The organism is Paenibacillus popilliae ATCC 14706 (assembly GCF_000315235.1).
Lineage (GTDB): Bacteria > Bacillota > Bacilli > Paenibacillales > Paenibacillaceae > Paenibacillus_B > Paenibacillus_B popilliae.
Genome location: NZ_BALG01000224.1, coordinates 1 through 57,111, shown reverse-complemented (window position 1 = coordinate 57,111; position 57,111 = coordinate 1). Strand labels below are relative to the sequence as shown.

The 57,111-nt window shown below is 51.4% G+C and carries 50 protein-coding genes, 6 pseudogenes and 3 CRISPR repeat arrays; of the genes and pseudogenes, 14 read left to right on the top strand and 42 right to left on the bottom strand.

Features of this window, described 5'->3' with window-relative positions; translation table 11 throughout:
- The coding region (locus tag PPOP_RS24445; RefSeq protein WP_234399850.1) for a hypothetical protein at positions 1 to 231 on the top strand (231 nt) is incomplete at its 5' end.
- 277 nt (positions 232 to 508) lie between these two features.
- A CRISPR array of direct repeats spans positions 509 to 1,133; the repeat unit is 32 nt; unit sequence ATTTCAATCCACGCATCCGTATAGGATGCGAC.
- A 711-nt stretch (positions 1,134 to 1,844) separates the two neighbouring features.
- Here PPOP_RS24445 and PPOP_RS14395 read toward each other — a convergent pair.
- The 18 genes and pseudogenes from PPOP_RS14395 to PPOP_RS14320 all read right to left on the bottom strand — a co-directional run bounded on the left by PPOP_RS14395 (position 1,845) and on the right by PPOP_RS14320 (position 18,450).
- Complete coding sequence (locus PPOP_RS14395; protein WP_006287256.1) at positions 1,845 to 2,111, bottom strand: hypothetical protein; 267 nt, start codon at positions 2,109 to 2,111, stop codon at positions 1,845 to 1,847.
- Between the two features lie 83 nt (positions 2,112 to 2,194).
- Positions 2,195 to 3,688, bottom strand: a pseudogene (gene tnpC / locus PPOP_RS19540) (IS66 family transposase).
- Positions 3,689 to 3,744: 56 nt separating this feature from the next.
- On the bottom strand, positions 3,745 to 4,098 hold the full coding sequence (gene tnpB, locus PPOP_RS14380) for an IS66 family insertion sequence element accessory protein TnpB (RefSeq protein WP_006287253.1): 354 nt from the start codon (positions 4,096 to 4,098) through the stop codon (positions 3,745 to 3,747).
- Positions 4,092 to 4,421, bottom strand: a complete 330-nt coding sequence (gene tnpA / locus PPOP_RS14375) for an IS66 family insertion sequence element accessory protein TnpA (RefSeq protein ID WP_006287251.1) — start codon at positions 4,419 to 4,421, stop codon at positions 4,092 to 4,094. Before tnpA ends, tnpB begins: the two co-directional genes overlap by 7 nt.
- 127 nt (positions 4,422 to 4,548) lie before the next feature.
- Positions 4,549 to 4,977: a CRISPR direct-repeat array (repeat unit 32 nt; unit sequence ATTTCAATCCACGCATCCACATAGGATGCGAC).
- A 290-nt stretch (positions 4,978 to 5,267) separates the two neighbouring features.
- Positions 5,268 to 5,447, bottom strand: a complete 180-nt coding sequence (locus tag PPOP_RS24440; protein WP_234399849.1) for a hypothetical protein — start codon at positions 5,445 to 5,447, stop codon at positions 5,268 to 5,270.
- 35 nt (positions 5,448 to 5,482) lie between these two features.
- Positions 5,483 to 5,701 (bottom strand): hypothetical protein, encoded by a 219-nt coding sequence (locus PPOP_RS24435; RefSeq protein ID WP_234399848.1) that lies wholly within the window; start codon positions 5,699 to 5,701, stop codon positions 5,483 to 5,485.
- 402 nt (positions 5,702 to 6,103) lie between these two features.
- Positions 6,104 to 6,184: a carboxyltransferase domain-containing protein gene (locus PPOP_RS24430; RefSeq protein ID WP_234399851.1), complete on the bottom strand. Its 81-nt coding sequence runs from the start codon at positions 6,182 to 6,184 to the stop codon at positions 6,104 to 6,106.
- 282 nt (positions 6,185 to 6,466) lie between these two features.
- Positions 6,467 to 7,422: a CRISPR direct-repeat array (repeat unit 32 nt; unit sequence ATTTCAATCCACGCATCCGCGTAGGATGCGAC).
- A 966-nt stretch (positions 7,423 to 8,388) separates the two neighbouring features.
- Positions 8,389 to 8,604, bottom strand: a pseudogene (locus PPOP_RS20775) (transketolase); the annotation flags it as partial.
- 72 nt (positions 8,605 to 8,676) lie between these two features.
- Positions 8,677 to 9,525, bottom strand: coding sequence for a fructose-bisphosphatase class II (locus tag PPOP_RS14365; protein WP_006287244.1), 849 nt, complete (start codon positions 9,523 to 9,525; stop codon positions 8,677 to 8,679).
- Positions 9,526 to 9,558: 33 nt separating this feature from the next.
- The gene (gene dhaL / locus PPOP_RS14360) at positions 9,559 to 10,221 is read right to left on the bottom strand and encodes a dihydroxyacetone kinase subunit DhaL (protein WP_006287243.1); all 663 of its coding nucleotides are present in this window, start codon (positions 10,219 to 10,221) and stop codon (positions 9,559 to 9,561) included.
- Positions 10,222 to 10,233: 12 nt separating this feature from the next.
- Positions 10,234 to 11,238, bottom strand: coding sequence for a dihydroxyacetone kinase subunit DhaK (locus PPOP_RS14355; RefSeq protein ID WP_042229002.1), 1,005 nt, complete (start codon positions 11,236 to 11,238; stop codon positions 10,234 to 10,236).
- A complete protein-coding gene (rpiB, locus tag PPOP_RS14350; RefSeq protein ID WP_042229000.1) occupies positions 11,235 to 11,699 on the bottom strand; it encodes a ribose 5-phosphate isomerase B in 465 nt (154 codons plus the stop codon). The genes PPOP_RS14355 and rpiB overlap by 4 nt, the downstream gene beginning before the upstream one ends.
- A gap of 54 nt (positions 11,700 to 11,753) precedes the next feature.
- Positions 11,754 to 12,860 (bottom strand): erythritol/L-threitol dehydrogenase, encoded by a 1,107-nt coding sequence (locus PPOP_RS14345; protein WP_006287240.1) that lies wholly within the window; start codon positions 12,858 to 12,860, stop codon positions 11,754 to 11,756.
- A 33-nt stretch (positions 12,861 to 12,893) separates the two neighbouring features.
- Positions 12,894 to 14,009 carry an ABC transporter ATP-binding protein gene (locus PPOP_RS14340; protein WP_006287239.1) on the bottom strand — a complete coding sequence of 372 codons (1,116 nt, stop codon included), beginning with the start codon at positions 14,007 to 14,009 and terminating at the stop codon, positions 12,894 to 12,896.
- The gene (locus PPOP_RS14335; protein ID WP_006287238.1) at positions 13,996 to 15,138 is read right to left on the bottom strand and encodes an ABC transporter ATP-binding protein; all 1,143 of its coding nucleotides are present in this window, start codon (positions 15,136 to 15,138) and stop codon (positions 13,996 to 13,998) included. The genes PPOP_RS14340 and PPOP_RS14335 overlap by 14 nt, the downstream gene beginning before the upstream one ends.
- Positions 15,139 to 15,161: 23 nt before the next feature.
- Positions 15,162 to 15,983 carry a carbohydrate ABC transporter permease gene (locus tag PPOP_RS14330; protein WP_006287236.1) on the bottom strand — a complete coding sequence of 274 codons (822 nt, stop codon included), beginning with the start codon at positions 15,981 to 15,983 and terminating at the stop codon, positions 15,162 to 15,164.
- 10 nt (positions 15,984 to 15,993) lie between these two features.
- Positions 15,994 to 16,959: a carbohydrate ABC transporter permease gene (locus tag PPOP_RS14325; protein ID WP_006287235.1), complete on the bottom strand. Its 966-nt coding sequence runs from the start codon at positions 16,957 to 16,959 to the stop codon at positions 15,994 to 15,996.
- 69 nt (positions 16,960 to 17,028) lie between these two features.
- Positions 17,029 to 18,450 (bottom strand): ABC transporter substrate-binding protein, encoded by a 1,422-nt coding sequence (locus tag PPOP_RS14320; protein WP_042228997.1) that lies wholly within the window; start codon positions 18,448 to 18,450, stop codon positions 17,029 to 17,031.
- A 286-nt stretch (positions 18,451 to 18,736) separates the two neighbouring features.
- Between PPOP_RS14320 and PPOP_RS14315 the strand changes: the two genes are divergently transcribed.
- Positions 18,737 to 19,522, top strand: a complete 786-nt coding sequence (locus PPOP_RS14315; protein WP_042229014.1) for a DeoR/GlpR family DNA-binding transcription regulator — start codon at positions 18,737 to 18,739, stop codon at positions 19,520 to 19,522.
- A 112-nt stretch (positions 19,523 to 19,634) separates the two neighbouring features.
- On the opposite strand, the gene PPOP_RS14310 is transcribed toward PPOP_RS14315, so the two are convergent.
- From PPOP_RS14310 to PPOP_RS14295, 4 genes are read right to left on the bottom strand one after another with little or no spacing between them, the layout of a single operon-like run.
- A complete protein-coding gene (locus PPOP_RS14310) occupies positions 19,635 to 24,083 on the bottom strand; it encodes a coiled-coil domain-containing protein (protein ID WP_006287232.1) in 4,449 nt (1,482 codons plus the stop codon).
- A complete protein-coding gene (locus tag PPOP_RS14305; RefSeq protein WP_006287231.1) occupies positions 24,061 to 24,843 on the bottom strand; it encodes a DUF6063 family protein in 783 nt (260 codons plus the stop codon). Before PPOP_RS14305 ends, PPOP_RS14310 begins: the two co-directional genes overlap by 23 nt.
- Positions 24,824 to 26,365 carry a hypothetical protein gene (locus PPOP_RS14300; RefSeq protein ID WP_006287230.1) on the bottom strand — a complete coding sequence of 514 codons (1,542 nt, stop codon included), beginning with the start codon at positions 26,363 to 26,365 and terminating at the stop codon, positions 24,824 to 24,826. The genes PPOP_RS14305 and PPOP_RS14300 overlap by 20 nt, the downstream gene beginning before the upstream one ends.
- The gene (locus tag PPOP_RS14295) at positions 26,338 to 27,396 is read right to left on the bottom strand and encodes a Wadjet anti-phage system protein JetD domain-containing protein (protein ID WP_006287229.1); all 1,059 of its coding nucleotides are present in this window, start codon (positions 27,394 to 27,396) and stop codon (positions 26,338 to 26,340) included. Before PPOP_RS14295 ends, PPOP_RS14300 begins: the two co-directional genes overlap by 28 nt.
- A 167-nt stretch (positions 27,397 to 27,563) precedes the next feature.
- Here PPOP_RS14295 and PPOP_RS14290 point away from each other — a divergent pair, with 167 nt between their 5' ends.
- The 3 genes and pseudogenes from PPOP_RS14290 to PPOP_RS14280 all read left to right on the top strand — a co-directional run bounded on the left by PPOP_RS14290 (position 27,564) and on the right by PPOP_RS14280 (position 29,580).
- On the top strand, positions 27,564 to 27,788 hold the full coding sequence (locus PPOP_RS14290; protein WP_006287228.1) for a hypothetical protein: 225 nt from the start codon (positions 27,564 to 27,566) through the stop codon (positions 27,786 to 27,788).
- Between the two features lie 474 nt (positions 27,789 to 28,262).
- Positions 28,263 to 28,649 (top strand): hypothetical protein, encoded by a 387-nt coding sequence (locus PPOP_RS14285; protein ID WP_042228993.1) that lies wholly within the window; start codon positions 28,263 to 28,265, stop codon positions 28,647 to 28,649.
- Positions 28,650 to 28,759: 110 nt separating this feature from the next.
- Positions 28,760 to 29,580, top strand: a pseudogene (locus tag PPOP_RS14280) (IclR family transcriptional regulator).
- Here PPOP_RS14280 and PPOP_RS14275 read toward each other — a convergent pair.
- The 6 genes and pseudogenes from PPOP_RS14275 to PPOP_RS14250 all read right to left on the bottom strand — a co-directional run bounded on the left by PPOP_RS14275 (position 29,534) and on the right by PPOP_RS14250 (position 36,295).
- Positions 29,534 to 30,490, bottom strand: coding sequence for a 3'-5' exoribonuclease YhaM family protein (locus PPOP_RS14275; protein ID WP_006287224.1), 957 nt, complete (start codon positions 30,488 to 30,490; stop codon positions 29,534 to 29,536). The pseudogene PPOP_RS14280 and the gene PPOP_RS14275 overlap by 47 nt on opposite strands.
- A 253-nt stretch (positions 30,491 to 30,743) precedes the next feature.
- The gene (locus PPOP_RS14270; protein ID WP_006287223.1) at positions 30,744 to 32,489 is read right to left on the bottom strand and encodes a methyl-accepting chemotaxis protein; all 1,746 of its coding nucleotides are present in this window, start codon (positions 32,487 to 32,489) and stop codon (positions 30,744 to 30,746) included.
- 341 nt (positions 32,490 to 32,830) lie between these two features.
- Positions 32,831 to 34,576, bottom strand: coding sequence for a methyl-accepting chemotaxis protein (locus PPOP_RS14265; protein ID WP_006287221.1), 1,746 nt, complete (start codon positions 34,574 to 34,576; stop codon positions 32,831 to 32,833).
- Positions 34,577 to 34,874: 298 nt separating this feature from the next.
- Positions 34,875 to 35,321, bottom strand: a complete 447-nt coding sequence (locus tag PPOP_RS14260; protein ID WP_042228989.1) for an Rrf2 family transcriptional regulator — start codon at positions 35,319 to 35,321, stop codon at positions 34,875 to 34,877.
- A gap of 133 nt (positions 35,322 to 35,454) precedes the next feature.
- Positions 35,455 to 35,568, bottom strand: a pseudogene (locus PPOP_RS22095) (IS30 family transposase); the annotation flags it as partial.
- Between the two features lie 97 nt (positions 35,569 to 35,665).
- The gene (locus PPOP_RS14250) at positions 35,666 to 36,295 is read right to left on the bottom strand and encodes a pyridoxamine 5'-phosphate oxidase family protein (RefSeq protein ID WP_006287216.1); all 630 of its coding nucleotides are present in this window, start codon (positions 36,293 to 36,295) and stop codon (positions 35,666 to 35,668) included.
- Between the two features lie 204 nt (positions 36,296 to 36,499).
- Between PPOP_RS14250 and PPOP_RS24425 the strand changes: the two genes are divergently transcribed.
- A complete protein-coding gene (locus PPOP_RS24425) occupies positions 36,500 to 37,039 on the top strand; it encodes an aminotransferase class I/II-fold pyridoxal phosphate-dependent enzyme (protein ID WP_006287215.1) in 540 nt (179 codons plus the stop codon).
- Between the two features lie 223 nt (positions 37,040 to 37,262).
- Entirely contained in the window at positions 37,263 to 37,397 is a 135-nt protein-coding gene (locus tag PPOP_RS25180) for a hypothetical protein (RefSeq protein ID WP_267879077.1), read from the top strand.
- A 184-nt stretch (positions 37,398 to 37,581) separates the two neighbouring features.
- Here PPOP_RS25180 and PPOP_RS24420 read toward each other — a convergent pair whose 3' ends face one another.
- The 4 genes from PPOP_RS24420 to pckA all read right to left on the bottom strand — a co-directional run bounded on the left by PPOP_RS24420 (position 37,582) and on the right by pckA (position 42,975).
- Positions 37,582 to 37,698, bottom strand: coding sequence for a YjcZ family sporulation protein (locus tag PPOP_RS24420; protein ID WP_234399847.1), 117 nt, complete (start codon positions 37,696 to 37,698; stop codon positions 37,582 to 37,584).
- A gap of 67 nt (positions 37,699 to 37,765) precedes the next feature.
- On the bottom strand, positions 37,766 to 39,703 hold the full coding sequence (locus PPOP_RS14240; protein ID WP_006287214.1) for a TOMM precursor leader peptide-binding protein: 1,938 nt from the start codon (positions 39,701 to 39,703) through the stop codon (positions 37,766 to 37,768).
- Positions 39,700 to 41,253 (bottom strand): hypothetical protein, encoded by a 1,554-nt coding sequence (locus tag PPOP_RS14235; RefSeq protein ID WP_006287213.1) that lies wholly within the window; start codon positions 41,251 to 41,253, stop codon positions 39,700 to 39,702. Before PPOP_RS14235 ends, PPOP_RS14240 begins: the two co-directional genes overlap by 4 nt.
- Before the next feature lie 114 nt (positions 41,254 to 41,367).
- Positions 41,368 to 42,975 carry a phosphoenolpyruvate carboxykinase (ATP) gene (pckA, locus tag PPOP_RS14230; RefSeq protein WP_093471064.1) on the bottom strand — a complete coding sequence of 536 codons (1,608 nt, stop codon included), beginning with the start codon at positions 42,973 to 42,975 and terminating at the stop codon, positions 41,368 to 41,370.
- A 208-nt stretch (positions 42,976 to 43,183) separates the two neighbouring features.
- Between pckA and PPOP_RS14225 the strand changes: the two genes are divergently transcribed.
- Entirely contained in the window at positions 43,184 to 43,687 is a 504-nt protein-coding gene (locus tag PPOP_RS14225) for a hypothetical protein (RefSeq protein WP_148277957.1), read from the top strand.
- A 45-nt stretch (positions 43,688 to 43,732) separates the two neighbouring features.
- Here the strand turns inward: PPOP_RS14225 and PPOP_RS14220 are convergent, their stop codons facing one another.
- Entirely contained in the window at positions 43,733 to 44,230 is a 498-nt protein-coding gene (locus PPOP_RS14220) for a hypothetical protein (protein WP_006287209.1), read from the bottom strand.
- A gap of 331 nt (positions 44,231 to 44,561) precedes the next feature.
- Positions 44,562 to 45,449: a fructose bisphosphate aldolase gene (locus PPOP_RS14215; RefSeq protein WP_006287208.1), complete on the bottom strand. Its 888-nt coding sequence runs from the start codon at positions 45,447 to 45,449 to the stop codon at positions 44,562 to 44,564.
- A 298-nt stretch (positions 45,450 to 45,747) separates the two neighbouring features.
- Here PPOP_RS14215 and trhA point away from each other — a divergent pair, with 298 nt between their 5' ends.
- Positions 45,748 to 46,389 (top strand): PAQR family membrane homeostasis protein TrhA, encoded by a 642-nt coding sequence (gene trhA / locus PPOP_RS14210; protein ID WP_006287206.1) that lies wholly within the window; start codon positions 45,748 to 45,750, stop codon positions 46,387 to 46,389.
- A gap of 11 nt (positions 46,390 to 46,400) precedes the next feature.
- Here trhA and PPOP_RS14205 read toward each other — a convergent pair whose 3' ends face one another.
- A complete protein-coding gene (locus PPOP_RS14205; RefSeq protein WP_006287205.1) occupies positions 46,401 to 46,967 on the bottom strand; it encodes a GbsR/MarR family transcriptional regulator in 567 nt (188 codons plus the stop codon).
- Positions 46,968 to 47,326: 359 nt separating this feature from the next.
- Between PPOP_RS14205 and PPOP_RS14200 the strand changes: the two genes are divergently transcribed.
- The 4 genes from PPOP_RS14200 (at position 47,327) to PPOP_RS14185 (ending at position 50,918) form a co-directional block, all read left to right on the top strand.
- Entirely contained in the window at positions 47,327 to 48,589 is a 1,263-nt protein-coding gene (locus PPOP_RS14200; RefSeq protein ID WP_042228982.1) for a quaternary amine ABC transporter ATP-binding protein, read from the top strand.
- The gene (locus tag PPOP_RS14195) at positions 48,570 to 49,409 is read left to right on the top strand and encodes an ABC transporter permease (RefSeq protein ID WP_006287201.1); all 840 of its coding nucleotides are present in this window, start codon (positions 48,570 to 48,572) and stop codon (positions 49,407 to 49,409) included. Before PPOP_RS14200 ends, PPOP_RS14195 begins: the two co-directional genes overlap by 20 nt.
- Positions 49,410 to 49,414: 5 nt before the next feature.
- Complete coding sequence (locus tag PPOP_RS14190) at positions 49,415 to 50,350, top strand: glycine betaine ABC transporter substrate-binding protein (RefSeq protein ID WP_042228980.1); 936 nt, start codon at positions 49,415 to 49,417, stop codon at positions 50,348 to 50,350.
- Between the two features lie 124 nt (positions 50,351 to 50,474).
- Positions 50,475 to 50,918, top strand: coding sequence for a DUF441 domain-containing protein (locus PPOP_RS14185; RefSeq protein WP_042229008.1), 444 nt, complete (start codon positions 50,475 to 50,477; stop codon positions 50,916 to 50,918).
- A gap of 144 nt (positions 50,919 to 51,062) precedes the next feature.
- Here the strand turns inward: PPOP_RS14185 and PPOP_RS14180 are convergent, their stop codons facing one another.
- The 3 genes from PPOP_RS14180 to PPOP_RS14170 form a co-directional block, all read right to left on the bottom strand.
- Entirely contained in the window at positions 51,063 to 51,248 is a 186-nt protein-coding gene (locus PPOP_RS14180; protein ID WP_006287197.1) for a hypothetical protein, read from the bottom strand.
- 178 nt (positions 51,249 to 51,426) lie between these two features.
- On the bottom strand, positions 51,427 to 51,555 hold the full coding sequence (locus tag PPOP_RS25175; RefSeq protein WP_006287196.1) for a hypothetical protein: 129 nt from the start codon (positions 51,553 to 51,555) through the stop codon (positions 51,427 to 51,429).
- A 286-nt stretch (positions 51,556 to 51,841) separates the two neighbouring features.
- Positions 51,842 to 53,281 (bottom strand): NAD-dependent malic enzyme, encoded by a 1,440-nt coding sequence (locus PPOP_RS14170; RefSeq protein WP_006287195.1) that lies wholly within the window; start codon positions 53,279 to 53,281, stop codon positions 51,842 to 51,844.
- 687 nt (positions 53,282 to 53,968) lie between these two features.
- Here PPOP_RS14170 and PPOP_RS14160 point away from each other — a divergent pair.
- Positions 53,969 to 54,439: a hypothetical protein gene (locus PPOP_RS14160; RefSeq protein WP_042228974.1), complete on the top strand. Its 471-nt coding sequence runs from the start codon at positions 53,969 to 53,971 to the stop codon at positions 54,437 to 54,439.
- Positions 54,440 to 54,605: 166 nt separating this feature from the next.
- On the opposite strand, the gene PPOP_RS22835 is transcribed toward PPOP_RS14160, so the two are convergent.
- The 4 genes and pseudogenes from PPOP_RS22835 to PPOP_RS22090 all read right to left on the bottom strand — a co-directional run.
- A complete protein-coding gene (locus PPOP_RS22835) occupies positions 54,606 to 54,773 on the bottom strand; it encodes a hypothetical protein (protein ID WP_006287193.1) in 168 nt (55 codons plus the stop codon).
- A gap of 14 nt (positions 54,774 to 54,787) precedes the next feature.
- Positions 54,788 to 55,774, bottom strand: a complete 987-nt coding sequence (gene galE, locus PPOP_RS14155; protein ID WP_006287192.1) for a UDP-glucose 4-epimerase GalE — start codon at positions 55,772 to 55,774, stop codon at positions 54,788 to 54,790.
- A gap of 3 nt (positions 55,775 to 55,777) precedes the next feature.
- Positions 55,778 to 56,065, bottom strand: a pseudogene (locus tag PPOP_RS14150) (galactokinase); the annotation flags it as partial.
- Between the two features lie 357 nt (positions 56,066 to 56,422).
- Positions 56,423 to 56,656, bottom strand: a pseudogene (locus PPOP_RS22090) (transposase); the annotation flags it as partial.
- Positions 56,657 to 57,111 lie beyond the last annotated feature (455 nt).

Sequence of the window (57,111 nt, the reverse complement as noted above, 5' to 3'; positions counted from 1 at the left end):
AGTGTAGCTCATGGTGGATTCTCCTTGTGTGAATGGGGTGGTGAGAACTTTCATTCTACACGAATCCGGCCATGGGCCCTTTGTTTTTTATTCCAAGAAGGTGTCGCACTTCATTTTACAATCCGTCTTATGAATAATTTATCCATTAGTTTGGTGCGAATCCCCCGGGGATTTCATGTGAGCTTCACATTCGCACCTGCGATGAAGAAAAACATTTATCGCGTGAATTGAAATAAATACAATTTTTCAGTTCACATTCTTGTCCTGCTTTTAAGTATATCATGGTTGTATGTGTTGCGACTGCCTGTTTGAGCGAAAACCAAATCTAGACGAACTCCTTATAATTAACTGTCCATGTTGTCTGCTAATCTCTCCCGACGAATCCATTGCCAGCAGATCGAGCGGCCGCCGCCTCTCCAATTTCTGGTGGTCATGCAAGAAATCATGAAAGTTTAATTTGATGCTAGACTTTACATTCTGGACAGAGACAAATCTAAAACTTTGATTTTTTTCAATCCACATATCCATATAGGATGCTACTATGCTCGTCCGTCATCTGATACCGATCGCCGACTTTCAATCCACGCATCCGTATAGGATGCGACCGGAGGGAGATGACCATGCGATTTAATTTTGGACATTTCAATCCACGCATCCGTATAGGATGCGACGGGAACATTCGAAAAATATCGGCAAAGACTGGAGCATTTCAATCCACGCATCCGTATAGGATGCGACTGTAGTTCAAAACTGTATAGATATTATCGCGACAATTTCAATCCACGCATCCGTATAGGATGCGACATGGGGCAACGTCAAAACCAAAAACGAATTATTTATTTCAATCCACGCATCCGTATAGGATGCGACCACCAACGGTCGTCCACCGACTTATACGGAATATATTTCAATCCACGCATCCGTATAGGATGCGACCAATCCTCCGCTTGTATCTTTCGGTGCGCGTCGAATTTCAATCCACGCATCCGTATAGGATGCGACGCCAATTCGTTGAGGCGAGTAAGTGCAGTATTTGATTTCAATCCACGCATCCGTATAGGATGCGACTGAAAAGTAATACCTCTAAAGCGACATTCCAGAATTTCAATCCACGCATCCGTATAGGATGCGACAGCAGGAATATACATATAATGTAACAAAAGGGACCAAAAACGAGCAAATGCTACAAAAAAATGAGCAGTTACATCAAGATGGCTGATTATTTAGCATTTCGCCCGGATTTTTATGGATAATTTATCTATTAGTTTGGTGCGAATCTCCCGGGGTTTTCATGTGAGCTCCACATTCGCACCTGCGGTGAAATATAATATTTATGAATTAATTGGAATAAATAGAATTTTATCCATTCACGTTCTTATCCTGCTTTTTAGTATATCATGGTTGCATGCTTTGCGGTAACTTTTTACAGCTTGTTTAAGCGAAACCAAATCTAGATGAGTTCCTTCTTAGTTAACTGTCCATTCTGTCTGCTAATCTCTCCCGACGAATCCATTGTCAGCAAATCGACCGGGCGCACCGCCTTTCCGATTTCTGGCAGTCATACAAGAAGTCATGAAAGTTTAATTTGATGCTTGACTTTACATTCTGGGTAGAGACAAATCTAAAGTTTCGATTTCTTTCGATCCACGCATCCACATAGGATGGTGACTTTTAGATAGTTAGATACAAGTAACTATACGATGAAGTAAGTAATACAAGTGGGCCGAATAATACGGCACTCCAAGATAGTAGTCCATGATTAATACGTTGCGCCATGTAAAAAGATACTGAACCACTTACTGTGATAAGGATAAAGGAAAATACACCAGAACTAAATACGAAACTCAGCAGAACGGAAAAATACAACCCAATAAAACATAAAGCATAACGGCTGCACCTGTATCTATTGATCTGGCTCTATTCAGGAAAGTGAGTAAAATCCAACCTAATACACAACCAACATAACTGGACGCGATAGTGAACGTAAGCGCCATAAACAACCCATGAAGGGATTTTCCGAAAATTTCTATTATCCCAAAATAAAAACTTAAAACGGTAATTACAGTAGCAACAAAAGCAGAAGCGCCCGCACCTTTAAAATAAGCAAACATGGTCATCCCTCCTTTTAATACAAAATATAACATGGAATGTTTTTCAAGTCACTGATTATTCGTGAACGACAAATAGACCCCACCTAGCAGTCAGAATGGGGCCAGTGTATGATGAATGCAGATTCGTTCATGCGACAGGAGTCCGGAAGGTGCGATGACCATGGCATGAACGGAGAGAATGCCTCAGCCTCTTGCAAGTCGGCAAGTTGCGGCAAGTTGCGGCAACTGTTTGAATCGCTGCGCTGGCCGCAGCTCCTCGTGGAGTATTCGCAAACAGCCAATTTTTGCGCCCGATTACAAACGGCATGATCGAACGTTCACTGCGGTTGTTATCGATCTCAAGTATGCCGTCTTTCAGAAAATCGCTTAGCTTCTCCCACTGATTTAGGCTGTAGGCAATCGCCTGGCCCAACAGACTTTTGGGCCTGCTGGCGCAGCTAGGCATAGTACGCATCTAGCACCGGACGGCTTCGCTCTGCCCGCGCTTGGTGACGTTCCTCCGGCGTGGCCTCCTTCAGCTCGCGTTCAATCGCAAACAACTGGTTGCAATACGCCAGCCCCTGCGCTGCGACTGTGTTTGGATTGCCTTTGGCTACTGGCGCTGCTTTCAGCGCTTCGTCATACTTGCGCCGCGCATGCGCCCAGCAACCCACCAGCGTCACATCCTTCACCTTGTGATGACCGGCATAGCCATCTACGTGCAGATAGCCGCTGAAGCCGGCAAGGGAGTCTCGCGGATGCTCGCCGCCTCTCGTCCGTCGATAGTCATAAATGACCACCGGCTCTGTGTCGCGACCGGTTCGATATAACCACAGATATGAGGTGGCTTCCGCCGATTTCCCCGGCTCCCGAAGTGCCTGCAGCGTCGTCTCGTCCGCCTGCAGCGCTTTCTGCAGCAGCAGATGCTTTTTCATTTCCTCCACCATTGGCTTCAGCCACCGTTCGGCACCGTAAATCATCCAGTTCGCCATCGTTTGCCGCGACAACGTATCGCCCAAACGGGCAAATTGCTGTTCCTGTCGGTAGAGCGGCATACTGTCCACGTATTTCTGGCACATGACATACGCCATCGCAGTAGGAGAGGCTAGGCTGCCCGGGTATACAGGTTTGGGCATTGGCGCCGTGACGATGGGAGTCTGCAGCTCATGACGCTCGCAGTGACGGCGGCAGGCATACACCTGCCTGACATGCCGAACCACCTTGACCTGCGGCGGAACGACGGCAATCTCACTGCGCGTTTCCGTGGTCATTTCATGCAGGGAGCCGCCGCAGCACGCGCAGATTTGCTCAGGTACGTCACCGTTTCCACCGGCAGCTTAGACAGCTCAGCTTCGCGCTTGCCGCTTGTTTGGCGCCGCTCGTAGGTCAGTGTTTCCATCTCGGGCTCTTGCCCTTTCGGCGTGGCCCATACTTCGGCTTCGTTAAACAGGTTGAACTCCAGTTAATCAGGGTGTAGCGCCGAAGCGTTTCTGCTGCGCCAGACGAAACTGTTCTTCATACCACTTCAGTTTGGCGGTCAGCTCGGCAATTTGCTGTTGAAGTTGTTCGAGGGTAGGGGTTTCCGCGTTTGTTTTCATAGAGATATACAATTAGACAAACGCGGGGGATTTCCTGCTACACGCACATATTTGGCTCAAATCGCCGCTTCGGGCGAAATCGCCGGATGGGCGAGTCGCTGAGTTAGCGAAAGACCGTCAAGCAGCCAACGCAGTTCACGGGCAGAGAGGACAACCGTTCGCTCGCGGCTGAGCGGCCATTGGAACGTACCGCGTTCAAGCCGCCGAAAGAATAGCCAAAAGCCATTATGATCCCAGTAAAGCAGCTTCAACTTATTGCGTTCACGGTTACAGAAGACGAACAGACTCGCCGAAAAAGGACTCAAGCCAAAGCTTTCTTGGACGAGCGCAGCCAATCCGTCGATAGACTTGCGTAAGTCCGTAGCTCCGCTAGCCAGATAGACGCGCTGAGCGCTAGAGAGCGTCAGCATGACACATCCAGGGCAGCGACCGCTTCACGAAGCGGCTTAGGGTCGAAGCCTGCCGTCAGTTTAATGCGCGTGGAGCCGACATAGAGGGTAAGGGAGGAGGAAGGCGTATGTGCCATCGGTTCGCTTAAGGCGAGCGGAACAAAGCGAACGGAAGAGGTTGCTGCTGTCGCTGTCGAGCGGCCTTTCAGGGTACGGAGCCAATATCTTAATTGATCTTTAGTCACGTGATGCTCGGCGCACCAGACCTTCATCGTCTGGCCGCTTGCTTCATAAGCTGCGACGCGCGCGGTCCATTCTTGTCGGCGTTGTTCTTGTTTCGTCATGAGGCAACCTCCTGTGATTTGGATTTGCTCTCATCTTCTCATGATTCCCGGGGGCTGTTGAAGGTGTGCCAGGTTTGACGCTTACGTTGCGACAGGCAATCGCAACTGAACTTGTGTCAGGAGTTAAATTTCAATCCACGCATCCACATAGGATGCGACATCGAAGCGCGTCTCTCTACGACCGAGGACCTTACATTTCAATCCACGCATCCACATAGGATGCGACCAGAGCCGGCGGCTACTACAGCCAGCGACGGCAATTTCAATCCACGCATCCACATAGGATGCGACGGAGTAACGCCACTATTGTTTGTTTGTGAGATCCATTTCAATCCACGCATCCACATAGGATGCGACTGGAGGGCTTCCAAATCTTCCGGATGCTCGACAAGATTTCAATCCACGCATCCACATAGGATGCGACCCAGGAATTGCTCGCGGCCATTAACTCCGTCAAATTTCAATCCACGCATCCACATAGGATGCGACGGTTCCTGCGCCTCGCAAGACACCCCGAAGAGATCATTTCAATCCACGCATCCACATAGGATGCGACAGCGAAAATTGACATTAATTCCTAATTAATACCTTGAAAATGTTTAAAAAAGTCAATTAATTGACAATTCAGAGCTAATTTTTAAATCCAATGACAAATCGACCACGTTAAAAAATCCATTTTTTTAGAAATAGTATGGTGCGAATCCCCCAGGAAATTCATGTGCACTACACATTCGCACCAAAACATGAATGGGTTTTCCTATATTTAGATCCATCTCTACAAAGTATAAGTTATCACATTTCACAGACCAATAGTAGTGATCAAACGGGTGTAATTTGCATCTTCCTTCATTCCTTACCTCCGTTCGTACACCAAACTATAAATCCGTCTTCGTCCGGCTCCTCCTCGTCGGTCACATAGCCGAGGGGCTTAAAGCAAGCCAGGCACGGCTTATTGTGCTCTTCGATGCTCGCCACCCATCTGCTCGCGGATGGCCGTTCCGGGCGATTCATCACTTCGCGCACCAATTGTTTTCCATATCCTTCATTTTCGGAAGGATGGATTATGTCCGATATAGGCTGACTCGCCATCCCGTTCGATCATAGCCATGCCAATCGGCTCCTCTCCGCGATAAGCCAGCCACGCAGAGCATGTCATTGCCCGATATGTTATCCAACCATTTCTCGAATAGAAGCATCCCGGGCATGCGTATGCATACTTCCATATCTTCGAACCATGCCGCCAAGATGATCGGCACCTGGCTCCTGCGCAAAGCTTCCATCGTTCAATCGACGCCATCCTGATTCAACCCCATTTCATTATTGTTATATATCCCTTTGTCCTTCGGATGCTCGGGCGTCTTCCTATCCTATACGACAGCATCCTCTACCGCCTTCACAATGCGATCAGCTTCTTGCGTGCAACCGAGCCTAACGGCCAATTGTCTCGCTATATCGGCCAGATCCGCCAGATCGTATCCCCCGATCTTAGCAAGATCGGAGGGGGCATATCCGGAGAAATAACGGAATCGGCGACTGGCCGATCAATTGCTAGCCGCCTGGTGTGACAATAGGACAGACCCCGGTCTGCCTCCCGACAATCCCGACCGCCCACTAGCGCCCACCACAATCGTCAGGCGCGAGGAAGAGCGCCTCGGTGGCAATCTCTCCGGCAGGCCGCCGAGCTACGGAAAACCGGAAGCAAACCCCATCATGTATACCAAGTACACGGCGCTGCTATGAATGAGAACAACCTCATCGGCCAATAGCCGCTTATACGCGGCGACCTCCTCCAGATCGAGACCCTATTCCCCGCCGTAGCATACCGGAATTTCGGCAGTACGCACCTTTTTGTCAGCCTCATATCCGCCATCTGTACTACATCCCGCTCCAGATTCACTTTCACCTTCCTTCATATCGATACTTTGCATTCTATTATGGTTGTAGCAGTGACAACAACTTTACAAGGAACATATGTTCTACAAAAAGACAAGCATCCCACCCCGTGCCATCTTCTGTCACAAGCTGAGATGCTTTTTTGGTTTCATATTTGATTCCACGCATGCGCGTAGGATGCAACTCCTGCTCAGCACTCTGCCGGAAGAGATACGTGAATTTCAATCCACGCATCCGCGTAGGATGCGACAGGGGGGCCACGCCAACGGAGAGTTATTTGGAGCATTTCAATCCACGCATCCGCGTAGGATGCGACGACCCCTATTTGACGTGCTAAAATGCTAGTGTCAATTTCAATCCACGCATCCGCGTAGGATGCGACGAGTACAACCCAAATAGCGTCGCACCGCCCGAAATATTTCAATCCACGCATCCGCGTAGGATGCGACTGATCTATTCGAGGTACTGGAGGGAGGAGCATAATTTCAATCCACGCATCCGCGTAGGATGCGACGTAGTACCTGACGGTATTTCAGTGGGATCATGACAATTTCAATCCACGCATCCGCGTAGGATGCGACACAGCGACTTGGTCGCTAGCGGTGTATGAAAGGATTTCAATCCACGCATCCGCGTAGGATGCGACGTCGCGCAGCGGACATGGGGAGGAACACTAGTAGAATTTCAATCCACGCATCCGCGTAGGATGCGACGCCTGGACGGGCTTTCAGAGCGCGTCACAAGGGTAATTTCAATCCACGCATCCGCGTAGGATGCGACTGAAAAACAGAAGAACGTTCACCCTTCGTTTAATTTCAATCCACGCATCCGCGTAGGATGCGACCTCAACGGTATACCTTGCATATAGCAGTTCTTTGATTTCAATCCACGCATCCGCGTAGGATGCGACTGGACCATCACAGGGCCAATTGGATCCTGTCAAAATTTCAATCCACGCATCCGCGTAGGATGCGACTCTGTCACACCGATAATATAATCCACCGTTGCTTATTTCAATCCACGCATCCGCGTAGGATGCGACGCCGCTTGTGCTGCTTTTACGAGTTCGTTATTTCATTTCAATCCACGCATCCGCGTAGGATGCGACAGCAAAAATTGACATTAATAGCCAATTAATACCTTGGAACCGTTAAAAAGAGTCAATTAATTGACAAATAAAAACGAGTTTTTAAACCAACGGCAAATCGACCACATTAAAAAATCCATTTTTTAGAAAAAATATGGTGCGAATCCCCCGGGAAATTCATGTGCACTACACATTCGCACCACAACATGAATGGCTTTTCCTATATCTAGATCCATGTCTCAATGTATAAGTTACCACATTTCACAGGCCAATAGTAGTGATCAAACCGATATAATTTGCTTACCCCCGCATTCCCTACCTCCGTTCGTACCCCAAACTATAACATCCGTCTTCGCCCGGCTCCTCTCGTCAGTTACATAGCCGTGGGACTTAAGGCAAGCCAGGCACGGCTTATTGTCCTCTTCGATGCTCGCCAGTCCGTTCGATAATAGCCATGCCAATCAGTTCTTCTCCGCGATAAGCCAGCCACGCAAAGTACATGTCATTGCCCAATGTGTTACCCAACCATTTCTCCAATAGAAGTATCCCATCATGCGTATCTTACTTCCACATCTTCGATCATACCGCCAAGATCGGCACATGGCTCCTGCGCAAAGTTCCTTACTTCTGCTTATCGCAGCATCACAGCATCATAGGATCACAGGTTCGCAACATACCGTCACCGTAGTAAAAGCAGGGACTTATTCGATCATTCCTGGGATTGGATGATGATCAAGGTTAAGTGGATAATAATACACCTCCCTGCTTCCTTCATACGACGTTGCACAGCCATTCCCCATGTATGTGTAATTCCCCATCCAGCGAGGATGTCGTACCAAAAAAAGACAAAGGGCGCAATTGAAGCAGCCCCCTCGTCTTTCTATTACATCATCATTCATCTTTAATAAATACCCGTACTGCCCCTGTCAATGGCCAGTCGAACCGTGACCTTGGCGGGCAGCACACAAGTCTTACCCAATTGATGCAGATACTATATAAGTGCATCGATGCGTGTCCGGCAGACGGAATGAACCGATCCCGGTTCCATCATCCCGGATTCGCAGGACTGACGCTCATGAACCGGTTCCACAGCGTATAAGCCATCGGGGCCGCTCCCATCGGCATGCCGGGATGTCCCGATCCGGCCTTCTCGATGGCATCGATCGACCTTGTTCGAATCGTGTTAACACACCGCTCGTCGATTCTATCCCACTCGCTTGCATATGCCCCTCCTCCCGGCTTACGATTCTCGTCAATCGCGAGAGCCCCATCTGCTTAATGATAGGATTCAATGAACTGGAATCTCGTAAGGCTGCCTCCGAAGGCGAGCAAAGAATGAGTTAGCACGGTTCCGTTCCTCTTGCGTACTCCTTGTAATAGCAAGCCATCCGTGATGCCTGTGGCAACGAACAGACAGTCGTCTGATTGTACCATATCGCCCAGAGTCAAGATGGTGCCAGGCTTGGGCAATCCCATCCGTAAACATCGCTCCACTTCTCCTTCATGTTGTGGAAGAAGCTGAGCCTGTATATCACCTCCGAGGCATCTCAGCGCCACGGCGGCGAGCACGCCTTCCGGCGCCCCTCCTGTTCCCGCCAGCAGATCCACATTGTATCCATCAATCGCTGTCGCAATGGCGCCAGTCACATCGCCATCGGAAAATAATCGGACTCTGGCTCCCGTATCCAACACATCGCGAATCAATACTTCATGTCTGGGGCGGTCTTGAATCATGACTGTGACGTCGGACACCTTCTTGCCGAGCGCATCGGCCACGGAGAGCACATTCTCCGACATAGGCAGTCCAAATGAATGCGTCCTGCCGCCTGCGGCCCCACCGCCAATTTCTTCATATACATATCGGGAGCATGCAGCAGACTGCCTGCGGAAGCTGCCGCGATGACGGTAATGGCGTTGTCTTGTCCCTTCGCCGATCACGATCAGTCCGCGCATGCCGATCCGGTTCATGTTTTCTCTCATCGCTGCCGTGCCTGCTTCATCTGCTTCCTGCTTGCATCCTTTGCCTATCCAAGGGGAAGCGGCGAAGGCAGCCTGTTGTGTAACGGTCAGAAAATCCATGTGCATCTTGGCCACAACATCATTACGATCCGCATTCGTTATCAAGGATCCCCCCCCTCATGCATAGGATTAAGGTGCTTACGATGTAACCTGAGATTCAACCGGGGCTTCTATTGTGTCCAGGAACGCGCGAAGGATCAGATAAGCCGATGTTGCTCCCGGATCTTGAATGCCCAGGGAACGCTCCCCCAGACGGCTCGATCTCCCTCTTCTCGACAGCATGGCCCTCGTCGCCTCCATCCCGCGTCGGCCCGCCGATACCGCTTCGGCAAATGCAGCCCTGAACTCGCCCGTCGTCCGGTAACTAATCTGCAACGCTGCGAGCGCTGGCTCCAGCGTATCGATCATCGTCTTGTCGCCGATCTCCGCCCTCCCTTGCTCCTTGATTCCTTCAATAAAAGCAACCCAGAAACGGACCAGATCCTCGTCGCGCAGCACCGTAATGTTCTGGATGGCCTTTGCCCCCCACAGAAACCCCATAGCATATAGCGGCCCGACGGAAGAACCTACCGCTGACAGGAACGCTCGTCCCGCAACGGAACAGATCCTGCCGCAATCTTGTTCGTCCTTCAACGTGTCGCGCAATTGTTCGCCGATGGCCTGCCAGCCAATCGACATGGTTACCCCATGATCGCCGTCGCCCAGCTTCCGATCCAGCTCGGACAAGTACTCTTTATTTTCTTCGATTACACCGATGACATAAGTTAGATACGTCTTCAGATCATCCGCCGTCATGTTCATGACCGCTCCTCCTTACTTCTGTACATACATGGGACAGTCGGCAGGGTAATCGATCAACGCTTCCAGCTCATCGTCCAGATGCATCACCGTCACCGAACACCCTCCCATTTCCAGAGATGTGCTGTACTCGCCCACGTAAGCACGATGAATAACAATCCCTCTCTCAGACAACAATTGCTCGACCCTCAAGAACACGATATACAGTTCCATTCGCGTCGTTGAACCGAGTCCATTTACAAGAACGGCAGTCCGGGATCCTGGCTCAAGCGGCATATCCGCCACAATATCATGAACAAGACGTTCAGCTACCCGTTCGGCCGTTTGCAGCCGCCCTTTCTCGATTCCCGGTTCCCCGTGATGGCCAAGGCCAATTTCCATCTCGTCCGCTTCCAATTCGAAGCTGGGCTGGCCCGTCTGGGGCAAGGAACACGGCGTCAGACCCACTCCCATGCTTCGAGTCCGCGCATTCGCCCAATTCGACACGCTGACGACTTCACTCAACGAATACCCTTGTGCCGCAGCGGCCCCGGCCACCTTCGTTACCAAAAACTCGCCGGCAATGCCGCGACGATTCTCGCTGCCTTCCCTCGGAGCGGAGGCTACGTCATCCGTTACGATAACCGTCCCTACAGGAATACCGTACTCGAGGTCGGCCAATTCCGCCGCCATGTCGAAGTTCATGACATCGCCAGCATAGTTCCCGTAAATATATACAACCCCTGCACCCTTATCAATCGCCTTGGTCGCCTCCAGAATCGGATCGGGCGGCGGAGAAGCAAATATATTGCCTACCGCCACGCCATCCGCCATCCCGTCCCCGACATAACCCATAAATGCAGGCTCATGGCCGGATCCCCCACCGATGAGTATGCCAACCTTGCCCTCCGTGGTGTCTCTCACCGTAACGATCGAACGCTTATGTTGCGGAAGCTGCCGGACATATTGCGGATGGGCTGCCGCGAAGCCAGCGATCATTTCCTCCACGACATCATTCGGAGCGTTAATCAATTTTTTCAATGACATACAGCCCCTTTCAAGAAATCCTGCTCTTTCTCGATAATCTGCTGAACCTTTCTCGCCGAATTGCCGCCGGTAAACTCCGATTGCAGATATACGGTGACGATCTGCTTGGCCAGTTCAATGCCGATTACCTTCGCACCCATCGTGATAATCTGCGCATCATTGCTCTTCTGTGCCCGCTCCGCCGAATAGGTGTCATGGCACAGCGCGGCGCGAATGCCGGGAACTTTCCCTGCGGCGATGGCAACGCCGATGCCGGTTCCGCAGATCAAGATTCCTCTTGCGATCTTGTTGGAGAGGATATCGCCGGCAACCCGGAAGGCAACGTCCGGGTAATCCACCTCCATGTAGGAAGCGCAGCCATAATCATGTACTTCGTAACCGAGCGATTGCACAAACGCCTTGATCTCTTCTTTCATCACATACGCATTATGGTCAGAGCCTAATCCGATTTTCATAGGCATATTCCTTTCTGTTCATGATTCATGATGGGCATGGCTTTGCTACGCCGACTACGGGATAAGCACAACTTTCAATGACTGCGACCCGCTCCTCACCAGTTGAAATCCGCGCTTGAACTGTTCCAGCGACAGTTGATGCGTGACGATGCCCTCCGTTGGAAGATCGCCGTTGGCAATGCCTTTAATTACAGGCTCGTAGCAGTATGGCCCCAGATGCGAGCCGAGCACATCCAGTTCTTTGCGGTCGCTGATAATGCTCCAGTCTACGGTTACGGGGTCGGTGAACACGCTGAATTCCACGAATCGGCCAAGCTTACGAATCAGGCTCAGACCTTGCTCTACCGACTTCTGGGCGCCGGTTGCTTCAATATAGATGTCGCATCCATACCCGCCGGTCAGTTCCTTCACGATGTGCGCGACATCGTTCTTGCTCGGATTCAACACCAGATCGGCGCCGAACTGCTCGGCCAATCGCAGCCGGTCCTCGAACAAATCAAGAACAATCAGCTTCCCTGGACCCGACTTCTTAATTGCTCCGATCATCCCTAACCCAAGCGTTCCGGCTCCGGCCAGCACGACGATATCCCCCAGTTGAATCTGTGCACGCTGCACCGCATGGTAGGAGCAGGCAAAAGGTTCGATCAAGATCGCCTTCTCCAAGGGAAGATTGGCAGGCACCTTGTAGTTGATCGCTTCCTTCGGCAACTTCATGTATTCGGCCATCCCGCCATTCACATTGTTCTGGAAGCCGTACAAGTCATGCTTCTCGCACATCCAATACTGCCCCCGATTGCAGAAGCGGCACTTCCAGCAAGGCACGATCTGTTCGGATATGACTCTGTTGCCTATGGCGAACCCCTCTACCCCAGGCCCAAGCGCTGCCACATGGCCGATAAATTCATGTCCCGGTATCACCGGCGCTTTAATGTAAGCGGACTGAGTCTCGCTCCCCCAGAAGCTCGGAGCCCCTCCAAATGCCTTCAGATCCCCTGCGCATATTCCACAGCCTTCCACTTTGAGCAAAATCTCTCCTTCTCCGACTGCCGGAACCGGCACTTCCTCCAGCCGGTAATCGCCGGGCGCGTAAGCGACAACAGCTTTCATTGTATCGGGAATAACGGCTTTCCCTGCCACTGACTCCACCCATTCGTTCGTCATGCTGGTTATCCCCCCTTATTCGTATCATCCGATTCACCCAGAAGGTCGGCTTCCGATTCGGTTACCGGACAGCAGATCGAAGAGATGGATGCGATCCTCCCGAAATAACAGCCTGATCTTGTCCCCTGGACGGTATGCGGTACCCTGCATGGTAATCAGAGTGAGCATTTGATCGCGAACGCGGATATGAATGCGATTCTCCTCGCCCAGAGGCTCGAAGATGCTTACACGAGCCGACAACGTACAAGGTGAGTCTCCGTCAACCGGGCAGATCTCGGTCGGGCGAATGCCGAGGCGATAGATTTCCCCCACTCTTACCCGCCGAACATACTGCTCCGGGACAGGAAATACCAGTTCAGAATCTTCAATCCGGAACTGAAGCTTATCCTGCAACTGCACCGTGTTCACAAAGAACAAGTTCATCGGTGGCTCTCCGATAAATCCGGCAACGAATTCGTTGACGGGGTAGTTGTATACTTCCATAGGGGTGCCATACTGCTGAAGCACTCCTTCATTCATAATGGCGATCCGATCGGCCAAGGCCATCGCCTCCGACTGATCGTGAGTGACAATGATGCTCGTTGTCTTCATTTCGGAATGCAGCCGTTTGATTTCCGTCCTCATCGTCTGGCGCATCTTGCCGTCGAGATGAGATAATGGCTCATCCAGCAGCAGAACTTCGGGATGTCTAACGATGGCCCTGGCGATATTGACCCGCTGCTTCTGGCCGCCGGATAATGCGGATGGCTTCATGGGCAGCAGATCTGGAATATGGAGCAGCTCCGCAATCCGGATAACCTCCTGTTTCATTTGACTTTCCGGCATTTTGCGGGCTCGCAGGTTGAAGGCAATATTCTCATACACGGTCAACGGCGGGTACAAGGCGTAATTTTCGAACGCCAGGCCGACATTGCGCCGGCTGGGATGCAATCGGCTGACCGACTTGCCGCCGATCATAATCTCCCCCGACGAGACGTCCTCCAGGCCCGCAATCATTCGCAGGGTGGTTGATTTGCCGCAGCCGGAAGGACCGAGCAGGGCAATGAATTCTCCGTCGCGGCAGATGAGATTGAGCGAGCGGACCGCGTGCACCTGCTTTTTATTTTTGATGTACCTCTTGCACAGATCTTTCATGTTAAGCTCCGCCATCCTTGCTGCCCCCTTTCTCGCCAGCTCGGCCCAAGAAGCTTCTCGTCCTCGCATCGAAGAACAAAGCCTCCGCTGTGTTGAACTTCAGATAGATTGGCGCATCCACGGAACATACCAGGTCTGCCGGTGCTGTCAAGCGGATCTGCCTTTCGTGCCGTTCAACGGTTAGAATCGCCATGGCGCCAAGAGGTTCGAAGCTGTAGATTCGAGCTTCAAGCGCTCCATCCGTCTCTTGTTCGAAGGAATAGAAGATATCTCTGGGGCGGAAGCCTACGCGAACAGCCGGGCAACCCGCCTGTTCAATCCGCCCTAATACGTCATCTGGAACAAAAAAGCGAGAACTATCCCCCAGGAGATTCAGATAAGCGGCTTCGGCTCTCCGTACGATATCCGCGTCCAGTAAATTAATCTCCGGCTCGCCGAACGCCTCTGCCACATATTCCGTGGCCGGTCGGTAGTAGATATCAACAGGTCTGCCGACTTGTTCGATTTGGCCCTCATGAATGACCGCTATCCGATCCCCCAGACTAAGCGCTTCGAGATAGTCATGGGTGACGTAAATAGTGGTTGTATTCAGGCTTTGCTGCATTTCCTTGAACTCTGCCCGCATCTGATGGCGCAGCTTGGCGTCCAGATGCGTCAACGGCTCGTCCATCAAGAACAACTCCGGCTTCCTTACTAGAGCCCGTCCCAACGACACCCGCTGCCGCTGACCGTTCGAGATCTCCGATGGCAGCCTCTCCAGCAGCCGGTCGATACGCAGGATTTGGGCCACGCGTCGAACCTCCTCCCGGATGACGCTCTCCGGCTGGCGGTATTTGGGACTGCGCAAGGGAGACGCCAGATTATCGAACACCGTCAGATGCGGATACAGAGCATAGTTCTCGAATACCATGGCTACATTGCGTTCTTCCGGCTCCATTGCATTGATAACGCGGCCGTTCATGCGGATAACCCCTTCGTTAGGCAAGATAATCCCGGCGATCACGTTTAATAATGTCGTCTTACCTGCTCCGGCCGGACCGAATACGACCAAAAATTCTTTATCCTTCACCTCAAGCGATACATTGTTCAAGGCGGGCTTCCCTTTATAATTGATCGTAATATTTGTTAGTGATAAATCCGCCATCCGTTTCCCTCCCCGCAAGCTACCTATCCTTTGACGGCTCCCATGCTCAACCCGCGAACCAGATGCTTCTGAATAAGCAGCGCCAAAATCACCTCAGGCAATGCGGACAAGGTAACCGCGGCCGCCATTTGCCCGTAGTGAACCGTATCCGAAGAAATATATTTTAATGAAGCCACCGTCGAAGTGACGACTTCCTGGCCCGCGAGAAGCAGCGCGAACGTGAAGTTGTTCCATACAAAAATGAAAGAGAGAAGTCCGGCAGCCACCATCCCTGGCTTAACGAGCGGCACCATGATCTTCATGAACACGTGCCGCCAGGAATACCCGTCCACTCTCCCCGCATGCTCGATCTCCGGCGGAATATCCTCGAAGTACCCTCTGAGAATCCAGATGATGAACGGAAGAGAGATGAGCTGGTACACCCATATCAATCCGAAGTGCGAATCATAGAGTCCTATTTTTTGGTAAATAAGGAATAGCGGCAAAATGACCAGCATCTCGGGCGCGAAGCGGAAGGACAAAAACGTGAAAGCCATATTCTCCTTACCCCGGAAATCAAATCGCGCCAGAGCGTAGGCCGCCGGCACGCCGACGGCGATGGACAGCATCACTGCCCCTACGCTGACAATCAAGTTATTGACGAAATAACCCAGGTACTCCCCCGTTGCAAAAAGCATCCGGTAATTTTCCAATGTAGGCGTAAACACGAAGATCGTATCGTACATTTCCCGATCGAGCTTGAACGAGATCAGCAGCATCCACAACAGAGGAAACAGGGCGAATCCCGCATAGAGAACGAGTGCCGAATGTTTCAACAAGCTCGCCAGTTTCGTTGTGATTTCCATCGTCACCCTCCTAGATGCCAGAGGCTCGCTGCTGCGCGCGGCTCCAGTATCGGATCATGTAATGGCTCGCCACATATACGAAGATCCAGAGAATCAACATATAGGGCAGGGAACTCCCCATCTCCTTATAGGTAAACGCTTCATTGTAAGCCGCAAGCGGCAGCGTCATGAGCGTATCTCCGGGCCCACCGCGGGTCATGGCAAAAATAATAGAGAATTCCTGAAGTGATACCATCATGCGGAACAACAGCGCAATGTAGAGCAGAGGCTTAATCATCGGCAATGTCAATGTCTTAAAGGTGAACCATGCCGATCCTCCATCTATCATCGCCGATTCAAATGGCGCCTTGGGCAAGGAACGAAGACCGGCCAACACGAGAATAATAACGAACGGCGTATATACCCATACGTCGATCAAGACGACGGAGAACATGGCTGTAGCCGGATCGGCCCCCCACACAAAATCGGTTACGCCAATGGCACGGAGCCAGCGGCTAATCACGCCTACGGAAGAGTTCGTCATCAGTTGCCAGATAAGCGTGGCCACGACTGGCGCAATCATGAGCGGGAAGATAAGCACCATCCGCAACGCCTGCGACAGAAGATTGTCCCGGTTCAACATGAGCGCAATCGCCATTCCGAGAAGCATTTCGATCGCGGTTGCCAAAAACGCATACTGCCCGGTCACCGATACGCTGTGCCAGAACGACGGATCACCGAACATTCTTGTCCAGTTCTCCAATCCTACGAAGGAAGCATCCTGGTATTTAAAAGAATAATTCGTCAGCGAATAATACACGGAGGTAAAAAAAGGAATAAGAATACCGATGGTCAGAAGCAGCGACGGCGCCAGAATAAGATACGGACGCGCCTTTCTTCTCCACGGTACGTTGATCGCATCAGCAGCGTTCTTGCGATCTGCCGAATGGGCAGTCGGTACAGTCGGCGCCTCCCGATACTTATCGACCGATCTCATGAGAGCCCTCCTTTCGCAGAGGCATCATCTGCGAGACGGTTGTTGTCCTCCAACTCGGATGCCTGCCGCTTACTCTGCCGTTCGAATCCTCGCTACGCGCTGATTAATGTCTTCAGCGAGCTTCTTCATCCGCTCTTCTGCAGACGCTTGTCTCGTGACGATATCCTGAAGTGCAGCCGCCCACTCTGTCGTCGTATTGAAGAATTCCGGTTGTGGCGTAAATTTAATCGATGTGTGATCAATAATGGTCTTGAACGTATCCTCGTAACCTTCGAATATATGAATCCGCTTCGTGAAATCCGGGTTGTCCCATACCGATTGGCGAACCGGGTTCACGACGCTTGCCTGGGTCGCGCCCCACAGCGTATGTTCCTTGCCTGAGACATATTGCATGAAGAGCCATGCCGCCTCCTTCTGCTTCGAGGACCGGTTCATGGCAATGGACCAGATCCATTCATTCGAACCCACATCCTGCCCGCTCTTCATGGCAGGCGGTGGCGCGAACGCAATGTTGCCTGATTCTGCGGATGCGCCTTCCTGCCCCTGGAATATACCGAAAATATCCGCATCATAAGCCATGGCGGCTTTCCCCGCCCCGATATCGGTGGACACTTGATACCACGTATAATTGGTCCAGTCCTTTGGCCCTGCTTTGTTCACCAATTCCGCAAATTTCTTCGTTGCCTCAATCGATTCGGGACTGTCCAGCTTGGACACCAACTTCCCGGCTTCAACCGTGAAGTCCTGGGCGCCGTTCAAGCTGAATGCGGTCATATAGCCGGGGTGAATCGTGGCCCACGAACGGGTGCCCCGCACGGCGATGCCATACGATCCTTCTCCGTTCCAACCGTTGAATTGCGAGGCGGTGTCGATCAATTCATCGAATGTCGCAGGCGGCTTCAAATTTTGACGATCGAACGCTTTCTTGTTATACAGCAGAACACTCGCTTCAAAGCCGATCGGCAGCGCCCACAAGCTGCCCGTTCCGACAGGATGCCCCGGCTTCAGGTCCCAGCGGACGCCGTCCAATATTCCTTTGTAGAAATCATCGAGATCATATTCCGGGTCCGTCAGCTCCTTGTCCCCCAGGAAGTCATCCAGGGCCTGCACATAATCAGCCGGGGCGTATTCCCACAGTTGGTAGGATCCCGTCATGAAGACATCCGGGTTGCCGTTGCGGGAATTCAATGCTGTCGTCAGCTTGTCGAAATAGTTCTCCTCCGGCGTAACGGAATACTTCACTGTGATGCCGGTCTTGGCTTCAAATTCAGGGAGTCTCTGTACGATCGCTTCGGCATACGGATGCTGGTTCAGCATCACTTGAATCTCATGACCTGCGAATTGCCTCCAACCGAACGCGGTGTCGGAAGCACGCACCCCGGACTCAGGGAGCTTTTCCGTCGTGGTTCCCTCGTTATTTCCCGCCGAAGAGCATGCGGCAGACATGAACAAGACAAGTACCAACAACCAGAGACCCATTATTCTTCTCATACTGTTCACAGCTACTCCTCCATCCTTGGAAATAAAAGCGTTATCAAACCTTCTTGACGAGAATGATGCTGCTATCCATTAGATATGTTTTCCTGAACATTTCTTCAGAAGCCTCACCTTCATTTCTTATTTTATTTACACATATAATATCATTTATTTTCGTTTTGTCAATTTTATTTTTTCATTTATTTTTATATTATGATTTTTGTGCGTTTCGCTTTTATTTGTTATGATATGTATATATACTCATCTAATAATCTTGAAAAGGTGATCTCAATTGGGGAAGATGTTTCCTGCGGAAAGAAAGAGCAAAATTTTAGAATACTTGAAAAAGCAGCAACGCGCTACCGTTAAGGAATTGTCCTGCCTCGTCGGCGTGTCTGAAGCAACCTTGCGAAGCGATCTTCAAGTGATGGAAGAGGAAGGATCGCTGCAGCGCACGCATGGCGGCGCCATGATTGCAGATGACATGCAGACGGACACCTCCTTCGCCGTACGGGAGAAGCGAAATAATGCAGAAAAATCGGCCATCGGAAGCAAGGCAGCCATGCTGCCGCAAGACGGCGAATGTATCCTGCTCGATGCAAGTTCCACTGCGCTGGAGATGGCGAAAGCTCTCAAAAACAGGCAGATCCGCCTTATCGTCGTAACCAATGGAATTTATACGGCTCTCGAATTGAAAGAAAATCCGAATTTTACGGTTATCGTCGTTGGTGGTGTCATCCGGGCCGGTTCCGCTGGTCTGGAAGGCATGTTGGGGAGTTCCGTGTTGAATCAGATTCATATGGATACGATGTATACTTCCGCTCACGGGTTTACACTGGAAGACGGAATGATGGATTTCAACGTCTATGAAGTTGAGCTGAAGCGGGCCATGATACAGGCTTCCTCCCAAGTCATCGCCCTTCTGGATCACACCAAGCTGGACAAGCGCTCGATATCATCGTTCGCGAGCGCCCAGGACATCGCAGCGATGATTATGGATTCCAAGGCGCCGCAAAGCTTTATCGATCAATTGCAGCAGCAAAAAATAAAAGTAGACATCGTCCCGCCAAATGTCTATACGAACTAAGAATAAGAAGAAGCCGGTTCATCCTTAGAGTAGGAGAAACCGGCTTTTTCATGCTCACGATTCGCTTCGCGTATATTTTCGTTAACATGTTGGCGGGGCAATAGCCGTTCGCTCAGAACAATTCCATCTGCGTGACGTGCGAGTCCATCCGTTCGAGCGCACCTGGGTCGTTGTCCCGGAAATAAGCGGTCTGAATCGTCTGTGCCGCCTCGATGATCTGCTTGCCGGAGTCTGCCGCATGACGCAGACGGCAGCTATAGACAATCGGGAAATAGTCTTGCAGGAACTTGCCTTCCACATGAGCGGTTAAGGCGATAATCTGGAAGCCAAGCTGCTCGGCGATGAAGAACACCGGGCTTAGTACATGATCGCTGGAAGCCTTGCCAAACGGATTGTCCAGAATCACCGTGCGATGCCGCTTCATCTGCGCCTGAATGTGCTGCTTGCGTTCCGCGATATAATTGAGCAGCCCCAGGAACAAGGTCATGTTCTTGCTCCACCTTTCGCCGCCCGACCAACGGTTAGACTGCTCCCAGGAGAAGGCGGCTCGCGTAATCTGCTGTTCATTCGTTACTTTGCGGCAGGCCACCTTCATCCCTTCGCCCTGCATAACGATCTGAAGCAGCTGCCGCGAATCCAGCCACTTCTCCAGGTCTTTGCGAATCAGTGCTTGCTGCTCTTGCCAATCTGCCTGATCTTGTTCATCAGCATAACGATCCAGCTTCGTAATGATCCAATCCATATGCTTGCGGATGCGCTCCTTGCCGTCCTGCTCGTCCCATTCCGCCAACGTGAAGCTATAGATCTCATTCCATCCCTCCGCCGATTTGACCCGGGTCTTCTTCGGAATCTCCTTCAGCTCCTGAACGATAAGCTTCAGATGGGAATGAATATGCACGATAAATTGCTGCAATTCCTGATCATACGTCTGCAGATTCTGTTCCATGATGTGAATGGCCGTCCGAATGCCCTTCTCCATCGATTGCTTGAATTCCACGAGCTCGGAGAATTGTTCCTTCGATTCAATGCCTTGGATCGTCATATAGCGCAGCTTCGTATCCTGGACAGAGTACAGGCAATAATCCTTCATCCGGGTTCGTCCGTCCTTGACCGACCTTCTCTCCTTCTCCATGCACGCCTGTCTGTCCTTCAGCTTCTCAATACAGCGATCGGCATAGTGAGAGAGCTTGTAAGGGAGCTCTATGCGCTCCGCTTCCCCGATGATCGCGGGCTGCAGCCGCACATCCTCCAGAGCGAACACTATCAAGTGCTTGTTCCAGACGTTCAGCACCCGCTCTATCTCATCCAGACGCTTCCGGTTGACCTGCTGATGACGAGCGAGCTGCTCTGCCTCATCCGTCAACCGCTGCTCCTCGTCCTGCAGCTTATTCTGAACCGAATGGAGTGGTTCGGCGAACCGTTCGGGCTCGGCATCCGGGAACTCCTCTCCGAACTGCTGCCGAAGCTTGAGACATGCTCCCTCCTTCGCCTGCAGTTCCCCGCGCGTCCGGACATACTCCTCCTCGATCCGCTTCAGCTGATGACGCAGTTCTTCAATTCGTAACCAGAGCTGCTCTTGGCGCTCGATGACATCCAGCGGAAGCGTCAGCTCCGCGTCGATGCCCGGATGCTCAGTGCGGAGCTGCTCCATCAGCCGATGATATTCCTCCACCCTCTTCCGCTCGCTGGCAAGCGCCGATTCGAGCTGCGTTTGCTCCTGCATAATTCGATGGCGCTCCAGCTCCAGCCGCTTCCGTTCCGCCTTCAGCTCCTCGAGCGTAGCTTGGCAGGACAGCGCGGCATGTTCCCGCACCTCCCGATAACCCTCATCTTGCTTCAACACTTGAAGGCGGAGAGCCATCTCCCGCTGTTGATCCTGAACCGTCTGCAACTCTTCCTGCACCAGCCGTTCCGCTCTCTCCTCCTGCTCCCGCTGCTTGCCCAATAGTCCGAGCTGATTCCGGACAGGAACAAGCTCCTCTTCCAGCTTGCTTGCTTCATTACCAAGCAGCGTATACCGATGGCCCTGCTGGAGTTGGTACTGCAATTGCTGGATTCTGCTCCCCATTTCTTCGAGCGCTCTGCGCCGCTGGTCTGCAGTCCGGCGATTGACCTCCAGCTCATGCTCGAGCCGCTCAAGCTCACGGGTTCGCTCCAGCTTCCGTTCCTGGAGCCTCATTCTTCTCTGATCCTCTTCCTGCTGAGCCACTAGCGGATATTTCGCGAGAAAGGCCCGGAACCGCGTCTGTGCCGACTGCCATTCAAGTAAGGAGCGCTCCGATCGTTCCCGTTCCTGCTTCGCTTGCTCCGCCTGCCGGACAAGCTCGGCTTTCCACTCTTCATAGGCGTCCGCCTCCTCATTGCTTACCCAATGCTGCGGCACGATCCAGGATGAGGAAGGCGATTGCGGCTCCCCCGTTCCTTGAAGCATATCCGCCGCCTCCTGCGCGCCGAGGACGCGAATCGGGAATGCGAAGCTTCCGTTCGCCTGCCGGAGACGCTGCTGCAATAATTCCTTCTCATGCATCGTCGTGATCAGCGTGACGGCCCACAGCTGATCCGCGCGGCTGGCCTGCTCCCTCTTACTCTCTTCGGACAGCCCGCGGATATAATCCGTTCCCATTTGCAGCAACGAATAGTGATGGCTCCATTGCTCGCATAATTTGGCCACGGCGGCATCGGCGAAAAATAACGGCTGTTGCCCATGATCATCAACAAAGCGGTAAGCCAACCGCTCTTGCATCAGCAGCCGCTGCTTCTGCTGCCGGCAGCGCTCAATGCCTTCCGCCAATTGCTCCCGGATGGAGGATTCCTTTTCATATAAGGAGGAATATTTATCCCACGCGGGACGGAGGCGGCACAGCTCTTGCTTCAGTTCCTCCAGATCGGATTGGTGGCGTTCATGCCGCGCCGTCAGCTTCGCAAACTCTTCGCCCAAGCGGCGGCTATCCTCACTCACTTCTCTGCGCTGCTGTTCCTTAAAAGCTGCTTCCTCTTTCAGCCGCTTCATCTCCTGCAACCGAGCCATCCGGCTCTGCTCCAACTGCTGTTCTTCCTCCATCCACAGCGGGAGCAACTGTTCCACCTGTTCCAGTTGAGGATTCGATAACAGGCTGTTCGCGATGTCCTTCTGGTGATCCCGCTTCGCCTGAATCCCGGCTGTCTTCTCCACGATGGATCTCTCCGCTTGCAAGCGCTCCTCATCCAGCCGGCGCAGACTGCCACGGATCGCCTCGGCCTGTTCCTCAAGCTGCCGATGGCGGCACTCGAACAAGCTGCGCTGTTCCTCAAGCGACTGTTCCTTCACGTCGTACAAATAGCGGAGCTGTCCGCTGTTGCGTTCCCAATGCTCTTCCAGCTTGCGTTCATCCTCGGTAAGGGTTAACCGTTCCAGCTGTGCGCTAAGTTGGAACACCTTTGCCTCGGCAGCCAGACATCGGTCGCGAATCTCGGCATACTGCAACGAATAATATTGATGCTCGGCACCGTACAAGCGCTCCCTCATCTGTTCTGCTTCATCCTCGATCAGATGCAGCTTCTCCGCAATCGCCTCCTGCTCCTGAATCTCCCACGCGATAAGGTATGATTTCTGCTTGCGCCGCAGAAGCTTGCTTCTCTCCCCATGTTCCTCGGCCTGAAGTTGAAGCTGCAGGCGTTCCTTCTCGACTGCCTCCCGCAGTTCGACAGCGGATTGCCAATACGCCTTCGCCTCTTGCCGGGCTTCCTGATACTTCCTTTCCTCCCGATCCAGATGTTCAAACAGCGCGGCATAATTATTCAATTCTTGCTGAATCCGCCGGTTTTCCTCGATCTGTTCTGTTAGCTGCTTATATTTCTTGAATCCTTCCCGGTGCTTCTCAAATATACGTGCAAATGTGCCCTGTTCATATCCTTCGATCGACTGCTCCACAGCCGGAATAAGCAGGCGATCAAATAATTGCTTCGTTGTCTTGCACTCGTCGAAAAAACGTTCGATGCCGCCCTCTGTATCGTTAATCCGTGCGATGGCTTCCCACTCGCCCGTAATAATCTGATATTGCTGCTCCAAATATGCCTTATACTCCTTCATCGTAGGAAACGTCTTCGCATGAAGCGAGTGCCGATGCGTCATCGTCTGGAAATAGTCATGAATCTCTCCTCTGTCCGCTGGACGGGACTTCCCCATATGAACCTTCGCGAACGGGATATTCTCCAGCCGATGTTCATCATGCTCGCCATATTCATACACATAGCGGTAGGAATCAATTCCGTTGCCGGACTGGAAGAGGGTGACACAAGTGACCAAATATCTGCGATACGGCTTGTCCGTCAGAAGCCACTCGATCGCAATATGTGCGGGACCGTTGTCCAGCTGCAGCGTATCCTTCACCTTGCGCCCGGCGAGATCCTCATGGGGAAGCACCGCCTGGATCGCGGTCTGGATAAATACCGTCTTGCCGCCGCCATTTTCCAATACAACCGCGCCGTTATGGCCATGGAACTGGAACGTAACATCGTTATATCGCTTATTCCCGCCTTCGTACAACACATGCGTAAATCTAATTTTGGCTATGGATGGCATCGCTTCTCTCCTCCTCCCGACCGATATGGGCCTGACGCTCTTCTTCGAACTGATATAGAAATTGCAAAATGCCGCGATTATACTGCAGCTCCATGAAATAGCGCTGAACGATAATTCGGGCCTTCTCCGTCATCGCCAGTTCATTCACCCCGACTTCCTCCGCCAGCTTCTCCGCCAGCAGGAATCGCTTCACCGTATCTATGAAGCTGAAGCGGCTGATCGTATTTCCGCTCTGGCGCTTGGCCGTCTCCTTAATATCATCCATGGCGTCCCATTTCTCGATAATGGCCGTCCAATTATAGGAGAATTGCTTCTCGTACTCTCTCAACTGCTCAGGATCATGCTCCTTCAATCCGTCTATCCGCTCCTGAACAAGCAAGAGCCAATCTTCCACCCGGATAAAGTCTCTTGTCGGCTCCCTGCTGAGATAGCTGTTATAGAACGCCCCGACAAACACGATGATCGCCACATACATCAGATATAGATCCGCGTTGACGGCCTGTCCGCGCAAGTACGTTCTCTTCAAATATTCATTGGACACATGGAAGGGAGACAAGCGGACGAGCGGAATAAGGAACAGCTGATCGCCAGCCGTCAAGGTCAAGCAATCGACCTCTCTTGCAAATTGATCGACAAGCCCTCTCACCTCGTCATCGGCTAAATACTGCTGCAGTCCTTCCCGCTCCACGACACCGCTCCGGGCCAACTCCGCATACAGCCGGAATGCCCGCATGACAACCTCATTCTGATATTGCATCATCTCTTCCTCCTAACGTCAACGTCAGATCCATCTCCTGAATCGAGAAGCGTTCATTGACCTCGATAACCTGGCCCGCTTCCTTTACGGTAAGCTTATGCTTCCCCAACAAGCGGATCGCTTCTTCCATCCCGGTCGGCTTGGACTCATCCGTATCCTCCCGTCCCGCTTGAACCGGACTCCGCTGATGCAGAATCAGCCAGAAATCATAAAATGCCCGCATCGAAAGCCAATCGTCTGTCTCTTCCCCCCGCTTGCATGCTTCAATCACTTCGTTCAGACGGATCGTCTGCCCTTCCTTCAGCCGGATCAGCAGATTTTCCATAATGGACTTGAACAAGCGGCCGCGCCAGTGAATGAACGTTCCCGCTTCCTGACCTTCGGCCAGCTCCAGAAACCCTTCCTCGCGTTGCTCCTCTTCCCCGTCCGCCGTAATGTTCTGCTCCGCAAATACGGTCAGTGGCGACCAGCATGCGTGCTGCTCCAGGCCAAGAAACGGCGACAGCACGCCTCTTGCCGCTTCCAACGGCAAGGGAGTGCCCAGCAGGAGATTCACGATATCCTGATCAAAATTGAACGAATCCATTCCCGTGTAATAAAGAGACTCTTTGGCGGCATGCAGCGCGCCGTTTTTCAATTCAATACTTTGCTGCAGCAGTAAGGTATGCTCCGTATGAACCTTCTCCAATTCCGCGGCTATCCGCAAAATAGATTCGTAGGCGTGATGCTCCTTCATCTGCAGCGTATCCGAATAGATTCGTTCCTTCGTCTCTTTGACGAAGCTGCGAAGCTCTTCGAATTCTTGATTTTCCCGCTGCAAGCGAGAATAGATATCTTCGAGCAGCACGCCGTATCTCTTCAATGTATCCTCCGATACGATACTTCGTTTCATCTCATGCCCAAGCTTGATCATGCGCTCTTGAAGCGACTCCACATCGACGCGCATTTCATTGATTTGCCGCAGCGCCCCCTGGAACTCCCCTTTCTCCAACTGCTTGCGAAGCACAAGCTGATGAATGGAGAGCTGGAACTCCATATAGAATTCTTTGGTTGCAAATACAAGCTCCAGTCCGTCGTCATCCAGCGCATAATATTGCGTACTTGTCTTACTGTCGAAGGAACTGGCCTTCAAAATCGAAGTATAGACCGTATCCTGTTGTCTCGTCTCCCAATTAAAGTAAGTAAAGGATCGCCTCTTCCCTGAGGATGGCCGAAACACTTGAATGATCGTTCTGGCCAATTCCTCGAATGCCGCAACATCCAGCTTGAGCGCATCCGCTGCCGCCTCTTGCAGAAACTTCGCCAAGTCTTTCACGCCTGCTTTCGGATTGCGCATGAGCTTCTGCTCGAAGAAGAACAGCAGCGTCAATAATCCCATCTCCATCATCTCAATCGGCTCTCCATTGCGATCGGATTTTCTCTGGCGCTGCAGCTCGAAGAGCGGATCGAACAAAGCCAGCTTCGCCATTCGTTCCTCGAAGCCGGATACGATCTGAGTTACGTCAACGGTTCCCAAGGTTCCCATGTGGCCTCCTTCCCGATCTGCTGCAGGTGTTGAGCGGATAATGTCTCTTGCGGGTAATAATGCCCGCTCGTCAGGTTCCTTGCCATTCGTTCCCGCTCGGCTGAAGCGAAGAACATGCCGAATTGATGCAAGGCCGATTCGGCAGGCCATTGATTGGTCTTCCCGGGCACGGCCGGCTTTTCCAGGCAGGCTCTATAAAAAGGAAGCGCAGGAATCATCGGAACCTTCCGGGACAGACTGCTCCAAATATGAATGCCCGCATAATCGATATCGCCGAAATAGTAAAAGCGGTGCGCTCCTGAAGCAGCAGGATACTGCTGCGCGAACATGTCGATATTGCCGACGATTTTATTCCCGCAACCATAAATAAGCGTATGGAAAATCGTCTCGGACAGAGCAGGCAACAGGGCCAGGAAGGTCGTCTTGTTCTCCACGACAAGATGGACGTGCGATTCTTCATGACCTGGGTGAATCCCTCGGGATGGATTCACGGCAAACATCACCGGATCTGGGGATGAGTTGAGCTTCAGCTTGTCAAGCAGACCCATCCGTTCCAACAGGGCTTGGCCGTCCTTCTCCTTGATCCACTTCTCGTCGCCGACTAACGCGAAGCTTCTCTCCGGTGCAGCGGCGCTATCCGCTGGCAGACCACAGGTCTGCAAATAGCGATCGATTTTCATAATAAAGGGCAGATCAGAATCGAGCACAGATTCCCCCAGCATGAAATAACGATCAAGCGAGATCGAAGGATGAAGCTCCAAGCGCAACTGATGGAGCCGCTGCTGCAAGCCGGAGCGTAACGAGGAGACATGAATTCGATAGCGATAGGCGACATGCGGCGGCCTGGGGTTCCTGCCCCCCGATCGGATCTCTTCCAGCAGGCCAGACTGCTCCAGAACCAGGATAGCTGCCGCAAACTCCTCATAGGTGATCGGCATGCCCTCTGCCGCGCGCTCCAATTGCTCTGTGTACACGGTTGCCTTTCTTAAGCTGCGTAAATAATCAACAAGCATCTCCTTTATGTCTTTCATTGTCGACTCCCATTCCTATATTGTAGATTATTGGCATGTATTCATTATAAGACGAATGCATGCGCAAAGTCCTCGCAAGCGTAAAAATTTTTTAGGTTTCGACATTTTCCGTCTTTATCCTACACCTTCCTTAATTTTACTATGGTAAAATAGAAGACAATCCATATATGAAAGAGATTCTTTGGAAGTCACTAGAAAAATTTTTCAAAAAGAAGGCTACAATTGCAGACAAAGACATCTATGATTATTTTGAGGACATTTTTGGGGAGTACACTGGGCTAGCTATAGCTAGCTTACTATCAGACCGCAATGATGACGAATATTTAACAGAAGATCGCGAATATTTTATGGCCTTAAGAATAGCTTCTATTTCGATTTTTATTGTTATATAAGATCTCTTAGCGATTCACCTTTATCATTGACCGGATTTGCTCCAGCTTCAAATCAATCTAAAATTATAAGAATCTCAAGAGCTGATAGACACTATTTCGATGTCGAATTAAATGAAAATAACATCATTTCTGTGATTACAAATATTAGGCTTTACTTGGAATCCTATTTCGAAAAAACAGACTTTGATGATGGAAAACGGAAGCAATTAGAAGCCTTGGCCGATCAATTAAAAACATTTGCAATAGGTGATGATCATGAATAGTTCTGGTCATGCCGTTACAAAAAGGCGGTCTACGCTTTATCAAAACAACACTTTTCCCGTCATCCCCTCGTCGCCAAAAAAGTTAAATTTCGAAAATAATTAAATTGACCTGTAAGTAATTGGAAATCTTAGAAATAATCCGTTTCATGAAATTGTGTCCGGGTATTCGCAAATCGCTTCAAGCAAGCATGAACAGAAAGATGGTGATGGCATGAGCAACGACTTGGGGAGATATGTCGACAGGCTGAATAGCGACCTGAGAGATCGGGAACAACGTCTTTCTAAGGACGCTGCTGAACGAGAGTCAAGGCTTCACCAGCAAATGATGGAACAAGATAAAAGATATAGAGAAGAAATGAAAGCAATTGAAGAACGGAACGAAAAGTTATTTTCCCGCATATCAGAAGAGATCAAGGAGCTGCGTTCCGAGGTAAAGGAATCGAACAGCCATTTGCGGCAGGAGATTCACCGGGCGGTTGATAAAATCGACGCGATGAAAAAACATACGCAAGGACTTGTTGTCACTACCATTTTTGGTATTTTCGCTACCATTGTTGCTGTAGCTACACTAGCTATCCGCGTTATATCCTCGAAATAAAGCTCCTGTTTCAGGGGCTTTATTTTTGACGGATTGATAGGCGATATCTTGCACGCTGGCCCTGACGGAATCCGACAGGTGCGTAGGCCAACAGGAGTAGGAGTGAAAATATGGAGCATTACTTGACCTCCGTACAGAAATGCTGTACGCTGCTGAAATTATTTCTTCGTGGCGGCAAAGAGTGGGGAGTGACGGATCTGAGCCGAAAATTGAATTGGTCCAAAGGCCCGTTCACAAGATGCTGTCCACGCTGGAAAGCGAAGGATTCATCAAGCAAAACCCCCGAACCAAGCAGTATTCGCTCGGCTACACCTTGCTGGAGCTGGGCAACAAGGTGAAGAACGACGATGATTTGGTCAGCTTCGCCCGGCCGTATTTGCAGCAGTTGGCCGACGCCACGCAGGAATCAGTCTGCCTGTGCACTCAGGATCATATGGATGCGATCTACGTGGACAAGCTGGATTCCCCCCTGCCGATCCGCTTCATTATTGACGCGTACCGACGGTTCCCGCTCTATGCGACCAGCGCTTCCCGCGTCATTCTTGCCTATGGTACCAAGACGCTTCAGGAGGCGGTGCTGAGCGAGCCGATAACGGCGTTCACCAACTGCTCCATCACCGAACCGGAGCCACTGCGCCTGCGTCTGGAACATATCCGGAGCCGGGGCTATGAGATCAGCTCCAATATGCGCCATATCGGCGTAACCGGAATTGCGGCGCCCATCTTCCAACTTGATGGCAGCGTCATCGCCTCTATCAGTCTGATCGGACGTTGCACGGAGAGCCGGAGAAGTCCTGCCTTCCGATGCCTCCCCCGCTCCGTGCTGATTCATTTCCGAATCAAATCCATCCATTTCGAACCTTGGCACTGCTTATGCGAATGCACTACAGCTTCATCCGATAGATCGCCTTGTTCTCCAAGCCGCGGATGAACGGCGTCCACTCCTCCGTCTCCGGTGTCGTGTCCAGCGCATCCTCGACCATCTGTAGCTTTGCGTCGAGCGCGTCGATATGATGGAGCGCCACCGCCTCCGGCGTCTGCGGTTGCACGGGGCTGCCCCATTCGCCCAGATTATGATGCGACAACACGAGATGCTGCAAGCCAAGCACTTTCGGCGAATCAAGATCGATATCGAGCCGCAGGGCCGCCTCCGTAATCCAGTTCGATGCCATCGAGATATGGCCGACCAGCTTGCCCTGAACGCTATATTCCGATACGATGCCGAGCTGAGCCACCATTTCCTCCGGCTTTGCAATATCGTGAAGAATGATGCCCGCCTTCAGCAGATCCGGATTCAGGAACGGCCGCTGCCGGCACAGAAAGTCCCCCATTTCCAGCATTCGCACCATGTGGTAGGCTAAGCCCGCGAAATAGGCATGGTGATGGGTTTTCGCCGCCGGGTAGTGCATCAGCTTCTCCTCCACCTTCGCTACGCAGAAGTTGACAAGCGCTCGAATCTCCTTATCGGAGATGCTGGCGATAGCTTGCTTGATCGCATGAACCAGGTCGATGGGACGGATCGGTGCCGAACGGATGAAATCGATCAACGTCACCCCGTCCTCCTCACTCGCTGGCCGGATTTTCAATATTTTCACCTGCAGCCTCTCCCGGTAGGTCTGCACGATGCCGCGCACCTTCACGAGCCCCATCGGGAAAAACGTCTCCTTATCGGTCGGGGAAGCATCCCAATATTTAGCCGAGAGCTGCCCGGTCGCATCGCACAGGACGATGTCCAAATAATCCTTCGGCGGATTGCCGTTCGTCTTCTTCACCTCCAGTTCCTTCAACAAGTAAAAGCCGATAAACTCGTCCTGATTCGTCAGTTGATTAATTAATGTCACGTGATAAGTTCCTCCTTGCCATGATACCTATATTATACAACGAGTTCACGGCGGCGGCGGGATCAAATGGAACACGCCTCTATCCTCGTTGCGGTATGGCGGGCTCCAGCAAAAAATGACCTCTTCCGCTATGGCGGAAAAATCGTCTCTGCTTGCAGCTTCTGCACAGTAAAAAAACACAAACCTCCGAAAGATATATTTCTTCTTTTACGGAGGTTTGTGTTTTTTCTTCTTCTTTATTTCGAGCTGCGAATTAGATGGTAAATTTCTTCATTTCCTGATCCAGATCTTTCATTTTGCCGCTCATCACCGCTGCGGAATCGGCAATCTCTTCAACAATAGCCCGCTGTTCCTTGGAGGAGGCTGCCACGCTCTGCGAGCTCTCGGAAGCGCTCTTCGCGATCTTGGCCAAGTTTTCGATCACGGCGGCAACCTGCTCGCTGCCGGCAGACATTTCTTGCGAAGCCGCGGACACTTCTTGTATTTGATCCGATACGTCCTGGATGGAATTCCATACCTTCTGGAAAGTCTCCCCGGCCACCTGCGCAATTTGAGTCCCTTCCTGCACATCTGCCGCTGCCGATTCCATCGTACCGGCCACATGCCTTGTGCTGGCTACGACGGATTGCAGCAGTTCCGCAATCCGCTCCGTCGATTCCTTCGCTTGCTCGGCAAGCGATCTTACTTCCTTCGCGACGACCCCGAAGCCCCGGCCATGCTCACCGGCGCGGGCCGCTTCAATAGAGGCGTTCAATGCCAACAGATTGGTTTGCTTGGTGATATTGCCGATGACCGATACGATTTGCTCGATCTCATTGGATTGCTGGGCCAGCTTCCGCACCATCGTGACCGACTCATCCACAGAAGCGTGGATACTGTTCATCTGTGTGATCGTCTGCTGAACGACTTCATTCCCTTGCTTCGCGGCTTTAGCGGCCTCTACACTGTACTCAGACACGTTCGATGCCGACTCCGCAATCCGCTGGATGCCGATGGCCATCTCTCCCATCGCAACCTTGCTCTCTTCCGTTCCCATCAGTTGCGTCTCCGAACCGGCAACTACCTCTTGAATGGCGCTCGAAATCTCGTGCGTCGATTGCGCCGTCTGCTGCGAGATATCGGTCAGATGGTTCGAAGCCTCCGTGACATGGCCCGTCGTCTCCTTCATGCTTCCGATCAGCTCGCGGATATCGGTTATCATTTCATTGAAGCTGGATGACAGCACGCCGATCTCATCCTGCGAATGGACCGGAATCTGAACCGTCAAATCGCCCTTGGCCGCCCGCTTGGCCATTTGCGCCAGTTCATTCAACGGGCGGATTGTTTTGCGGATAAGCCACATGACAAGAAGAATAAAAGCTATGCCGGTCACGGCTCCGACGGCTATATTTCTCCACATCATCTGATTCAGATCGCGGTTTATTTTCGAATAGTTAAAATCGACGCCAAAGATCGCGATAGTTTCACCTTGGTCATCAACAATGGGAGATAATAACGTTATCCATTTGCCCATGGAATCGGAATATACCGAAGAAATACCGATACCATCTTTCTCTGTGTCATAAAAAGCCTGGACGTACTCTTTCGGCACATCCTTTTCGAAAAGCGGCTTGATGCTATGTTCAATCATATTATTGTTGGCCTGAATGAGTGCCGAATACACAATTCCGTCTTTCTCGATTAAATCCGGCTTAGTCAGATAGGAATTAGAGATATACCCCTCGCGAATCATACTCTCCAGATTCTCCTGGATCCAGGTCATCTCTTGATCTTCCATATACTGGTCATAACCCATTGTTTTCATCTTGTTCTCTGCCTCGGCAATTGCTTCTATTTCCAAGCTAATCTGCTGGTTAAGCGAGGTATATACATTTAACAACTCATCATAATAAATGCCTCGTTCGGACAAATAACTAAAGCTGGTAAACACCAACGACATGACCGCAATAAGCGTGGACAGCACCAACACCGATTTAAATAGTAAACTCTTATTTCTCATTCGTTCGCCCCCTTAGATGTAAGCAGGAAAAAATACGGGCGTCTTCATCCATCACGAACCGGCGGATTAATAACCCTTTTTTACTCATTCCGTATTTCTGCCTTATGAAAATCCATAGATCCATACTATATATCGTGATAAATCGAAAAATAATTTATATCCTTATGCTTAGGAGAGTGCAAATGGGTATTTAGACCTACGAGATCCGATTACACATCCCCTCAGTTTACGTTCCGCTTCTGTAATCGTCGCAGTAAAAAATAAACACAAACCTCCGAAAGATATATTTCTTCTTTTACGGAGGTTTGTGTTTTTTCTTCTTCTTTATTTCGAGCTGCGAATTAGATGGTAAATTTCTTCATTTCCTGATCCAACTCTTTCATTTTGCCGTTCATCACCGCTGCAGAATCGGCAATCTCTTCAACAATAGCCCGCTGTTCCTTGGAGGAGGCTGCCACGCTCTGCGAGCTCTCGGAAGCGCTCTTCGCGATCTTGGCCAAGTTTTCGATCACGGCGGCAACCTGCTCGCTGCCGGCAGACATTTCTTGCGAAGCCGCGGACACTTCTTGCATTTGATCCGATACGTCCTGGATGGAATTCCATACCTTCTGGAAGGTCTCCCCGGCCACCTGCGCAATTTGAGTCCCTTCCTGCACATCTGCCGCTGCCGATTCCATCGTACCGGCCACTTGCCTTGTGCTGGCTACGACGGATTGCAGCAGCTCCGCGATCTGCTCCGTCGATTCCTTCGCTTGCTCGGCAAGCGATCTTACTTCCTTCGCGACGACCCCGAAGCCCCGGCCATGCTCGCCGGCGCGGGCCGCTTCAATAGAGGCGTTCAATGCCAACAGATTGGTTTGCTTGGTGAGATTACCGATGGCTGATACGATTTGCTCGATCTCATTGGATTGCTGGGCCAACTTCCGCACCATCGTGACCGACTCATTCACAGATGCGTGAATGCTGTGCATCTGCGTGATCGTCTGCTGAACGACTTCATTCCCTTGCTTTGCAGCCATAGTGGCCTCTACACTGTACTCGGACACGTTCGATGCGGATTCCGCAATCCGCTGGATGCCGATGGCCATCTCTCCCATTGCAACCTTGCTCTCTTCCGTTCCCGTCAGTTGCGTCTCCGAACCGGCAACTACCTCTTGAATGGCGCTCGAGATCTCGTGCGTCGATTGCGCCGTCTGCTGCGAAATATCGGTCAGATGGTTCGAAGCCTCCGTGACATGGCTCGTCGTCTCCTTCATGCTTCCGATCAGCTCGCGGATATCGGACATCATTTCATTGAAGCTGGATGACAGCACGCCGATCTCATCCTGCGAATGAACCGGAATCTGAACCGTCAAATCTCCCTTGGCCGCCCGCTTGGCCAATTGCGCCAATTCATTCAACGGACGGGTTGTCTTGCGGATGAGCCACACGGCAAGAAGAATAAACGTAAGGCCGGTCACGGCTCCGACGGCAATATTTCTCCACATCATCTGATTCAGATCACGGTTTATTTTCGAATAGTTAAAATCGACGCCCAAGATCGCGAGAATGTTATCTTGATCATCAACAATAGGAGATAGTACCGTTAGCCATCTGCCCATGGAATCAGTATATACCTTAGAGATACCGACACCATCTTTCTCCATGTCATAAAAAGCCTGGACGAACGCTTTCGGCACATCCATGTCGCTCAGCGGCTTGTTGCTATGTTCAATCATATTATTGTTGGCCTGAATGACTGTTGTATACACTATTCCGTCTTTCTCGATTAGATCCGGCTTCACCAGATAGGTATTAGAGATATACCCCTCGCGAATCATGCTCTCCAGATTCTCCTGGATCCAGATCATCTTTTCCTCTTCCATATACTGGTCATAATTCATCGTTTTCATTTTGTCCTCTGCCTCGGCAATTGCTTCTGCTTCCAAGTTAATTTGCTTATTAAGCGAGGTATGTACATTTAACAACTCATCATAATAGATGCCTCGTTCGGACATATAGCTAAAGCTGGTAAACACCAACGACATGACCACAATAAGCGTGGACAGCACCAACACCGATTTAAATAGTAAACTCTTATTTCTCATTCGTTTGCCCCCCTAAGATGTAAGCAGGAAAAAATACGGGCGTCTTCATCCATCACGAACCGGCGGATAACCGTTTTTACTAAATTCCGTATTTCTACCTCATGAAAATCCATAGTACCACACACATATATATACGTATATACATATATCGTGATGATTCGAAAAATAATTAATATCCATATGCTTAGGAGGATGCAAACGGGTATTTAGACCTATATTTCACCATCGGCAAAATAAACAAAAAGACATGTATAGGGCCATCCGGTTCCGCCATACATGTCGGCTAACATTCCATGTCTCAAGCTTTATTTTCTTCCGCATTGCTGTTCATTTTCAGATTAAGGGCGACCTGCTCCAGTGTAATCTCTTCCAGCACATGCTCCATCGCGGACTGCGCCCGGGACATGATGAGCTGCAGCACCGTTTCGATATTGGCGCCGACCGGACACTGCGGATTCGGATGCTCATGCATGCCGAACAATTCCCCTTCCTCTACCGCTTCAACAGCACGGTACACATCGAGGAGCGTTATCTCACTCGCCGGATGCACCAAGGTGGCCCCTCCTGTACCGGTGCGGACTGACACGAGACCGAATTTCTTCAACTGGGAGGTCACTCTGCGAATTACGACCGGATTCGTGTTCACGCTACTGGCCAGCCATTCGGAGGTATGATGAGCTTGCGGCTCCAGCGTCAGCAAGGACAATATATGAACAGCCATACTAAACCGGCTGCTTATCTTCATCTGGCTCACCCTTTCATGCAACCATTATAGTTACAACTGATATTCATTGTCAACGCTTCCTCGTAAGGCGCCCTTCTCATCTGTAATCTGGGCGAAATCCGTCCCTTTGGGGACAAGCCATTGGCGTTTTCATCGCTTGTCCCTCCTGACGCAGCCGCTCCATGATCTGCTCGGGAGACCAGGTGGCCTGAAGCTTCTCTTCGATGACCAGAGCCAGCTCCGGTGTCCACTTTCCTGCGGGAATGGAGGCCTGACCGACGCTGGACATAGCTCAGAGCAATCCGTCCGATTCGGAAATGCTACCTTCTATCTCGCTATCCGTTTTCCTCCGCCTTGCTTATTTCTTAGTCGCCGCCATTTTTTCGATGATGCGGACACAAGGCTTCCATCAGGGCCACGGTGTCCCGGTCCAGCCCCTTATCCCGCGCAAGCAAGCCGGCGGTGACTTTTTCGTAAGCGGACGGTTTCATGTTTTGGCCGAATTTATACTTGGCTGACAGGTCATGAACCGTGATCCGGACAACGGAGGTGCTTGTGATCCACCCGGTATAAGCCAGGTCTTCCGGATCGATCGGCGCATAGCCCCCTTCCGGCTGAAGCTTGCGCATAAATGCCGATAGCGCCTCCGCTTTTTCCGTAAGATCCGTCAAAATTTCCGCATGCCCCTTAATAAGCACGGACTTAAAAAAAGCGGTCGCCGGGCAAGCCAGCTCCGGATCTGTAAAATAGGACGGGACGATGGCGTATTCTTTGGCTACGGCAAACGTCACTCTCTGGTCGGCTTTTATATTTTTTATTTTTTGTCCGGCCACGCTGCCATGGAAATACAAGCACTCCTTATGATAAACAAAATTAAGCGGAGTAAGCTCCGGCCAGCCATCCGGATGTATCGTTCCCAGGATGCCGAAGCTCATCTCCTGTAAAAATTGTTCCGTCTCCTCCCTGTCCATCATTTCAAATTCTTGTCTGCGCATACGCTCTTCTCCCTCTGGCTTCGCCCTGACATCTTTTTATTTAGGATCCAGCTTACAACACTTATTGACAATAAAAAAGGTCCAATTTACATTTATTTTATTAGACCATTCAAGAAAAGATGCCGACATGCAATTTCATATACCTTACCATCTCTACACCCAAAAGGAAGACAATCGGACGACCATCATGAGGAAGCAAGAAGGATGGTCGATTTCCAAGCATTTGGCCCCGACTCGCACTGGTTCCCGGTAAAGGAATGGAATCGCTGCTTATATGCAGAGGCCAGATTGCTCGCCAGCAGCGAGCATCAGCATACCGGCCATTCAACTCTCGGGGATGCCGGTCTGCGTGACAGCATTGCCCACTATGTCAGGCGGGTCCGTGGAATCGCAGCCGATGCGAGCCGCATCGCGGTCTTCAATGGATCCATGCAAGCGATCGCCCTTGCCGCCCAATTGCTGCTCAATCCCGGAGACCGGATTGTCATGGAGAATCCGGGCTATGCGGGAGCGGCCAGAGCATTTCAGGGCATAGGCGGAATCTGTGTCCATGCTCCCGTCGACGGGCATGGGATTATTCCGGACGACTGGGACGCTAAGCTGCTCATGGTCACTCCGAACCGCCAGTTCCCTACAGGCTCCGTACTGACATTGGAGCGGCGGCAGCAATTACTGGCCTGGGCCTCCGAGCGCAATTCGCTAAAAGCAACTTGCTGGAGCAGCGCACGTTGGCTGCCTGGATGAACAGCGGTCAATATGAACGGCATCTGCGTAGGATGAAAAGAGTATACGGCCAGAAGTTCAGGCTGCTGCGTGAACTGTTGACCGCTCGCCTCTCATCGTGGTTTGCATGGATCGAGGGGGATGCAGGGCTAAGTCTATTCGGATGGTGGCGCGGCCCGGCTGAACAATACATCTGCTTCCGCCCCACTGCCTGGAAGCCGGGGTTCGATGGCCGGACACGAGTGTGCAGGATACGTCCTCCAGCTCCATCCGTTACGGCGCATACTTTTATTTCCCTCGCCTATCGGAGAAGGAAATGGTGCATGGCGTCAATCAGATGCGGGACATTGGGCTGACGATGGAAGCGACACAGCGGTGAGCTTCGGCCTAAGTGGCATCGTCCACACGCCAAAAACATGCCATGGCTGGCATGTTCCGATCGTTGCCCAAATTGGAGTGATCGCCTCCCTGGCCGCAGTCAGGGAGGCGGCATCCTTACCGCTGTCCATAGCTCAATCGCTTGTCAACCGAGGAGTCAAGAGAGTGTGCCACTGAATTAGTAATTAGTAGAGACAGGCACGAGAAATAATGACCAACAGAATGAAAAGGACGAGAATGACGCCAACGCTTGTAAACAAACCCGCACAGCTGCAGCTTTCTACTCCACCTAAGCATCCCATAGTGAAATCCTCCCTCCCTGAGCATGTTTATTTGTATGAATGGAGGCAGTTCAGAGATTGGACACCTCTACGGGAACGGATGCGGATAAGGGTTAAGCTCCTGCGGCGTCAGTCGGCGCTGGACGTACCCAAGCTTCATCGGTACTTCCAGGACCCTGTCAAGGCCCTCCAAGCGGCGCAGATGATGTCCGAACGTCATCGGCAGCATTCCCGGAATCAACACTTTCACACAGTGCAGCCCGTTGCGCAGCGTCTCGCTTGACGACTGATCGACGACAATCACATCCATCTGAAGGCGGCGAAACACCTGAAGAACCCGTTGTAAATCATCCGTCAAATCTTTATGCGCCGGCACGGAAGGGAACTCCTCGGCGAAGGTTCGGTCAGGGTCCCGTTCGTCCAGTAAAAATTGAAGTCTTTCCTCCGCTTGCGGCAGGCTGTACAACAGGGCATGATCCTCCATTTGCTGCACCTGGAATGAATTCTCGAACATGGATTCCGATTCCTGCTTTCGCTTCCTCCATCGCTCTTCTGTCATCGAGATCATGCCCGAGAGCTCATGGATGGCGCCCTTGGCCGCCCGGATCGGATCGAGATGAGCCCCTGCGGCACAGACCAGGTTCACCTGATGCTCTGCCCCTCCCTTCGCTATCGCCCATATGCTCGGAATTCCGTTCTCCATTGTCGTATTGTATAACAACACCTCATATCCCGTGACTGCCCGTAAACGATGGAACATCAGCGACAGTTCCCCGTCTCCCGGCAAGTCCGGATCGAGCCGCGGAACAGGCAGTCTCGCATACCAGGTCATCAGGAAGGAATCTCGCTCGACCACCTCGAAAATCCCGTACAAAATCGCCTCTTCCAAGCTTCCTCCTACCGCGCACCCGTTGGAGGTTTCATATACAAAGCCCTCTCCGTAGCCCAAGCTGTAATAAGCCAACAGATGGGGAACGAGGATGGGACGTTCCCGCAGGAACGAATATCCCCACACCCATTCCATCGGAGATTCGGGATCGAACGGCGTGAACGAAAAATCCGAAAGTTCGAATTGCTCCTTCGCATGGAACCCCACTGTGGACGGATCCATCGCCGCATCCTTAAGACGGGAATAGCTGTCGAACACCACCGTTCGCTTGCCGCGGGGCGTCGTTCCGCAAAATCGCTCCAACCCCTCCAATATAGCTGCGAGCAGGCTATCCGCATACGAATGCGCACGGCCCCCCGTCACCTCGTTATAGTAGCCTAAGGGAAGATTGACGACCGCCCCGGCAAAGGCAGATACGAGATCGAGCTTCTTGTCATTCAAGATCCCGGTGCGGTTGTCCCAATAATCCTGGAACAAGAACTCCCGCAATTCGCTCATCGAGCGGCAGCGGTAGCTGTTCTGAAGCGTAAGTGACGGCCTAAGCGTGATTTCTGCCGCTTCCGGCGAATCATCCGGCAAGCGGCCACAGACCGGACAAGTCCCATTGGGCAGGACGTAATGGAGGGTGCTGCTCAAATTGCGGAAGTTGATGATATAGATATGACCTTCCGAATTCGCTTTACCGCCCCGCAGAACTTTCCCCGTTTCCTCCGCGATAATATGCGCCATATAACGAAATTCCACCGGGGATATCTGTGCCGCACAAGGAGGGACATCATCCGGCATGACCAGCCTCATCAGCATTTCCTTGGCCTCTTTGCGGTTGCTTCCCGCCAAAGAAAGCCGCATTTCTGCACATTGGAAGCATCCGGTCGTTCCCGGGCGCATGAGCGGCCCTACCACCCCTTCTCCCAAAAATACATAAGCGCATAACCAAGGAATGCCGAACGGCCGCAACGCCGCATCCGCTTCAAGATGCAAGTCAGAGCTATCTTGTTCCTGCAGCACCAATACCAGCTCTGCGTCGTCTGGAATACCTTTGCTGCGATCCGATCTGCGGACTACGGAGAAGCCGGATAAACGTCGGCACACCATGTCCGCAAGCATCCCCTCCCCAAAGATAACGACCGAACTCAAGGGGATTCCTCCTCTCCGAGTCGCACTCCATATATCACGAACGGTCCCGTGCCCAGAAAAAATTCACTCCGCATATCGAATACCTCAAGGCGTTGATGGCCTTGGTTCAATCTCTGAACAGCCCCTAACAGCCATGACGCATGCTTGGGCGGAGCGCTATTGGACACCATGATGTCTTGCGCCTTATCCTCCTTCCACCTGACAGAAGAAGAGGCAACGCCCGCCGTCTTCGTCAACGCCTTCTGCAAGGACTGGCGAAGCGCAAGGGTGAGGTCAAGATCTGCGCTGCCATGCCACGAGGAACCGGAGCGAACCCACACGACCGGACAACCGAGCAGCGGCTCGCCGACGGCAAGCTGAGTTCCCCCCTCTGTTATGTGCAGCGCTTGTAAATAATATCGGCAGCGGACATCTTCGATCTGCCCATACTCAATATGCGTCACGGCCAGCTTCTTATCAGCAAGCATTCGCATCCGCTTGCTCCATGCTGTGGCTAGACACGCTCTGAACGCCCGTTCAACCGCTTCGGCGATGGAGAACCCTGCCCCGATGCCGATGTCCTCCCGCTGAGAGGAGAGCCATCCGGGGAAGAGCAGCGGCATCAGGCGGGCGGCATAGGCTTCCAGTCCCGCCAGTCCCGACTCCCGCCGCGCCTCTTCATGCGTCAGTCCGCTGCGGATGATAGGCGGCAAAAGCTGTGCAGGCCCTTCCGACAGCGGGTCAACCGGTTGAACAAGACACTGCGCCAGCGGAAGCTGGATTAAATCCGCCTCTTCCCATGCATGAAAAATGCCTGTAGCCGCGGAAGTCAAGCGGTTGAAACAAGTAAACCATTCCTCCGTATCCGCAGGTTCATGACTTTTTTCCAGACGAAGCTCGAAATTTTCCACCAGGCGGGCCGTCTCGACCCCGGAGACCACAGGATGCGGGCGAATGGGATGCCAGATTCCCGTTAACGTGTCCGGGTCGAGGATATAACATTGATTTCTGCCGTCCGTTTCTTTTTCTTCCGTGATCGCTTTTTGCCATTCATGCACGAGCAGATTCGATAAGATGGCTACAGCCGCAGCGGAAAATCTCTGCGGCTTACGCACCTCGGGGAACACGGTCGAATGGATGCCCCGCCATGCCGACTCCCACCGCCCCTCCCCGTTAGGATGAAGCAGCGGGCCTGCCATCCCCCTTCCTTGTAAGACTACGGCAGGAATCATCGATTTTTGCTCTGCGATACAGGCATGCTGAAGCTTCCGCAGCTCTTCCACATCGCCATGCTGCGACACATACAAAAGAAATGAAAACGGCTGAATGATCGTCCTCCACTCCGGATCTTTGTCTTCGGTTGCGGCCACAATATGCAGCGAAGCTTCTTCGGCGCCGCGAAGCGCATGCTCCCGCAGCTTCGCAAGTTCAGCCGTATTTGCAGGCTCCTCCAAGTTGGTGGTTACGAATACCGTGAGCTTGGATAATCCGGATTCATACCATGATTCAACAAGGGAGTGCAGAAATGGACCGGAACCGACGGCGAGTACACCTTCTTCCTGACAGGACATCCTGACAACCTCCTTCCACGACAGTTACACCGTGATGCAGTTGTTCAAGCCGTCAACTTCATCGTTTTCCTGACCGATAAACATCACTTTCAAGGTATGTCGCCGCCCTTTTTCCTATGACATATTCCCTCGCTGCGGTCCGGCACACTTGATTGCGTCCGCTACACCGCTGAATTTTTCAAAATTTTGCGCAAAGAGCTGCGCCAACTGCTCCGCCTTTCGATCATAGGCTGATTTATCCCCCCATACGTTCCGCGGATCGAGCAGTTCATGGGGAACGAACGGTACCACATCAGGGATAAGTATGCCGAATACAGAATGAGGAGTGAAGGACGACTTCTCGATACTTCCATTGATAATCGCCTTGACCATCGCTCTTGTATACATCAGATTCATTCGCTTGCCAATCCCGTAAGGACCGCCGCTCCAACCTGTATTGACCAAATAAACTTTCACGCCGTGCTTCGTTATTTTATCGCCGAGCATGTCCGCGTACACATTCGGTCTCAACGGAAGGAAGGGCGCTCCAAAGCATGTCGAGAATGTGGCTTCCGGTTCGACTACGCCGCGTTCCGTACCCGCCAGCTTGGAGGTATAGCCGGACAGAAAGTGATACATCGCCTGCTCCTTCGTCAGCCTGGATACCGGAGGCAGTACCCCGGAAGCATCTGCGGTCAAAAAGATAATGACCTTCGGATGGCCCGAAGTTCCGGAGATGTTCGAGCCTTGAATATAATCAATCGGATAAGCGGCTCGCGTGTTCTCCGTCCATTCATTATTATGGTAGTCCGCCTCGCCCGTTGCCGTGTCAATCCACACGTTTTCTAGGACGGATCCGAATCGGATCGCATTCCAAATTTGCGGCTCTTTCTCCTGCGACAGCCCAATGCATTTGGCATAGCAGCCGCCTTCGAAGTTGAACACGCCTGTATCGGACCAGCCATGCTCGTCATCCCCGATTAAGCTGCGGCCCGGGTCAGCGGACAATGTCGTCTTGCCTGTTCCCGATAATCCGAAAAATAACGCTGTATCCCCAGCCTCCCCTACATTCGCCGAACAGTGCATCGGCATTACACCGCGGAAGGGAAGCAAATAGTTCAGCACGCTGAAGATCGATTTCTTAATCTCCCCCGCATAGTGTGTTCCGCCAATCAGGATCGTCTTTCTTTCGAAGGAAATGACAATGAAGGTCTCGGAATTTGTGCCATCCACAGCCGGATCCGCCTTCATGTCGGGCATCGCAATCACGGTAAATTCAGGTTTATAGGATAACAATTCATCTGCTGCAGGGCGGATAAACAACTGGTGAGCAAATAAATTTTGCCACGCATATTCATTAATAGACCGGACAGGCAGGCGATATGCCCGGTCTGCGCCTGCATAGCCGTCGAACACGAATAGCTTGCGGCTCCTCATATACTTGATCGTGTTGTGATATAGCGAATCGAATTGTTCGGGAGTGAAAGCTTGATTCACATCCCCCCAAGCAATAGGGTCATCCGTGCTCGGCTCCCTCACAATGAACTTATCCTTCGGGGAACGTCCCGTATATTTTCCTGTCGTGACTTGCAGCGCGCCTGTCGAAGTCAGATGTGCTTCTCCGTTACGAAGAGCGGACTCCACAAGCTTGGCAATCGCCATATTTCTGTAAGATTCGTCCACATGCAAACCGGCCAATTGAATACTTTCCTGATTTTTCGCAATCACGGTGATCCTCCCCATTCCACTACTGCCAAGCTCTTGATTCATCCCCACAAAAAGCTGCATATTTTATCCTTACGAATTAATGTATAATATAAATTTATATTATGCAATATATAAAAGCGTATTGGCGATATTCAGTCATTTATGACGTCATTTTGAAATCATTTTCATTTCTGAACTCGCCTTCTTGTACTGTCGCGCCCCGAACATACTTCCGCATATCCGCTTGCAGAAAGATCACGCACCTGTTTTGAATTTTCATTTCGATGCCATAATCGGAGGATGCGAATTTGTAAAAAATGAACCTACTTTGCGTCAACGTAGATCTATTGATGATTATTATATAAAAGATGCTAGTCATCAAGAGATAGGTGGGAATGTAAAAGCAAAAAAAACATTTACAGGACCTGGTGAAATGGAGATGAATGAAAAAGTTAGTTTATCCTCTACGATGAGTTCTGAACTTTCTGGCAATTTTGGAATTTCAGGGGTGAGCATGGCATCAAAGTTAGGAGCAACATGGGTTGAAGGACAGGAATATTCAGGAAAATATAAAGTAAAGGTTCCTAAAGGGAAAACGTATAGGCTGTATCTTTTTCCTAATTATAATCTTTATACTTTCCAAATTTATAAAAAAGGCTTGTTCAAAGATACGTATCAAGGTTCGTTTGAATTTAAAGAGCCGAGCGGGGTTACGGTTGCACAGCAAGATATAACGGGATGGCAATAAATCAACAGCCCATTTCTTAGCTAAGAAATGGGCTGTTTTTACTTATTAATTGATTATACAACGCAGTACATATAATTCGTCGTTATTCTTCCCTTCGATATAACCAATGGTTGCAATGTCATCTTTTCCAATACTTACCTGGGGGATAAATGTTTTTTTATAGCTAGTTGTCGTACTCTTTTTATATTCGGAAATTGTTTTTTCGCTTTGTCCATATTTTTTTTCTATTTTAGATTCCCATATCCAGTAATCTTTTTTTCCATTTTTTTCTGTATCCATAAAATGAAAATAGATGAAAGCTTGATTATTATTATCGATGGGATGCCCGGTTATTTCTTCTCTTTTTTCCAACAGCGTACCGTTCTTGTAGTAATCAATATAAAAGCTTATAGAGGTTGCTTTTACTTCGCTTACATCAACCATGTAATCAAATGAGTCTTCTTTTAGATGCGAAATGGTAATTATGTTTTTTCTCTCATCATGAGAACAGCTTACGAATAAAAAACATGCACAAATCAACATGCAATATTTGAAGATTCTCATTATTCACCCTTCCTTACTCTTCAAAGTTCGACTTGTATCATCCATAATATACCACCAAAATAGATTCGATTGCAATTGTCTTGCGTATCCACCGCACGCTGCTGCAACCCATTGTTGAAATTTGGGGTAGGCTGCCTTCCGTTGAACACCTCCCTCAAGTTTATGCGATCCTTTCCATCGTATTCTCGAACATGATCGCGTCCAATATAGGTTTCTGGTGTCCATTCCAGGACGAACGCAAAAAATCGCCTCTCCTCGTTACGGGATGGGGCGATTTTTTTGGAGCGTTCGCATTTGAGAGGCTGACAGAAACCGTATGATGCGATAAATATCAGGTGATGGATGATTCGTAAATGGATTGAATGGAGCGGGACAGCATCGCATTAAATTCTTCATCTGTCTGCTGGGCTCTCAATCCCTCTGACAAGGCACGTGAAAAGCTGGCGCTTACGCCGTGATTCCGGGCCAGTTTTTCATTGGCTTCCCTTTGAGCGTATCCACCCGACAAAGCGACAACCCTGAGAACATGCGGCTCCTCGATCAACTCGCGATAAAAATTATCTTCAGTCGGTATGGATAGCTTCAGCATAACTCTTACGTCCTGAGACAGAGCTGATAGTTGCTTGAGGAGCTCATCTTTCAAGATTTGCTCCGCTTGTTGCTTATCCTTGCTATTAATATCGACCTCAGGCTCAATCATCGGAACGAGTCCCATCGACAAGATTTGTGTGCCGATTCCGAACTGCTGCTCGACTACGTTTCGAATTCCTTCCGCGTTAGCTTCTTTAATCACCGAACGCATTTTTGTCCCAAAAATATGCTTATCCACCGCCCGCTGCAACAGTTCGTTCAAATCCGGGAGTGGCTTCATCAGCTGAACGCCATTCTCAAGCTCGGCCAGTCCCTTATCGACCTTCAAAAAAGGAACAATGCCTTTCTTTTCCCACAGATAATCGGCGGTAAATTGATCATCAATCATGCGATCCATCGTATTCTCGAACAAAATGGCACCCAAAATATATTTCGAATCAAATGCCGGACTTTTCATAATCCGCGTTCTCATTTCGTGAACCCGTTCGAACATCTCTTCGTCATTGGAATAGCGGTCTTCCTTCATGCCATACTGCAGCAGCGCCTTTGGCGTGCTTCCGCCGCTCTGGTCCAACGCTGCAATAAAGCCCTTTCCCGTATGAATTCGATCCATTTGTTCTTTTTTCATCGATGTTTCTCCTTCCTTTTCCAGGTAGAATTTCCCTTATTGTACCATTAATTCATGGTCTGAGCACGGTGCTAAGGTGAAATCGCACCGTCCTGGAAACGCATACAAAAATCCGCCATGGCTGATCTTTTCGCCCTTCCTATTTTATGTATTTTGACATTATCCATCCACGTCTGCCGCCGCAATGCTTGACACTCCTTCGCATTGCCTTCCCCTGCTCCCAAGGGATTTGCAGATGCCCCCATCGTCTTATACAATAAAGGTATCGAATACTAGCGGGCAGAGAGGAGGAATCATTATGGCCAATACGCATACCTATACGCGGGGTGAAGAGATCGCCAACGCCATTACCCATGGCATCGGCGCCATTCTCAGCGTTGCCGCTTTGACCCTGCTTATCGTCTTCGCCTCATTGTACGGCGAACCGATTCACGTCGTCAGTTTTACGGTTTACGGCATGTCCATGCTGCTGCTCTATACGTCGTCGACCTTGGTGCACAGCTTCCCCGAAGGCAAGGTAAAGGATCTGTTCGAGACGTTCGATCACGCCTCGATCTATGTCTTTATTGCCGGATCCTATACTCCGTTTGTCCTGATCGCATTGCCGAAGAGGCTGGGCTGGAGCCTGTTCGCGGTCATCTGGACGCTGGCCGTGGCGGGAATCGTATTTAAAGCCTTCTTCACGAAGCGCTTTCTCTTCCTATCGACCTTCCTTTATATCGGCATGGGCTGGATCATCGTATGGGCCTGGAACCCGTTGTCGACGGCTATGCCCGGAACCGGGTTCATCTTGCTCGTTACGGGAGGGCTGCTTTATACGGCAGGCACCGTTTTTTATGTGTGGCGGGGATTTCCGTTTCATCATATGATTTGGCATTTATTCGTGCTTGCCGGTTCGGTGGCTCATTTCTTCGCCGTGCTGACCTTGGTGCAGATATGAAAACCATATAATTATTCAGGAGCTCCCGGCTTCGGGATGAAGCGAAAAATCTCGCCGCTCTCCAATGCATTGATGAGTTGATCCAGCCAGTCGTAATAATGCTCCGCTTCCTGCATCTTGGCAATATCCGCCTGAACGATGCCGCGCAGCGTGTCGTCCTCGCTATACGCCGCGAGCAAGTTCTCCAGTTCTCGCCTAGAACGCCGGATAGCGGATAAGTTCACTTCGATGGCCTTGCGCCACTTGATGCCGAAATAATCGGCGAAGGTCTGGTACCAGTCCGGCTCCACTTCATACAAGTCTTTCCGCGTACCTTTCCCCCAAACCTTGTGCACCATCTTCATATCCACCAGCGTTCGCACCCCTGTGCTCATGCTCGTCTTGCTCATTTTCATTTCCTTGCCCATCTCATCCAGCGTCATCGGATGATCGCTGAAAAATAACAATCCGTACAAATGGCCAACGGATTGAGTCATTCCGTATAGGTCCATATTTTGACCGATCGCTTCTATGACACGATTGCGAGCTTTTTCCACCGCCCCTTGTTGTTCCTGCATCAACTGCGCGAACGTTGCCATGTGCTTATTCCTCCTGTGCCGAACCTGGCTGCTGCTAATTATTTCGACTCCTTTTGAATGATACCGTAGTTATTGATTATGATAGAGGAAGATGAGGTCGACTCGGGACGGCTCGGCAATCCCGTATCTCCTAACGGTACAAGGCGTCATCGAACATTGTATGAGAGATAGATTCAAAAGTAAAGGACCGGATAGGTCAGCATTCTTTAGGAAAGATGAGCATATGACAGCATAAGTTTGTACAGTTTTTACTGAACGTAATTTACAAACGGTTTTAAAGGTTGTTGTTGAAAATTTTCAAAGGTTACAATAGAAAGTGTTGGAAAACGAATTCGGGCAAGATATGAGAGGTGAAACGATTGTCTATCATTAAAGTCAACGGAGTGACCAAAATATTCGGTCCACAAGCGCAGCGCGCGCTCACTCTGCTGAAGCAAGGGTGGTCCCGGGAACGGCTCGCCACAGAAAAACAAGCGACTGTTGCCGTCAATCAGGTCTCTTTCTCCGTCGATCCAGGCGAAATCTTTGTTATTATGGGCCTCTCCGGCAGTGGGAAGTCCACGCTGGTACGAATGTTGAATCGCCTTATCGAACCGACGGACGGAAGCATCTGGTTGAAAGATCGGAACATCTCCAAGCTGAACGAGTCGGAGCTGCGGGAAGTTCGCAGGAAGACGATCAGCATGGTGTTCCAGAAGTTCGCGCTCTTCCCTCATCGGACCGTCCTCGATAATGCCGCATACGGACTCGAAATCCAAGGCATAGCGAAGGAAGAACGTTACCGTAAGGCGCGGGAAGCTCTCGGATTGGTCGGACTCGACAGTTGGGAGCAGAAATATCCTGACGAATTGAGCGGCGGCATGCAGCAGCGGGTCGGACTGGCCAGAGCGCTGGCCAATGATCCGGATGTTCTGCTGATGGATGAAGCATTCAGTGCTCTCGATCCGCTTATCCGGCGGGATATGCAGGACGAACTCCTTGAACTGCAACTAAAAATGCATAAAACCATTATTTTTATTACCCATGATTTGGACGAAGCTCTCCGCATCGGAGATCGAATTGCGCTATTAAAAGACGGGAAGCTGATTCAGATTGGCACCCCGGAACAAATGCTGATGGATCCGGCAGACGAATACGTGGAGCGATTCGTTGAAGGAGTGGACTTATCGAGAGTGCTGACGGCAGCGCATATCATGCGCCGGCCGGAGACGGTATCCCTTGATCGGGGACCTCGCGTCGCCCTGCAACTCATGCGGGATATCGGCATCTCCACCCTGTTCGTCGTGGGCAAAGATAAGTCCCTTCAAGGGGTCGTTACAGCCGAGCAGGCCAGTGACGCGGCACGTGGCGGCAAGTCATTGCAGGAAGTCATGTTCACCGACGTCCCTACGGTATCACCGGATATGCTACTGAACGATCTGTTCGCGTTGTCGGGCGAAGCCAAGCTTCCAATCGCGGTCGTCCAGCCGGACGGCAAGCTGATGGGCGCGATCGTGCGCGGAGCGGTTCTCGGCGCGCTGGCGGGCAATGTGCCGAATGGGACGAACGGAACAACCGTAAAGGATACATCTGCTACAGACACGGAAGGAATGGTGATGCCGCATGCGACTGCCGATAGGTAATTGGGTCGAAGAGGGGGTGAACTGGCTCGGAACGAACGCCGAAGGGTTCTTCCAATTTCTATCCAAAATAATCGAACGCAGCGTCGAAAGCATTACCGATCTGCTCACCTGGCCGTCTGCCTACATTTTCATTGTGATCTTCACTGTGCTTGCCTTCCTGATCGGACGCTGGTCCTTGTCCTTATTGACCTTGATCGGGCTGTTCATCATCGAAGCGCTCGGCTATTGGGAGCCGACAATGAGCACGCTGGCCCTCGTCATCGTATCGACCCTATTGTCTATCATTATCGGCATTCCGCTTGGAATTGCGTGTGGACGTTCGAACAACGTATCCCGAATTGTGCGGCCGATGCTCGATTTCATGCAGACAATGCCTGCCTTTGTTTATTTGCTTCCGGCCGTTTTTCTGTTCGGACTCGGCATCGTGCCTGGCGTCATTGCATCCGTCATCTTCGCCGTGCCGCCGACGATCCGGCTGACCGAGCTTGGCATCCGCCAAGTGCCTGCAGACATGATAGAGGCCGCTTCCGCCTTCGGCTCCACGCCGATGCAGACCTTGTGGAAGGTGCAGCTTCCGGTCGCCATGCCGACCTTGATGGCCGGGGTGAACCAGACGATTATGCTGTCGCTGTCGATGGTCGTCATCGCCTCCATGATCGGCGCCCAAGGGATTGGAGCCGAAGTCTATCGCTCTGTTACCCAGTTGAAGATCGGCCAAGGCTTCGAGGCCGGCCTTGCTGTCGTACTGCTGGCTATTATTTTGGACAGGTTTTCTCAGCATAGTTTCAAAAAAAATAAATCAAAAAAACAAGGAGCGTGATCTACATGAAGCATCATCGAACGAGACGTTGGATGTTGTTGGGACTTATCGCGATGATCGGATGGACGCTGGCAGGCTGTTCCGATTCTTCCAGCCCCTCTGGAGGAGCGGACGTCAATGGAGCTTCCTCCGGCGACAACCAGACGACAAGCGTAGGCGCGTCCGTCGATTATAAGATCGTCGGCATCGACGCCGGTGCGGGGATTATGCAATCAACCGAAAAAGCGCTCCAGGAATACGGCCTCGATAAATGGAAGCTGATCGAGGGGTCCGGCGCCGCCATGACCGTAGCCTTGGATAAAGCGATCAAGAAACAAGAGCCGATGATAATTACGGGCTGGACGCCGCATTGGAAATTCGCCAAATACGATCTGAAATATTTGGAGGATCCAAAAGGGGTCTACGGCGGAGAGGAGCAGATCCATACGATCGCCCGGAAAGGATTGAAGGAAGACGATCCGAACGCACATAAGGTGCTCGAGCAGTTCGAATGGACGGCAGACGATATGGCACAGGTGATGGTTGTCGTTCATGACGGCAAGAACCCGGAAGAAGCGGCCAAAGAATGGGTCGAAGCGAATGCGGACAAGGTTGACAAGTGGATCCAGGGCGTACAGCCAGTAGACGGCAAGAAGATGAAGCTGGGTTATGTGGCCTGGGATTCGGAGATTGCCAGCACGAACGTCATCGCGTACGTGCTGCAGGAGAAGCTCGGCTACAAGATCGATCTGCTCCAGGTTGAAGCGGGTCCGATGTGGACGGGCGTCGCTAACGGGGATCTCGATGCAATTGTGGCTGCATGGCTCCCAACGACGCATAAAGACTATTATGACAAATTCAAGGATCAAATCGATGATCTCGGGCCGAATCTGGACGGCACCAAAATCGGTCTCGTCGTTCCGGCTTATATGGACATCAACTCTATCGAAGAACTGAAATAACGCAGGGAAACCACTCGCATGGCTTTCCCCTTATCGAATCGATGGCTTGCTTTATTTTCAAGTTTGGTTACATTTGCTATCCTTGTGCTGTCATGAAAGGAGCTGCGATTCAATAATGACGCAAATCGATATTTCATCGCTTATTTTATTGGGGTTGGCTGGACTGGGCATCATCAGCGGCAACTCCACCGTCACGATCGCGATGGTCATCCTGCTGCTGCTTCGCGTCACCCATCTGCAGAGCCTGTTCCCCTGGATAGAGAAATACGGCCTCACGATCGGGATTATCATTCTGACCATCGGGGTCATGTCCCCGATCGCCAGCGGATCCCTGTCTATGGATACGATTCTGCAATCGTTCCTGCACTGGAAGTCGCTTCTAGCCGTCGCAATCGGGATGCTGGTCGCCTATCTGGGCGGCCGGGGCGCGCATCTGATGACACAATCGCCAACCGTTGTCGCCGGGCTGCTCATCGGGACCGTGTTCGGCGTCGCGCTGTTCCGCGGCGTGCCGGTCGGGCCGCTGATCGCGGCGGGCATCTTGTCGCTGCTGTTGGGCCGCTCCTGAAAAGAGCTAGCGCAATGGTTGAACGTTTCCCTGTCATGTGGGCGCGATCTGATTCTCGTGCGCATCCATCGATCCCGTTATCCGGCTCAACAACGAAGCGCCGCTATCCCTGTAACAGGAAGCGGCGCTTCGTTGTGCGTCATTTTAGCGAAGTGAGCATTTGTTTTTGATAAAATGAAGCTGATTCTCGACTCGATTGATGGCTTCCTGCAGTTCCTTCGATGAAGTTTCCGTCTGCACCTGCCGCTTCAATGACTCCAGCTCGGACTTGAGCTTCGGCACATCTTGCGACGTTAAGGAACAATCATAGCTGCTGTCCAGATTGAGCATCTTTATCCCTCCGCTGACCAGCCGTTATTTCTTTTTTCCTTTTTCGTTGTTAGCGTCGGACGTTCGGGTCGTCGTATTTTGTCTGGAATGTCCCTGCTGCTTGTGTGCGATAATGAGCACTTCCTTTCAATGCAAGATTTGAGTGGAGGTTAAGTCAGGCTGAGTTAGGTTAGCCGTTCTACTTCGGAATTCGATTCAGACTCGGCGCGCGCTCGACCGCTTTATCCGGCCGCAGCGGCGTAATCTTTTCCATGATACGGGAACGATTCTGCTGATGGTGAATACGCTCTGCTTTGTTTTGCGGCATGCCGCTCACCTCCTGATCGTTAGCTTGCCCTGGCACCTTCCCTTCCATCATATCCGGTAGCTGGTAATTACTCCCACCTCATGCGATTCTTAGGTAGTCCGCTCTATTGAACAGAATGAGTACATGATGTACCACCAAGCTATCCCCGCAGTTACGACGGTCGGCAAATTTCAAATTTCCAGCGCCACCAAAATAACGCCGATCAATCCGCCGATGACCGCCCCAATGAGAATGGCTTCCGTCAAGAAGCCGTCAACGTTCCTTTGACATGGAATAACATGGTCTGTCAGTGACTGCTGCTTGCCGTGTTTTCCCGATAATCGCGGCGGCGCGCTACGCCGTCCGCATAGGCCGCATTGACGACCGCATCCCGCACCTTCGGGACAACGAGCGGGTTGAATACGCTCGGAATGATATACATTTCATTCAGTTCTTCTTCGGAGACGACCTCGGCAATCGCTTGCGCGGCCGCGAGCTTCATGTTATAGGTCGCCTTGGACGCACGGCAATCCAGCAGTCCGCGGAACAGGCCCGGGAAGCAGAGCACATTATTAATCTGGTTCGGGTAATCGGAGCGGCCCGTTGCAATGATGCGGGCGATATCCTCGATCTCGTCTGGATCGATCTCCGGTGTCGGATTCGCCATCGCGAAAATGATCGGATCCACGTTCATCGCCTCTACATGCTCCCTCTTCAGCACGCCGGGGCCCGAAACGCCGATGAACACATCGGCCCCCTTGATGACGTCTTGAATGCCGCCCTGCTCTCCGTTCGGATTCGTCTTGGCGGCGTAGCTGCACCATGCCTCGTTCTCGTACTGGCCGCTGCGGACCAGCGCTCCGTGGCGATCTACGCCGATAATATTGTTCGCGCCCGCCGCCAGCAATATATCGGTGCAGGCCATACCCGCCGCGCCGATGCCGCAGAGGACGATTTTGCAATCCTCCAGCTTCTTGCCCACAATCTTCAGCGCATTAAATAGACCCGCCAGCAGGACGACCGCAGTGCCATGCTGATCGTCATGGAAGACCGGAATATCGAGCTTCTCCTTCAGCCGCTGCTCAATCTCGAAGCAGCGCGGCGCCGAGATATCCTCCAGATTAATGCCGCCGAAGGCCGGGGCAATCGCCTGAATCGTCCGCACGATCTCATCCGTATCCTGCGTGTCCAGACAGATCGGGAATGCGTCGACGTTCGCCAATTGCTTGAACAGCATCGCCTTGCCTTCCATGACCGGCATCGCTGCCATCGGACCGATATCGCCCAGGCCGAGCACCGCGGTTCCATCGGAGACAACCGCCACCGTATCCCGCTTGATTGTCAATGTGAACGCGCTGGACGGATCTTCATGGATAGCCATGCTTACCCGCGCCACGCCCGGCGTATAAACCCGGGATAAGTCGTCGCGGTTCCGGATCGGAACCTTGGGCTGCATCTCGATCTTGCCCCCGAGGTGGAGCAGGAATGTCTGATCGGACACGTTCACGACTTTCACGCCCTGCAACTGCTTCAATCGCTTTACGACCCGATCGCCGACACTGCCATCATATACATTGACTGTAATATCTCGGACTGTGGATACCGGCGTACCGCGAATGACGTCAATGGCGACGATATCGCCTCCGCTCTCGCCGATGGCGGCTGCTATTTGCGCGAAGGTGCACACATTTTTGTCGATTTCCAAGCGAATAATAATGTTCGTACTGGATCCTAACGATTTAGCCATTTATCCACACTCCCTAAAAGCGCTGCATTATTGGCGGGTTATCTATGCAACCTGTCCCAATGGGCGCGTGGCCAAGGCAATGCCCTTATTCCTCTCAGCCCCACCGAACAGCGCACATCCCCGGAACATCCGAACGTCCAGAATCGCCCCCCCTCGGCATTGCGCCGCAGTGAGAGGGTTACCATTTTGGCGTCCCTCTCTATTAATAACATAAACCCGCTCACTATGAAACCCTTTTCATCACCAGACGCGAACCCGGCGCCCGTCATCCACGAGCCTGCCATGCCCTTGCGAAGTGTCATAGAACGATGTCCGCCTTCATGATCTGCCAGGACGCCAACTACGCGCCGCCGCCGAACGAATTCATCCACCGAATTGGATAAGAGGAAGCACCCTCTGATACGTGTACGTGAGGTAAGATATAGTAGGAGAGGAAAAAGTGCTTATGGATAAAAAAATAAAAACACCCGCCAGACAGAGGAGCCAAGACGGGAGCGGGAAAAATGATAAGTAAAGTATACCCCATTTCGTGGGCTTTGAAAAGTGAAATGACAAAACACGTCAATGTACAACAGTCACAAAGCTTTCCGAGAAGGGACTTTTTTGCTTACCCTATCGAATAATTATTGAAATCAAGATGAAAAGGGATATAATAGATATTAAACCATATTTCGGGAGGCGATGTTCATGAAACGTATACTAGTAGTGACATCACTGACAGCATTGACTATTTTAAGCGCGACTACTGCATGTGCCCAAGAATCACCTGCAACAACTGAAATTTCAACGGCAACCTTGGATGAATCGGTTCAACCCAACGAGGAAAAAGAACGAGTCAAACGAGATACGCGACTTAGAGTAAATAATGAGGGTTTTGCAGGTGTCGAAGTGACTAAAAAGTTCGAAATCCCCGAGCATTACGGCTGGGTGAAAGTATGGGTCAAGAACGAAGGCAAAAAGGAAATTAAAGTATCCGTTGAGAAAGATAACAATGGTGGACAGAAGATGTTCGAAACTGTACCACCGGGTGATTCATGGACAGGATATGCAGAGAAACCTTTTTCTACCGGCGATCATTTTGTACAAGTTACTTCTGATGAGGCTGAGATGCAGGGGCACATGTCAGTTAAAATTGGTAACGATAAAGAGCAATTATAATTTAAAAATGGACGGCAACAATAGGGTTACGTATAATTCCATTTTTAAAAAATAATTGACGGCTCCCCATAACTGACTATACGGCTACTTAATCCGTCTTTTGCCATACCGTCACGGCCGACGGTATGGCAAACCCATTATGTATTCAGGAACGGATTACCGCAGTCTACGGAGTGATGACAGCGATTAGCGGAATCGCCGTTACGATGTTAAAGACGATCTCTGCGATGCCAACCTGCTTGATCGTTACCTTCTGACCAGGCATCCAGACCGCGCGCAGGAATAGCGCTACAAATGGAAGGCTTGCGTTCCTGCTCGTTGCCTGTTTCGCCATGATGTCCTCCCCCTCTATTTGGCGTATCCGTCCGGATGGGCTTGATGCCAGCACCAGGCGCTCTCGATAATCTTCTCCATCGTATCCCGCTTCGGCTGCCAGCCGAGCACGGCCTTCGCCTTATCGGCGGAAGCGATCAAGACCGCCGGATCGCCTGCCCGGCGATCGTGCATCGCCGTCGGAATCGTCAGGCCAGTCACGCGCTCCGCCGTCCGGATCACCTCGAGAACCGAGAAGCCGTTGCCGCTGCCCAGATTGAAAATCTCGCTCGCCCCATCCTTGCGCAAATAGTCGACAGCCAGCAAATGGGCGTCCGCCAAGTCGCTAACGTGAATATAGTCGCGAACACATGTGCCGTCATGCGTCGGATAGTCGCTGCCAAAGACCGCGATCTTGCTCCGCTTACCCAGCGCCGCCTCCAGCACAATCGGCACGAGATGCGTCTCCGGCTGATGGTCTTCCCCGATCCGGCCGCTCGCATGCGCGCCGGCGGCATTGAAGTAGCGCAGCGAGACGTAGCGGATGCCATGCACCTGGTCGAACCAGCGCATCATTTGCTCCATCGTCAGCTTCGTCTCTCCGTACACATTCGTCGGATTCGTCGCGAAGGTCTCCTCGATCGGCGTCCGTTCCGGCTCGCCATACGTGGCTGCCGTGGAAGAAAAGACAATCCGCTTCACGCCGAACTGCTGCATGATCTCCAGCAGCACCTGCGTGCCGTGTACATTGTTGTCATAATATTTGGCCGGATTGCGCATGCTCTCTCCGACGAGCGAGTACGCGGCGAAATGAATGACCGCGTCGAACTTATATTGCTTGAACACACCCTCCAGGAACGCCTTGTCGCGAATATCCCCGACATGGAGCGTGCCGCCGAGAACCGCGTCCGCATGCCCCGTCTCCAACGAATCGACGACGACGACCTCGTCGCCGCGATCCAGCAATTCCGCGACCGTATGGGAGCCGATATAGCCGGCCCCGCCTGTCACCAGTATAGCCATCGCTTATTCCCCCTCCGCTGCCAGCTTGTTGCCGCAATCCTGTTCCCTCACGCCGTCGCCAATACTGCGCACATAGAATTCAGGCGTCAAGCCAGTCCGCCGCTGATACGCCTCCCCAACACGCTCAATGAAGCGCGAGACGGCGCTCTCCTTCACGAGCGAGACGGTGCAGCCGCCGAACCCGGTGCCCGTCATCCGCGAGCCTGCCGTGCGAAGCGCCTCCTCGAGCTCTTCGCAACTGACCTCGTACAAATCGCGCAACGATTCATGTGATGCGGTCATGAGCCGGCCAATATGCATTTTTCTCTTCTTCTGGACTTGCAACAATTTGGTTGCGTATTATTCAATTTTTAAAAAATATTTGACGGCTACCCATAGCTCATTTTACGACGATAGAAGCTACCCGAGAGGGTGGCTTTTTTGCTATGCTTTACTATTTTGGGGTCTGTCAATAACTTTTTGTAAACTCGATTATAGAGAGTCTCCCCCGAGAGGGAGATCGACCCTTACGGCAGATGCTGGCCGATGCGCTCTGGAAAGAAAACGCAGAGCTGCAGCAGCATTTGGCCCCAGTTTTGCACGCGGCCCGTCACTTGAAGAACGTAGCGAGTTCATCCCAGTTGGTACGCCACGAACGGATAATCAGCGGATATTGGGGACGCCGCGGTTCTTCAGATCGTGTAGCACGCTAAGCCAGAACTTAGCGGATTCGTTCTCTCCGATCCACATGCCAAGGACGTCTTTATTGCCGTCCAGATCGATGCCGATGACCATATAAGCCGCTTTGCTCACGATGGCGCCGTCCTGCTTCACTTTGAAGTGGATTGCATCCAGGAACACGACAGCGTAAACGGTTTGCAACGGGCGATTCTGCCACTCCTTCGAACTCGCCATGACGGTCTCTGGGAACCACAGTCCCATGTGTTCTCCACAACCTTTCTTTTCCTTCCATTTTAGTAGGTTTTGGAGTTTACACAATCTATTTTACAGACCCTAATTGATTGCTCATATATGTGCAGGACGATTAGATTAGCTTATACTTGTCTAACTTGTTGCGCTATAAAACGGAGCCTTATTTGTTATAGGCTTCTTGCTTTCTGACCTTTTATTGACCGCTTATTGACCGCGCGATACATGTATTATATACGCAAAAAAACCGTAAGGGCAGCGGTACTTTTTTGAGGATCCATCCTACAGGTTACAGTTTATATGGTTATAGCATGTTTCAATTTTTATTTTTTACCAGGCCTGTTGATTAACCAAATTACCCCATATCAAAATAATCGGGATTCTCCTAATAGAATACAATGAATCCGTAACTGCCACTCAACGGGAAG

What these genes read in the sequence shown, in the direction of transcription:
- PPOP_RS14305 (WP_006287231.1), bottom strand. Translation starts at nt 24,843, where the DNA reads ATGATGCAATATCAGAATGAGGTTGTCATGCGGGCATTCCGGCTGTAT.
- PPOP_RS24435 (WP_234399848.1), bottom strand. Translation starts at nt 5,701, where the DNA reads ATGGAAGCTTTGCGCAGGAGCCAGGTGCCGATCATCTTGGCGGCATGG.
- PPOP_RS14310 (WP_006287232.1), bottom strand. Translation starts at nt 24,083, where the DNA reads ATGCCATCCATAGCCAAAATTAGATTTACGCATGTGTTGTACGAAGGC.
- PPOP_RS14345 (WP_006287240.1), bottom strand. Translation starts at nt 12,860, where the DNA reads ATGACGAACGAATGGGTGGAGTCAGTGGCAGGGAAAGCCGTTATTCCC.
- trhA (WP_006287206.1), top strand. Translation starts at nt 45,748, where the DNA reads ATGGCCAATACGCATACCTATACGCGGGGTGAAGAGATCGCCAACGCC.
- PPOP_RS25175 (WP_006287196.1), bottom strand. Translation starts at nt 51,555, where the DNA reads ATGCCGCAAAACAAAGCAGAGCGTATTCACCATCAGCAGAATCGTTCC.
- PPOP_RS14290 (WP_006287228.1), top strand. Translation starts at nt 27,564, where the DNA reads ATGAAAGAGATTCTTTGGAAGTCACTAGAAAAATTTTTCAAAAAGAAG.
- galE (WP_006287192.1), bottom strand. Translation starts at nt 55,774, where the DNA reads ATGGCTATACTGGTGACAGGCGGGGCCGGCTATATCGGCTCCCATACG.
- tnpB (WP_006287253.1), bottom strand. Translation starts at nt 4,098, where the DNA reads ATGCTGACGCTCTCTAGCGCTCAGCGCGTCTATCTGGCTAGCGGAGCT.
- PPOP_RS14220 (WP_006287209.1), bottom strand. Translation starts at nt 44,230, where the DNA reads ATGAGAATCTTCAAATATTGCATGTTGATTTGTGCATGTTTTTTATTC.
- PPOP_RS14270 (WP_006287223.1), bottom strand. Translation starts at nt 32,489, where the DNA reads ATGAGAAATAAGAGTTTACTATTTAAATCGGTGTTGGTGCTGTCCACG.
- PPOP_RS22835 (WP_006287193.1), bottom strand. Translation starts at nt 54,773, where the DNA reads ATGGCGAAACAGGCAACGAGCAGGAACGCAAGCCTTCCATTTGTAGCG.
- PPOP_RS14295 (WP_006287229.1), bottom strand. Translation starts at nt 27,396, where the DNA reads ATGAAAGACATAAAGGAGATGCTTGTTGATTATTTACGCAGCTTAAGA.
- PPOP_RS14315 (WP_042229014.1), top strand. Translation starts at nt 18,737, where the DNA reads ATGTTTCCTGCGGAAAGAAAGAGCAAAATTTTAGAATACTTGAAAAAG.
- PPOP_RS14250 (WP_006287216.1), bottom strand. Translation starts at nt 36,295, where the DNA reads ATGCGCAGACAAGAATTTGAAATGATGGACAGGGAGGAGACGGAACAA.
- PPOP_RS14205 (WP_006287205.1), bottom strand. Translation starts at nt 46,967, where the DNA reads ATGGCAACGTTCGCGCAGTTGATGCAGGAACAACAAGGGGCGGTGGAA.
- pckA (WP_093471064.1), bottom strand. Translation starts at nt 42,975, where the DNA reads ATGGGGAGGATCACCGTGATTGCGAAAAATCAGGAAAGTATTCAATTG.
- PPOP_RS14190 (WP_042228980.1), top strand. Translation starts at nt 49,415, where the DNA reads ATGAAGCATCATCGAACGAGACGTTGGATGTTGTTGGGACTTATCGCG.
- PPOP_RS14325 (WP_006287235.1), bottom strand. Translation starts at nt 16,959, where the DNA reads ATGAGATCGGTCGATAAGTATCGGGAGGCGCCGACTGTACCGACTGCC.
- PPOP_RS14260 (WP_042228989.1), bottom strand. Translation starts at nt 35,321, where the DNA reads ATGAAGATAAGCAGCCGGTTTAGTATGGCTGTTCATATATTGTCCTTG.
- PPOP_RS14300 (WP_006287230.1), bottom strand. Translation starts at nt 26,365, where the DNA reads ATGGGAACCTTGGGAACCGTTGACGTAACTCAGATCGTATCCGGCTTC.
- rpiB (WP_042229000.1), bottom strand. Translation starts at nt 11,699, where the DNA reads ATGAAAATCGGATTAGGCTCTGACCATAATGCGTATGTGATGAAAGAA.
- dhaL (WP_006287243.1), bottom strand. Translation starts at nt 10,221, where the DNA reads ATGAACATGACGGCGGATGATCTGAAGACGTATCTAACTTATGTCATC.
- PPOP_RS24420 (WP_234399847.1), bottom strand. Translation starts at nt 37,698, where the DNA reads ATGGGATGCTTAGGTGGAGTAGAAAGCTGCAGCTGTGCGGGTTTGTTT.
- PPOP_RS14265 (WP_006287221.1), bottom strand. Translation starts at nt 34,576, where the DNA reads ATGAGAAATAAGAGTTTACTATTTAAATCGGTGTTGGTGCTGTCCACG.
- PPOP_RS14180 (WP_006287197.1), bottom strand. Translation starts at nt 51,248, where the DNA reads ATGCTCAATCTGGACAGCAGCTATGATTGTTCCTTAACGTCGCAAGAT.
- PPOP_RS14235 (WP_006287213.1), bottom strand. Translation starts at nt 41,253, where the DNA reads ATGTCCTGTCAGGAAGAAGGTGTACTCGCCGTCGGTTCCGGTCCATTT.
- PPOP_RS14395 (WP_006287256.1), bottom strand. Translation starts at nt 2,111, where the DNA reads ATGTTTGCTTATTTTAAAGGTGCGGGCGCTTCTGCTTTTGTTGCTACT.
- PPOP_RS14160 (WP_042228974.1), top strand. Translation starts at nt 53,969, where the DNA reads ATGAAACGTATACTAGTAGTGACATCACTGACAGCATTGACTATTTTA.
- PPOP_RS24425 (WP_006287215.1), top strand. Translation starts at nt 36,500, where the DNA reads ATGGTCGATTTCCAAGCATTTGGCCCCGACTCGCACTGGTTCCCGGTA.
- PPOP_RS14215 (WP_006287208.1), bottom strand. Translation starts at nt 45,449, where the DNA reads ATGAAAAAAGAACAAATGGATCGAATTCATACGGGAAAGGGCTTTATT.
- PPOP_RS14170 (WP_006287195.1), bottom strand. Translation starts at nt 53,281, where the DNA reads ATGGCTAAATCGTTAGGATCCAGTACGAACATTATTATTCGCTTGGAA.
- tnpA (WP_006287251.1), bottom strand. Translation starts at nt 4,421, where the DNA reads ATGACGAAACAAGAACAACGCCGACAAGAATGGACCGCGCGCGTCGCA.
- PPOP_RS14320 (WP_042228997.1), bottom strand. Translation starts at nt 18,450, where the DNA reads ATGAGAAGAATAATGGGTCTCTGGTTGTTGGTACTTGTCTTGTTCATG.
- PPOP_RS14335 (WP_006287238.1), bottom strand. Translation starts at nt 15,138, where the DNA reads ATGGCGGATTTATCACTAACAAATATTACGATCAATTATAAAGGGAAG.
- PPOP_RS14195 (WP_006287201.1), top strand. Translation starts at nt 48,570, where the DNA reads ATGCGACTGCCGATAGGTAATTGGGTCGAAGAGGGGGTGAACTGGCTC.
- PPOP_RS14330 (WP_006287236.1), bottom strand. Translation starts at nt 15,983, where the DNA reads ATGGAAATCACAACGAAACTGGCGAGCTTGTTGAAACATTCGGCACTC.
- PPOP_RS14340 (WP_006287239.1), bottom strand. Translation starts at nt 14,009, where the DNA reads ATGGCGGAGCTTAACATGAAAGATCTGTGCAAGAGGTACATCAAAAAT.
- PPOP_RS14285 (WP_042228993.1), top strand. Translation starts at nt 28,263, where the DNA reads ATGAGCAACGACTTGGGGAGATATGTCGACAGGCTGAATAGCGACCTG.